The following is a 55,524-nucleotide window of genomic DNA, read 5'->3' on the forward strand; positions in this document are numbered from 1 at the left end:
CGCAGCTTGATGGTGCTTTTTTCCGACATGGAAAATTACCTGGTGGAAGATTTGCTCGTCGGCTATTTGTGGAAAATGCGCCGATCGCACTTGTTTTTGCTGCTCTCGCAAGCCGATCCGGTGCTGCACGAGTGGAGTCGCGTCCCGGTGGAAAACAGCCGATTGGCGTACGTCAAGGCAGTCGCACAGCGTTTTCAGCTCGACCGCAAAGCTTTTCAACAAAAAATGACCGGCGCGGGCATCCAGGTACTCGATGTTCCGGCCGATCAGTTGACGCTCGCGGTGATCAATGCTTATTTGGATATAAAAGCGCGCGAGGCATTGTGAGCCTGGCGTCTTCGCCCGAAAAAGTACCAGAGGGCGAGCAACAGCATGGTGGCAGCCGCGACGAGGTATTTGACCTCCAGGGACAGCGAGGAAGGTGTGATATAGCCTTCAATGATCCCCGCCACAAACAGCAGCGGCAAAGTGGCGAGCAACAGCTGGGCTGATTCCTTGGCTGCCTCCAAAAACTGATGTTTGCGGTCGTAGCGGCCTGGCACAAGCAGACGATAACCCATGTGCAAGCCTGCTCCTCCGGCGATGAAGATCGCAGTCAGCTCAATGACGCCGTGCGGCAAGATGTACGCCCAGAAAGCGTAGCTGCTGTCGGCTTGAAAATAGACGGCAGCCAATGCTCCGACCAACAGTCCGTTGAACAGCAGCAAATAGATCGGAACGAGTCCGAACGTAATCCCGCTCACAAAAGCGAGAATGGCGACTTTCATGTTATTGGTCATGATCATCGTAGAAATAACGGGACTGTTGATGGCGTCGTGCCCCTCGCCGAGCCTGGACGGATCGATCTGCTCGGCCATTCCCTGCGGCAGCACGTAGTACAGGTTGAGCGGATCAGCCAGCACCGCGACGAATCCCGATACGCCGCCGATCACAAAAAGCAGGGCGGCCATCCCGATGAAGCTGATCCGAGTGTGCATCAGCGCAATCAGATGGACGCCGAAAAAATGTCTGAGCTGCTGCCAGCTCCCGGACTGCTGCTTGTACGTCAAGTTGTGGGCGCGGGAGACGAGCTGATTGAGGTAAAGCGTGATTTCGTCTGCTGGATGATACGAGCGAACCAGCGCCAGATGAGCGGAAGCTTTTTTGTACAAATGGGTCAGACGATCTATGTCTGCGGCTGTGATGTGCCGTTGCTTGCGGGTGAATCGTTCGACCAGTTGTTCCAGTTCGGCCCAAGCTGCTTTATGCTTGTGCCAAAACGAGGTAATATCCATGGATATGGCCTCCTTATCTAGTAAAATGAGAGGGAGAAGCGAACCGGCATGAATGAAAATCCATCCATGAACCAGGCGAGCCGAGAAGCGTCTGTTGTCACACCTGAGCATGTCATGCTGCGATTCCAGACAGCGGGATTGGGCAGTCGTGCCGCCGCTCAGCTCATCGACACCGTCATTTTGTTCCTGGTTAATCTTACTGTATTTATTGTGATCGGTATAGTCATTTTTGGGAGAAAAGATAATTTTTTCCTGGATGCGGACAACTATGCATTCGCGATCGGGCTCTTCCTGATTTTTGTCCTCAACTTCGGCTATTTCTTGTTTCTGGAGGCGCTCTGGTCGGGACAAACCGTGGGGAAAAGATGGATGGGGATTCGCGTCATCCGCGACAACGGCCAGCCAGCGACGTTTTTGTCTTCGACGATTCGCAATCTGTTCCGCATCATTGACGGCCTCCCATCCGGCTATTTTCTCGGGGCACTGGTCTCGTTTTTTCATCCGCGAGACAAGCGCATCGGCGATCTGGTCGCAGGTACGATCGTCGTGGTAGAGGGTGGCGGACGCACTGGCCTTTTCCAAAAAAACAAGCGCAAAAAAGCGGAGAGCCTGGCGTCGTTCCAAGAGCCGCTACTTCTGACCGAAAGCCAAAAACAGTCGTTCACACGGGAGGACTGGGTGCTCCTTTCTACCTTTATGACGAGACAAGCGACGCTGTCAGAAGACAAGAAGCTGGAGCTGGGAAGACAGCTCGCAAGCATGCTGCAAAAGAAGCTGGACTACAAGGAAGAGCATGCCGTTTCCGGGGAGCCGCTCCTGTTTTTGCAGCAGCTGTACCGTACGCTGGAAAGAGAGTGGACTCTGGGAAAATAGCGATAACCAGGCGGGCCCACCCACTTTGATGAATACGTGGAGAGACTTGCAACCGAAAAGAGCAGATATCGTCGCAACGAATCGCGATGGTATCTGCTTTTTTTGACCAAAAATTCCACTTTTTTCGCAAACGGTTTGTCGAAAAATAATCTATGTTATAATAAAACCTCATTCTATGTCACAGAAAGGAGGAGGGGGCCGATGAACGACAAATACATGGGAACTTCATCGACTTCGTCAACTACGTTGCCACTCCCGGCGAACGGGAAGCAGGCGGGAAGACGCAAACGAGGCAGCCTGCTGCAGGCATTGTTTCCCTCCAGAACAGAAGGCAAGCGACCACTGCTGCCAATCGCACTCGCTGTACTGGTTTGGGTAGGACTTGCTTATGCAGGTTACGCCTTTGCTGCCCATACGCTGGACAAGCAGCAGCAATTTGTGAACCTGCGGATCAATCAGATACAAGAAGAGAACCAGAAGCAGATGCAAGCTTTGGGAGAGCAGCTGGTGACGGTGCAGGACGAGATGAAAGCGGTGCAGGCTGGTCTTGGCAATCTGGAGGAAGACCTGCAATTGACAGGCGAAACAATCGGCGGAACGAACAAAACAAAAGAAGCCTTGCAGGATCGGATTGACCAGCTGAACAAGCAACTGGTTGATTTGAAGGCGTCGCTGAAAAAACTGGAGGATGCCGCTCGTGCTTGGTAAAGTCAACCGCTTTTTCCTGTTCCTGCTGGCACCAGCTCTCGGCTTCCTCGTTGCCTTTTCCACGATCCAGCCTGCGGAAACGTTGCAGGCAGAAGGTTTGGCGCTCTCGGCACACGAATCGAAAAAGCTGGCGGATGACTTGGGGCAGCAATTGGATGACACGAAGACAAAGCTGCGCAACGTCGAGATTGTCGTGGAAGATATTCGCGATCGCGCCAAGGCGGAGCAAAAAGATTACGAAGAGCAAAACAAGCACATCAACAACTTGCTTGTGACGAGCAGATCGCAGACACAAAAGTCGGCGGATGTGCTGGACACGATTTTGTCGAACATGCTCGGCAATCCAATCGGGCAGTCTTTCGGGAAAAAGTCGACCGTCAAAGTATATTCGCTGCAAGAAGCGGGCTATCGCGGATATATGGCGAAAGTTCGCCTCCAGGACCCGAGCGCCTTGAAGATGGTCCTGGCGAACAACTCGGTCAAAAGCAAAGGCGAGACGACAAGCCATGCCGGCAAGCGCACGGGAGCTGTTCTGGCGATCAACGCCGGAGGCTTCATGAGCGACAGCAAAGGCTATCTCCAGCCGCTCGGCATTACCGTTGTTGACGGCAAGATTCGCACGTTTTCCAACAATTCGAATCTGAGCTTCGTCGGCTTCAACAACAAAGGCCACCTGGTGGGAGCGAACATCAAGACCCAGGCGCAAATTACCCAGCAGGGCATTTTGCAAGGGGCGAGCTTCTTGCCAAGGCTGCTCCAGGACGGGAAACGCTTGCCGATTCCGCGCGCCTGGGCGAACGCTCGCCAGCCGCGCACGCTCATCGGTCACTTCGATAACGGCGACTTGCTCGTCATCGTGATCGACGGCAGAAGAGAAGGCTGGAGCAATGGGGTTACGCTCGAAGAAGCACAGCGCAAATTGCAAGAATTTCACGTTGTCGATGCATACAATCTCGATGGCGGCGGTTCCAGCGCGTTTTATTACAACGGCAAACTGTTGAACAAGCCTTCTGGCGGGAAGGAACGGCCTGTTGTCAGCAATCTGGTGATCATGCCGTAAATCAAAAAACGATTGGAATGATGCACACTCTTCCGACGAGGCACAGCACTCGCGTTCGGGAGAGTGTTTTTTTCTTGGCAAGAGAGCGGACGGGTTGACCGGAAAAAATGCTGAAAATTATAATAATAGCAAAAGGAAGCAATAACCAGGGGGGATCGTATGAAAAAAAGGACAGTGCTAGCCCTCTCGTTCGTTGTCGTTTGTTCGCTTGCGCAGTTTGCCATTGCCAAAGTTCCCGGCGTTCCGGAAGGCGTAGATGGCGCCACAAAAGGAATCGTAGCGGTCTCCCACCCTGCGGCCGCACAGGTTGGCCGCGACATTTTGGCCAAGGGCGGAAATGCCATCGATGCCGCTGCCGGAATCCAGCTGGCGCTCAATGTGGCAGAGCCGTACATGTCAGGAATCGGCGGCGGTGGTTTTATGCTGATTTACTTGAAGGATCAGAATAAAATTACGATCATCGACAGCCGCGAAGTCGCTCCGGCCAAGGTGACCGCTGACATGTTTCTGCAAGCGGACGGAAAGCCGATCCCGTTTGAACAGCGGCACACTAGCGGCAAGGCAGTCGGTGTGCCCGGGACTTTGCTTGGCGTGGCAGAAGCGCTGGACGATTACGGTACGTGGGATTTGCCGCAAGTGCTTGCACCTGCCATCGAGCTGGCGGAAAAAGGCGTGCGCGTCAACTGGGTGACGGCAGACTACATCGCCAAGTCGCGCGACAAGCTCGAAAAGTATGCGACTGCGGCGAAGGTGTTCCTTCCACAAGGACAACCGCTTGCGGAAGGGCAAATTCTCGTGCAGCCCGATCTGGCAAAAACGTTGAAACTGATTCGCGACAAAGGACCGGACGCCCTGTACGCAGGGGAAATTGGGCAAGCGCTTGTCCAAGAAGTGCAGCGCACAGGCGGCACGATGACGATGGATGACCTCAAGGCTTACCAGGTCAAGGAACGGGAGCCGATCCGCGGCATGTTTCGCGGCTATGAGGTGATCTCCATGGCTCCGCCCAGCTCGGGTGGCTTGACCATGATCCAGATTTTGAAGCTGATGGAAGGGTACAACAACCAGCAGGACGGCTTCGGGTCCGTGACCTATTTGCATCATCTGATAGAAGCGAACCATCTCGCATACGCTGACCGGGCGGCGTACATGGCAGACGAGGATGTGTATCCCGTGCCCAAGCAGGGACTGCTCCACGACGATTACATAAAAGAACGGCGCAAGCTGATTGGAGAAGAAAAAGCCAATTCGCAAGTAACGGCTGGCGATCCGTGGCGGTTCGATCCTGGTCGCAAGCCTGAGGTTGCCTTCAAGCTGATCGACAATTCGCCAGTCAAGCAGACGACTCATTTTTCCGTTATGGACAAATGGGGCAATCTCGTCTCGTACACGACAACGATTGAGGACGTCTTTGGCAGCGGTGTGATGGTGCCAGGCTACGGCTTTATGCTCAACAATGAGCTGACCGACTTTGACGCGGTACCTGGAGGTGTCAATCAGGTGGAGCCTGGCAAGCGCCCGCGCTCCAGCATGACACCGACGATCGTGCTGAAAGACGGGAAGCCGTTCCTCGCTATCGGTTCGCCAGGCGGATCGACGATTATCGCTTCCGTGTCACAGACGATTCTGAATGTGATTGACCACGGCATGAGTATTGAGGAGGCAATCCGTGCGCCACGCCTTTTTTCCAGCGAATATCCGCATGTCTCCTGGGAAGCGGGGATTGACCAGGATGTCATTTTGCAGTTGATGGCAAAAGGTCATGTTTTCGCCGAGGAGCCGACGGATATCGGCAATGTGCAGGCGATCGTCTACGATTTTGAGACAGGCAAAATGTACGGGGGAGCGGACAATACGCGAGAAGGGACTGTGCTGGGCGTCGACGCCATCGCCTATACAGCCGCTGAACCGCCGGAAGTTTCGTATGAAGCGGGAGGGCCGTTTGCCATCTCGGTAAATGGGCAGACGTACCCTTTTTTGGCCGAGCAAAAGCTGGTCGCAAAAGGCATCGCGTATGTGCAAGCGGACAAATTGCTGCTCGGTTTGGGCGCGGGCTCAGAAGACTTCCGTTCAGACGCCCTCACCGTAAACGGCACGGAGTATCTCCCGGTCAAAAAAGTCGCGGAAAAGCTCGGATATGCCGTTAGCTGGGATGAGCGCGCGCGAGTGATCGCCTTGAACAAATAAATTCGCATGAGCGAAAGGTGGAAGCGACATTGAAAAAAGTATTGGTACTCGGGGGAACCCGCTTTTTTGGCAAGCGTCTTGTGCATCTGCTGATTGAATCGGGAGCAGATGTGACTGTGGCGACGAGAGGCTTGACCGAGGTAGACTTGCCGCCGCAGGTGAAGCGGCTTGTAGTTGACCGCGACGATAAAGCTTCGCTGGCAATCGCGGGGGAAGAGCAGTGGGATATCGTGTACGACAACATTTGTTATTCCTACCAAAATGCGCTGGACGCATGTGAAGTTTTTCGCGGCAAGGTCGGCAAATACGTGTTGACCTCTACCTTGTCCGTCTATGATTATGCGGAGCAGGCGCTGAAAGAGGAGGAGTTTGATCCGTATACGTATCCGCTGCGCCCGGGAACTCGCGAGGGCGTCAGCTATCAGGAAGGCAAGCGCCAGGCCGAAGCGGTATTTTTCCAGACGGATGCCTTTCCTGTTGTCGCCGTGCGTTTTCCGATCGTGCTTGCGGAAGAGGACTACACGCGCCGACTGCATTTTCACGTTGAACATGTCCACGAGGAACAGCCGATCGGGCTGGAAAATCCGCAAGCGACCATGTGCTTTATTCACGCTGGCGAAGCCGCGAGATTTTTGCAATGGGCGGGAACGGGCTCTGTGACAGGGCCAGTCAATGCCAACTCGCACGGCACGGTGACGTTGCAAGCTTTGCTCGACAACATTGCGCAAGCCGTGGGGAAACCGGCGCGCATTCAGCCAGAAACCGCTCCTTCCGACCAGTCGCCTTTTGGATTTCCCCATTCCTTTTTCATGGACAACAGCAAGGCAGCTGCCGCAGGATTTGCCTTTTTGACCCTCGAATCTTGGCTGCCAGCGCTTATTCAGACGATTGCAAAAGAAACAATGCATGCAAAAGCGTGACAATCCGTCCTTTTTTTTCGTCTAACTCCATGGTAAGGTAAAGCAGAACATATGTGTCTGTATGGAACCAGGAGGACAGGTCATGAACAAGAATCGCACCAATGGTCTTGCCATCGTCGCCGCATTATCCGTAGCGCTGCTCAGTGGATGTGAGGCACCATCGCTGGATGGATTGCTCTCGACAAACAATCCGTCCCAGCCAGCAGGGAATACAGCGACAACGGCAGATGGTACACAAACAAACACAGCGGAGCCAACCGCGGGAGATTCCTCTCGCAGCAAATGGGCATCACTGGCGGAGACAATCCAGGACGTCAATGGAGTCCCGACGGTTACGAACCCGACTGATCTCGCCGTTGTCGTAAACAAGAAGCGGGCCTTGCCTGCTGACTATATTCCACCTGATCTGGTGGAGCCGAACGTCCCGTTTCCTTTTGATGAAAAAGTGGAAAAACGCATGATGCGCCAAGAAGCCGCCCAGGCGCTGGAGGAACTGTTTGCAGCTGCCAAGCAGGATGGCATCGAGCTGTACGCGGTTTCCGGCTATCGTTCGTACAAGACGCAAAAATCGTTGTACGAGACGTATGTACAGACACAAGGAGCGGAGCACGCCGCGGCGTACAGCGCTGTGCCAGGAAAAAGCGAGCATCAGACAGGGCTTGCGATGGACGTCTCTGGCGCCGATGTGAAAACGAGGCTGGAGGAATCGTTTGGAGAAATGCCGGAAGGGAAATGGCTGGCCGAGCATTGTGGTGAGTACGGCTTCGTCATCCGCTATTTGAAAGGCAAGGAAGACACGACAGGATACGCCTATGAGCCATGGCATTTGCGCTATGTAGGAAAAGACATGGCGAAAGACATCATGGCAGCGGGCCTGACGCTGGAAGATTACTTGTCTGCAAAGGCAACGGCTCAAAAGTAACCACCTCCCTTTCAGCGAAAATGTCTCGCCGCTTTCACAGAAAAAAGCCGCTCTACAAGGAGCGGCTTTTCCTATTCCTGCATATGCTTGTGAGACAGCAGGTCGTTATTTCGGCAGTCGGATATCCGTCAGCGGCCAATAGACGGCCTCTGCACGACCTACTACGTGGTCGAGCTTGACGGGGCCGATGACGCGGCTGTCCATGCTGTTGTTGCGATTGTCTCCCATCACGAACACACTGCCTTCCGGGATCGTAATCGGAGCGAAGTCTTCCGTCAACACCACTCCGGCAGCTGATGCTTGCAGCTTGTTGTTGGTCAAATACTCTTCGCTGAGCGGTTGCCCGTTGATGTACACCTGATCGTTTTTGGCCTCGACGGTATCTCCGGCTACGGCAATGACACGTTTGATCCAGTTATCGCCGCTCGCATCCGGATGGATGATGACGATATCGCCTGGCTTAGGCTCCTTGAGATAATAGATCGCCTTGTTGACGATGACACGTTCACGGTCGTGCAGCGTGCTCTCCATCGAGCGTCCTTGAACGACGTAGGGAGCCATGACAAACACGTAGATGAAGGCAGTCAAACCACCAATCAAGGCAAACGATTTTAACCAGTCGAGCAATTCTGTTTTCCATTTCGCTGAGCTTTTGGCTTGTTCCATCGACTTGATCTCCTATGTACATGGTTTCTTGGCAACGGATTGCCGTGGACAAAAGGGCGTCCAGTAGACGAGACTGCTCCTTTATTATACATGCAATACGAATGGATACGAAATAAGATTCAAGGAAATAAATGCCTGCTTGCCAGGAGAAAAGTTGCTGTCACGATTTTGCCATCTTCGCCTATTGTCAGTTTTTCCTGTTTGAGGTAAGATGATGTTGCAGATAAGTTTTACAGTAAAAATATTAAATAGTAAACACTTTGTCTCGGCTCATACATATCTTTCGCGGAAAGAAATAATTTTGGAAGGTCTATTGATCTTCATGTACTTTGCCTATATAGTTTTATAGTAAAAGTACTTATATTATTTACTTTCTGAAAATAGGTGATGTTGTGAGCGACATGTCCCGCGCCAGTAAAATCGAGGAACTGGATCGAGCATTTGTCGAGATGGCCCGCTTCTTTATCAGCCATTGGCTGGAAGAGGAAGGGTTGATTAGTCCCAAGCAGTTTATCTTGCTACGCGTGCTTCATCAAAAAGGGCGAAGTACGGTTTCTGAACTGGCGACCATACTCAAGCAGTCCAACAGTGCAACCACGATTGCTCTCAATCGGCTGGTGAAAGTCGGTTACATCGATCGGGTTCGTGACGAGCTGGATCGAAGAGTCGTCTGGGTGACGCTGTCGCAAAAAGCGATTCCGATGCTGGAAGGACTTTTGTGCCAGAGAAGGGCACTGGTTGCGAAACTGCTAGAAAACCTGAGCGATGAAGAAGTCGAGCAATTCACGTACTTCTTGCGCAAAATGAAGCAATGCATGTAGCACTGTCAAGCGGGTAGCAGGTCAGGGGCATTTCGGGAGACAATGTGTGTACTAGGAGAATGGAGTGTACACATATGAGAAAAAGCAGCACACTGATGATGGGTACTTTGGTTTTGGGAGCAGCATTGTTTGCACAAGGAGCTTGTGCCGAGGAAGCTTCCGTGAATACAACAGAAGCTTCTACTACGACTGCGGCACCAGCAGCTGAAACAACAGCGGCACCAACTACGACAGCACCAGTGGTTAACCAGACGCAAGCAGGAGCACCTGTTCAAGGCGCATGGGTTAAGCTTCCAGGTGAAGACGAGTATGTTTTTGTGAGCGGAACATTCGTTCCTTCGGCAAACTCCGCATCCGGCTGGGTACTCATGCCGAACGAAGATCAATTTGTTGCGACAAACAATTACCAAATCGTGCAATCGCCTAACAGCGGCTGGGCTTTCATGCCAGTAGAAGACCAGTTCGTTACAAAAAACAGCTTCCAAGTCGTGCAAGCACCAAACTCCGGCTGGGCTGCGCTGCCGAATGAAGATCAATTCGTCATTCTCGGTGACAAAACACCAGTATTCTCTCCTTCAGCTGGCTGGGCTGCTGCTCCAAAAGAAGATGAGAGTGTTACAATCGGACGCAACGCAACACAAGATATCACAAACAGAACTGGCTGGAGCCCAATGGTTCCTGCATCTGACAGCGACAAGTAAATCACTCGATAAAAAGACGCTTCGCCTACTTGGGCAAGGCGTCTTTTCTCATCTTTTTCCCGCGATGGCTAAATCAGGCGGGGCTCGCGCACACTATACCGATGAAAAAAGCGGAAGGAGCAGATGAAAGATGAGAGAAGAACGCAAGCAAGCACCGAGCGGGCAAATCACGCAGGCAGGGAACATGGACGCAACGCTGTATCAGGTGGACGAAGAGGACGCAGAGGGATTGGCGACTACGCAAGAATTGCTGAGCGACATTTACAAAATGGGGACGATCGAGGACAGAGGCACAGCGCAATAATAAGGAAGAGTGATGACAGCAACAAGCCAGCATGCTCGGTAGACGAAGGCTGGCTTGTTGTTGTGTGTATTTGATAAAATAAATTTTATTGACTTGTCGAGATTTATCAGCAAAAATACAATTGGAATCAGAAAATTTAAAAAGGGTGTGTCACGCATGAGAGACTCTCGCTTGGAGCAATTGGCCTACAACTTGGTTAACTATTCCGTTCGTGTACAACCAGGAGAAAATGTCCTGATCAATGCCAAAGGAAAAACGCCTGAACTGGTAGCGGCCCTGGTTCGTGAGATTTACAAGGCAGGAGGCAGCCCGCACGTTCAGCTGATCGATCCGGCTGTCAGCCGTGAGATCGCCATGAATTGCAACGAAGAGCAATTAAAAGCAATGGCGGCACACGAAGTAGCTCTGATGGAAAAAATGCAAGGCTACATCGGCATCCGCGCAGCCGACAACATCAACGAAATGGCAGATGTGCCGGGCGACAAGCTGGGCATGTACTCCCGCCTGTACGAGCTGCCGGTGATGAACGTTCGCGTACCAAAGACAAAATGGGTCGTGCTTCGCTATCCGAACCCGTCTATGGCCCAATTGGCGAACATGTCTACGGCTGCATTTGAAGACTTTTACTTCCAGGTGTGCAATCTGGACTACGCAAAAATGGACAAGGCGATGGACAGCCTCGTTGACTTGATGAACCGGACAGATGAAGTTCGTCTGGTAGGACCGGAAACAGACCTGACTTTCTCCATCAAAGACATCCCTGCGGTCAAATGTGCAGGACTGCGCAACATTCCTGACGGCGAAGTGTATACGGCTCCGGTGAAAAACTCGGTGAACGGAACCATTACCCACAATGCGCCTACACCGTACCACGGCTTCACTTTTGAAAATGTTCGCCTGACCTTCCGGGATGGCAAAATCGTGGAAGCAACCGCAAACGACAGCCAAAGACTGAACGAAATTCTCGATACAGACGAAGGCGCTCGTTATATCGGCGAGTTTGCCATCGGGGTCAATCCTTTCATTCGCAATCCGATGAAAGACATCTTGTTTGACGAAAAAATCGACGGAAGCTTCCACTTCACGCCAGGGCAATGTTACGACGAGGCGTACAACGGAAACAAGTCTTCTGTACACTGGGACATGGTTTCCATCCAACGCCCGGAATGGGGCGGGGGAGAAATCTGGTTTGATGGCGTCCTGATCCGTAAAGATGGCCGATTCGTCATCCCGGAACTGGAGTGCCTCAATCCGGAGAACTTGAAGTAAGCCTGGACGCTATCTTTTACTTGTCATATTGGCGCAATCTCTCTTGCGCCAACTGCATGTCCATCTCAAGCTGGAAGAGCATGTGCAGATTGCTGGTAGGCATGATCGTGCGCCGGGCCGAATGATAGAGAGTAGGCTTTAGCGATTTGATAATCGTCATGATCTCCACCATGGGCGGGATGACTTGCTTGATTCGGAGCAGGCTCTGCAAGTAACGGAGAAACTTTTGGATGCTGGCAGCGTCATCCTGATTGGGCAAAGTCTCAATCAAGGTACAGAAGTCGCGAACAATCATTCGTTTTGTGTCCAGAGGCTCCACTATATTAGTACGATTCACGATGGCTCCACCTCTCGGGTATGGGTAACGTTTTTCTTTTCTATTCCTCGATTTGCCCATAAGTAAACATGAAAATAGGAAAAAAGTCTGTGGTTTTTGCCATAGACTTTTTTTCATAGTTATTTTTCACTTTCATAAACGACCTTTTCTTCCAGCGGTATTCTTACGCGCAACAGCAGCCAGGCGTTGAATATCGTGAAGACAATGGCTGTGGTCGCGGCAGAAAACGTCAGCGGCAGGGTGATCAGCTCAACTGCGACTACGAGGTAGTTCGTATGGCGCATGACACGGTAAGGGCCTCGCCGGATCGGCTGTTCACCCGGTATGACGAGGATTCGCGTGTTCCAGCGTTTGCCCAGACTGCGTATGCACCAGTAGCGCAGCAGCTGAGCGGCCAAGAACAAGCCGAAACTATACGCCCACCAAGCGGGAAGGACAGCGGTAGGATTCGTGGAGGCGACTTCGGCTATGAGACTTGCGAAAAACAGCACATGGAAAAGCACGATGTACTTGTAATGTCCGGCTCCGATCTCCACGCCGCCGATGGAGCGAACGTAGCGGGCGTTGCGCGCGGCGAGCAGCAGTTCGCCCATGCGTTGCAGACAGACAGCAGCGATCACCAACGAAAAGAACAGCATCTCATCTACCTCGCTTCCAACAGGAGCAGTTCGGAGCTGAACCCAGGCCCAAGCGCAGCTACCAAGCCGCGATCGCCACGGTTCCACGGCTGCTCCATGCTTTTTTCCAGAACAAACAGCACAGTCGGGGATGACATGTTGCCAAAATGGCTCAGCACCTCCTCGGAGTGGCGGGTTGCAGCAGCGTCGATGCCAAGGGAGGATTGATAGGCGTCGATCACTTTTGCACCGCCTGGGTGAAAAATAAAATGGCGCAAGTGCTCCACTGTCGTTTGATGCGGCGTCAGGAAACGGTCGACATTTTCGCGCATGTACGTCTGAATCAGCGTGGGAATGTCGCGGGAAAAGATCACCTTCAGCCCCGGCTCGGTCAGCTCCCAGCCCATGACGTCAAGGGTGTCCGGCCACGTTGTCGTGCGAGCGTCGCAAAACTGTATGCTCGGTGCAGAAGCGCCTTTTGAGACAGGGACGCTGTCGCCGCTAACCACGACAGCGGCTGCTCCATCACCGAACAGGCAAGTGGCAACGAGGTTGCTTTTGGACAAATCTTGCCGGATAAAGGTCAGCCCGCACAGCTCCACGCTGATGAGCAGCACTCTGCGCCGAGGATAGGCGCCTGTGTATTCGCAGGAACGGGACAAGCCCATCGCTCCTCCGGCACAGCCCAATCCCCACAGGGGAATCCTGGTAATGTCGGAGCGCAGCCCCAGGCTGTTGACCAAGCGCGAATCGATGCTGGGCGTAGAAATCCCTGTGCTCGATACGAATACGAGGCAATCGATATCGGTCGGTTCCAGCCCGGCTTTTTGCAAGCATTTTCGTGCTGCTTCAAGCGACAAAGCTTCTGCATGCTGGATGTACAGCTGATTTTTTTCCGCGAAAGGCCGATCGTCGGAAAACCAATCCATTGGCATGCAAAAATGCCGTTTCTGGATGTTGCTATGGGCAAATACGTGAAGCAGCCGATCGATATCAGGAAAAGCATCCTGGAAAAAATGCCGGGCCAGCTGCATGGAATCTTCCTGGGTAATCTCATGAGGGGGAACGGCTGTCGAAACCGCATCGATACGGGGCATACGCTTTTCTCACTCCCGTTTGTCAGTTTGTGGCAATACAAATAGGCTTCCCCTTCCAATTGATCCCAATTCATCGTTTTCGAAACGATGCAGCCGATAGCATTTGCCAGAAATGAAACGAGGAACGCTGGTTTGTTTTCGCAATCATAATTCACCTGAACACACAACTGGGCAAAGGAAAAAGCCAGCATGCTGACGAGTGACACCTCGCCTTTCGCATCTGGCTTTTTGCGTAATCAGATTCGATGTTATTGGGATAGCGACTGCCCGCTTTCCGCATGCTCGGCAAGCGTCGCTTTTTTGACAAAACGGTATTGAAAAAGTCCGCCGATGAACAGGAGCAGCCCGAGAATCGAGAACCAGAACGCACCGCCGATTCCTCTGAAAGCGACGGCTCCGACAGAAGGGCCGATCGTTCCGGTAATCCCCCAGTTTGCCCCGAAGATGGCGAAGTAACGGCCGCGGTACTCCTCGGGGGCCATCACGGAAATCGCTTTCTGAATTTGCGGCCCGTACAGCATCTCGCCGATGGTGAACAAAATTTCCGCGAGCACGAGGATGAGGAAGCCAGGTGCCCAGCCATAGCCAAACCCGACACAGGCCAAAAACAGGTAAGCCACGAGAATGACCCGATGCGCAGGGAAGCGCTCCGCGAACTTGGCAATCGCGATTTGGCAACAGACGACCAGCACGCCATTGATCGTCATCAGGGTGGCAAAGACATTGAGAAAGTCCGTGTACTGTGTCCGCAAATGCTGAGGCAAAATGATTTCTACCTGAGAGTACAGAAGCGAGACAGGGATGGCGGCAAGCGTCATCCAGAAGAGCGCCGGATGCTCGGAAAGCTTGAGGCGAGGGCCTTGAGCGGTTTTGGCGGACTGTTTCGCCTGCGCTCTGATGTGATCTGGCAGTGTCTCAGGAATCTTCAAGAAGATGAGCAGACTGTAGACGAACAGCGTACAGGAACAGAGGCCAAAGGCGATGGCCGGATTGATTTTGTAAATGGCGACGCCGATGAGCGGGCCAGCCGCAGCGCCGAGATTGAGGGCTGTGTGCAAAAGGGCGAAAACTTCGCTGCGCTTTTCCTCAGGGACGACATCCGTAATTTGCGCGCTGGCAGCAGGCCAAAACAGCGAAGCGCCGACTCCGTTCAGGACGGTCAGGGCGGCAAACGTAAAAATCGACTCGGCCCAGATGTATCCAGCCATCGAGATCGCTTCGATCAGCAAAGCGGCGATCATCAGCGGCTTTCGGCCGTAGCGGTCGGAGAGACTCCCGGCGAAATAACCGGAGACGATGCTCGTCAACGGCTGCAGACTGGTGACCATAGCAGCCACGAGCAGATTCCCGTCCATCTTGTCATACAGATAGAAGGCGAGGAATGGGCGAAGCATAAAGCCTGCAAAAGTCGTAAGAATGGTCCCGATGACACGAATCCAGATGGTGGTGTCGTAGCGGGCAAGAATGTGATGAAACCAGGCCATGCAATTCATTCCCCCTGATCGATCAAGTTTATTTTGTAAGTATAGCGTACCCGTTAAGCGAAAAAAAAGAGGGTTGAGATAAATAGGAAAATTCCGACAAAACAAGTATAATTCACTTAATTCAGATAGATGAACATGAGATTTAGCAGATTGGTTCTTGAACAGTGACATAAACATAGGTAAAATATTCCTAACAATAAGGACAAAGGACCCATTTCTGATTGTTTCGGTGGGTCTTATGTAACGTATTGCTACATTGGATGGACCGGAGGTGGAGTGTGCCTTGGACTCACGCTGGATTGGCATGGGTGTGTCCTGTCTGATTATCATGATTTGGCTCTTTGTATGTGGGTTGCCTACGGAACTGTCGACGGTGTCATTCGTCGCCTTGGCCGCTATGATCCAGATCGCAGCTGGGTACAGGTTGGGAACATACGTAAATCGTCTGCGCCAAATGGCCTATCACGACTCGCTTACAGGCGTGTTGGTCAATCGCAGGTTTTTGGACAAGTTGATCCGCGAGATCAAGCTGGCGAAAATCCAGCAATATCCCGTTACGCTCTTATTCATCGATTTGGATAACTTTAAAAAATTCAATGATTGCCATGGTCATATGGAAGGGGATCGGTTGCTCTGCCAGTTCGCTGCGATTTTGCAAGCGAGTGTCCGCAGCCAGGACACGGTCGGGCGCTGGGGCGGCGAAGAGTTTGTCGTATTGCTGAAGCATGCGGATACACAGCAAGCGCTGGCAATCGGCGAGCGGATTCAAAACCAGGTCAGACAATCGCTGTCCGGCGTAACGGCAAGCATCGGCGTCGCTTCCTACCCGCATCATGCTGCAACAGCTGAGGAGTTGACACACAAGGCAGACACGTTGATGTACGAGGCCAAAAAACAGAAAGATTGCATGATCGTGGCCACTCATTAAAGATAAAAAAACAATAGATGGCAAGACTAACACCTGTATCCTTTTTGGGGGGACAGGTGTTTTTATGAGCAATTGTAAAGGAGGTTTACAAAAACTTAATATTATTTTAAAGAAAAATCTACACACTTGCCCTTGAATTTAAATTTACGTCAACAATAACTTTCGATATAATCGTTTAGGTGTGATTTATCCAAAGGAGTGAAGAAGGACCGTATGTTGAAATCTAACAAGTATATCTTCTTTGATCTGTTTGAACAGCAGATTGCCACGGTGCACAAAGGGACTCATCTTTTTTATGAAATGATAGGCAACTATCAGGATGTAGAAGCCAAGGTTAAGGCAATCAAAGCTGTTGAAAAAGAAGGGGATGAAATCGTTCGCCGAATCATGAACGAGTTGAATTCTACCTTTATCACTCCACTTGAGCGGGAAGACATTCACCAGCTCGCTCATACAATGGACTCGATGATCGATTACATTGACGGGGTTGCCGATCGCATGTACCTCTATCAGGTTCGCCAGCCAGAGCCTCGCGTTTTGGCGCAAGCAAACATCTTGGTGAAATGCTCCGCGAAGCTGATCGAACTCATCCGCACCTTGCGCAAGCTCGATCATCAAGTCGTCTCGAAAATTGCTAGAGAAATCAAAGACCTGGAGCACGAATCCGACTCGAATTACCGCAAAATGGTGTCCGATCTGCTGAACTCGCCAGATGCGAATCCGATCGAAGCAATCAAGCTCAAGGAAATTTACGACAAGCTGGAAGACTGTGCCGATTTTGCCGAGGACGTTTCGAACCTGGTGGAAGGGATCGTGTTAAAGAATGCTTGATCTTTCGCCAGAGGTGATCATTCTCGTTCTTGTCGTCATCATGGCGCTTAGCTTTGACTTCATCAACGGTTTTCACGACACGGCCAACGCTATTGCAACCTCTGTATCGACCCGAGCTTTGAGCCCGCGTACAGCGATTGTGATCGCCTCGCTATTCAACCTGCTCGGCGCCTTGACGTATACGGGTGTAGCGAAGACGATCGGGGGAAAAATTACGGACCCGTTCAAGCTGGAAAATGGACTGGTTGTCGTTTTGGCCGCTTTGACAGCAGCGATCTTGTGGAATTTGATCACTTGGTGGTTCGGTATCCCAAGCTCGTCCTCGCATGCCATCATCGGTGGCGTTGCTGGTGCTGCGGTTGGCGCATCCGGCTTTGGCTCCATCAACATGGAAGGCTTCATTGAGATCGTCAAAGCATTGATCATTTCGCCAATCGTCGCTTTTGTTATCGGTTTTATTGTGATCAAAATCGTATCTGCTCTCGTGGCAAATACGGCCTATCATAAAACAAATCGCAGCTTCCGAATGCTGCAAGTCTTGTCCGCTTCCTGGCAGTCATTCAGCCACGGAGCCAACGATGCCCAGAAAACAATGGGTGTCATTACACTGGCATTGCTTTCTGGCGGCTTCCTCGTGCAGGAGCCGGGCGAGTTTACCATTCCGTTGTGGGTGAAGCTGTCTGCTGCGCTTGCCATGGCTTTGGGAACATCTTTTGGCGGCTGGCGGATCATCAAGACGATGGGTGGTAAGATTATGAAAATCAAGCCAATCAGTGGCTTTTCCGCCGACCTGTCTTCTGCCTTGATTATCACAATCTTTACTACTTTGAAACTGCCTGTCAGTACGACGCACGTAATCACTTCCTCCATTTTGGGGGTAGGGGCGTCACAAAAGCTGAACGCAGTGAAATGGGGCTTGGCTGGCCGAATCATCGTTACCTGGATCATTACGCTTCCGGTGACGGGTCTTCTCGCAGCTGCCTGTTACGTTGTCTTGGACGTTTTCCTGTAAAGGGAACGATACATGTCAAAAAAGACACCTTTCCTACGATGCCATTTCGTAGCGAGGTGTCTTTTTGCTTATCCAGCCCCGGTCAACCGCTCCCACAAGCTGGCTTTCGGCTTGATTTGCACGAGCCGCACAGCCGAAAAAGGGATGTAGTCGAGCGAGCCGTCCCGTTCCTCGATCAAGATGCCGTTCACGCTGTAATCGTACAGCTTTCCGTCCACATACGAGGCAAGCCCGGGTCCAACCTTGTCAGGTGAAAAATGGATGCGGACGGGCCGATCCAAATACTCTTCCAATAGATTGTCATCCATCTGAAAACCCCTCCTGTTCTCCTAGTTATTTCCTGCATTGCGACAATTCAGACGAGGGAGACGAAAAAAAACCACTCTGCCAGCGAGGCGAGAGTGGTTTTTGCAATTGGTTTGATTGCTATTCCATTGAATTTTGAGAAGGTCTGGACTGCTTGCTTTTGCGAGCGAAGACCAGCATCAGGATGGCGCCGAGAGCGATCAGGCTCAGACTGACCAGCTGGGCGACCCGGAGCGTGTCGGCAATCAGCAGGCTGTCTGTGCGCATTCCTTCAATGAAGAAGCGTCCGATTGAATAAAGGATCATGTAGCTGAACAGCACTTGACCATCGAATTTTTTCAAACGGTAGAGCAGCAGCATCAAAATGCCGAAGACGACAAGATTCCACAGCGATTCATACAAAAAGGTCGGGTGATAATACTGTCCGCCGATAAACATCTGATCGCGGATAAATGCCGGAAATTTCGCCATGAACTCAGCAGAGACCGTCTCTCCGTGTGCTTCCTGGTTGATGAAATTTCCCCAGCGGCCGATAGCTTGCCCCAGAATGACACTGGGCATGAAAATATCAGCCAGGCGAAGGAAGGGCAGATTGTGCTTGCGAATGTAGTACGTCCCCGCCAGAACTCCCCCGATCAGCCCGCCATGGATGGCGAGTCCGCCTTTCCAGACGGCGAAAATATCCATCAGGTTGTCTTTGTACTGCGCCCACTCAAATACAACATAATACAGACGGGCGCACACAATCGCTGCCGGGATGATCAGAACGACCATGTTCAGGACGTGGTCAGGATCGATGCCGGAACGTTTGGAATTGTGCCTCGCGAGGTATGTCCCGAGAAAGAAAGCCAATCCCATAATAATGCCATACCAGTGAATTTTAAGGGGTCCGAGCGATATTGCGATCGGATCAATCATGAAAATGCCTCCTTGCCTGAAAACGTCTGTGCACAGTATAGCACATCTGGGCGGCATGATTCCAACTAGAAGACTAGCGAGCGTGCAAAAAGTCAAGGATGGGATCGAGGGATGCTGGCTTGTCCGGTTGGGAGACGGCGGAAAAGAGATCCCCCAGCTCGCGTAGCCGCTCCGGGACGGTGTGCACGGTGTAAGCGGAGGGATGAGCCTGCGGCAGCTCTTCCCAGCGCAGCGGAGCAGAGACGGTCGCAAGTTTTTTTGCCCGTGTGGAATAAGGCGCAGGAAGTGTCTTGCCCCGCCAATGCTGGAGGTAGTCGATGTACAGCTTGGTGCCGCGGTTTTTGACCATGCGCTCGATAGTCAAAAAAGCGGGATGCTTGCTGACGAGATAGGAAGCGATAAAGTGCCCGACCTGTCTCGTTTGTTCAAACGCATAGCGGCGTTCAATCGGAACGTACACTTGCAGGCCGCTTGCACCGGACGTCTTGACGTAAGCGGGCAGCTTCAGCTCATCGAGCAGTTCTTTTAATAGAAGAGCTGACTCAATCACCACCGAGAAGTCGTCTGTGGATGGATCGAGATCAAACACCAGCTCTGTCGGTGTTTCGTCGGCAGCCAGGTGAAAGGAAACATGCCACTCCAAAGCGGCCTGATTCGCCATCCAGAGCAGCGTGGCTTCATCGTTGCACAACACATAGCGAACGTTTTCCCACGTATGAGTCTTGATCCAGTCAGGCGCATAGTCCGGGATGTTTTTTTGATAAAAATGCTTGGCGTGAATCCCGTGCGGGTAGCGGATCACGGTGAGCAGCCGATCATGGGCGTAGCGGAGCATGTAGGGAGCAACGGTCAGCAAGTAACGCAAGTAATCGAGCTTGGTCACGTTTGCTTCCGGCCAGAGCGGTTTTTCAGGGTTGCTGATGCTGATTGTACGTTCGGCGATGGTCAGCTCGTATTCTTTGGTTGCATAAGCCACGGCGGCACCTTCCTTTGGACGGCAGATGTGCTCCTACTTTCTCCTGATGGTCGATCGGCTATGCAAGCAGCAGGCGCACTGCATATCTTTCCAGCAAATCACCCATAATACGGTTAGCTTTCCAGTGGCTGGTGATGAGATGGAGTTCAAGAAAAAGAGCAAGACAAAAGAATTGTTGGAGACGATTGACACTTGCAGCTTGCTTGAGCTGGAAGGCATTCCGCTTTTTCCAAGCCTTGACGACAACATCGAAGTGCTGGAAAAGCTTTTTTCCGACTGCTCGGACTTTGTCATACGGGAGTTCCGGCAAAGGAACAGCGAGCGCGCGGCAGCGATCTTTGTTGACGGACTGATTGACACCAAAGAAGTGAACCAGGCGCTGCAATCTCTGATGGTGCTCGAAGACGGGGATGAGGATATTCGCGTTATCGAGGAACGGCTACTGCCTGTTTCACAAATTGACAGGGTCAGCGACTACAAAGAGCTTTTGCAGGCGGTACTGTCTGGAGATACAGGAATTTTGGTCGATGGAAATGTGGAAGCGCTCACGCTCGGCATCCGCGGGGCAGAAAAGCGATCGGTCAACGAGCCGGAGGGGGAAGCGGTCGTCCGTGGACCTCGCGAGGGCTTTATTGAAAACATCCGCACAAATACGTCGATGCTTCGCCGCAAGTTGCGCACGCCCAGATTGAAAATGAAATCGTTGGTAGTGGGCCGCGAGACAAACACGAACATCGTGGTGGCTTTTTTGGAAGGAATCGCAGACCCGCAAGTCGTGGATGAAGTTTCCCGGCGAATCAGCAATATCGACATAGATGCGGTTTTGGAGAGTGGCTATATCGAGGAGCTGATCCAGGACAACGTGTACTCGCCTTTTCCGCAGCTGATGTACTCGGAGCGGCCGGATACGGTAGCGGCTTCGCTGCTGGAGGGACGGGTCGCGATTTTTGTGGACGGCACGCCGATGGTCTTGCTCGCCCCGGCTACGTTCTGGATGATGCTGCAAGCGAGCGAGGATTACTTCGAGCGCTTCCAGATGACGACGCTGCTTCGCTGGCTGCGCTATTTGTTTATGGTGATTGCGCTCGTGACTCCTGCCTTGTACGTGGCGATTACGACCTACCACCAGCAAATGCTGCCGACCACGCTCTTGCTTAGCGTAGCCGCTGCGCGCGAAGCGATTCCTTTTCCGGCGATTGTCGAGGCGCTCATCATGGAGATCGCTTTCGAAGCATTGCGCGAAGCGGGGATTCGCCTCCCGAAAACGGTCGGGCAGGCCGTGAGTATTTTGGGCGCGCTGGTAGTTGGGCAAGCTGCCGTACAGGCGGGGATTGTTTCGGCGCCGATGGTGATTGTCGTTTCGCTTACGGGGATCGCGTCTTTTACGATTCCGCATTTCAATGTAGCGATTTCGCTGCGCATGCTTCGGTTTCCGCTGATGATCGCAGCCTCGATTCTCGGCATCTACGGGATTTTGGTGGGTGTCTTGCTGATTTTGGGTCATATGGCCAACCTGCGTTCGTTTGGAGTGCCTTATTTGTCTCCGCTTGCGCCTATGTCGATTGGAGACATGAAAGACGTCCTGGTACGAGTGCCCTGGTCATTCATGGAAAAACGCCCCAGCTTTCTAGGAATCCAAAATGCGCGAAAGATGAACGCGGGTTTTTCCAATAAAGTCCAGCAAAGAGGAGGGCAGGCAGGGACTACGAGCGGCGGGAAATCTGACGGGGAGGGAAAAGCGTGAGACGTCTTACTCCGATAGTCGTGTTGCTTTTATGCCTCTTGCCTGTGGCAGGCTGCTGGGATCGGCGTGAAGTCAACGACATGGCACTCGTGATTGCGATGGCTATGGACAAGGAGCCAAACGGGCAATACCGCTTGTCCGTCCAGGTGCCGCTTGTCAGCAGTCTCGGCTCGACGTCGGGGGGAGGCGGCGGGACGAGCGGTGACAAGTCTTACTATGTTGATTCCGCTGTGGGCAAGACGATCCGGGAAGCGAACAATATTATTCAGTCGCGGATGTCGCGTCAACTGTACTACTCCCACCATCGCATGATTGTCATCGGAGAACAGCTCGCCAAGGAGGGAATGAGCGACGTATTGGATATCGTAGCGCGATTTCCCGAGAATCGTTTAACGGCCTATTTGGTCATGACCAAAGGAAAAGGGATTGAGCTGTTGAACGCCCAGCCGCAGTTTGAGCGCTTTTCGGGAGAGGCGATGCGTGAACTGGTCAAGATGGAGGCGATTGCCGTATCGCTCAAGGATGTAGCCCAGATGCTGACGACACCGGGGGTCGATGCCTTTCTGCCCATCATTGATGCTGTTGATTCTCATCCGAAGGGCAAGTCAAAAGAAGTGGAGTTTATGGGGATTGGCTTGTTTCGCGGGGACAAGCTTGTTTATATGGCAAAATCTCAGGCGATCAAAGGTCTTCGCTGGTTCCAGCGAACGTTCACCCCTTTTTCGGTGGTCGTTTCCCTGAATGACAAAGAGCGGCTGACGGTCTACTTTTCCAAAGGGAAAGCGGACTTGAAGCCTGTCATTAAAAAAGGGCGCATTCATTACGATATTACGGTTTTTGCGACGAGTGTCGTGGTTGAAAACATGACGAGTCTTGATCTGGATCAGAAAAAAAATATTGCCTTAATCGAGAACAAGCTCAAAAAAGAAGTCGAGGTCAGCGTCAAGGACACGCTGAATTTGATGCAAAAGTATCGGACGGACACGATCGGACTCGGGATCATTTTAGCCAGACAGTTCCCGAAAGAATGGCGGGATACGTATCGAAAAAACTGGAATGATCACCTGCCGGACATAACGTTCCAAATTCACAGCAAAGTCGTCGTGCAAGACGTTGGGCAAACGACCAAAAACATAACGAAGGAAGAAGGCGGACGTGAATAGACTATTCCTGCTTTTGTTTGGGCTGATGCTAGTTTTTTCCTTTTGGGATTTTATACTGAAGCGCAAGCATATGGAGAGAAAACAGCAAATCGTCATCTACTCCATCTACGCGCTTTCCGTCATCGGGATATACGCTGTGCAATATCAGCACGACAAAATGCTCTCGACCGGATTTTTTCTGAACATCTTCACGCCTCAGGTGAAAACATGGATCGAACATATGTTGTAGAGGAGGGAGAGTATGATACATAAGCAAGTCGTCAATCACCGGCAAATTGCCTGGTTGGTCGGCAGTTTGTTGATGACAGGGATGATGATCAGCTTTTTGCGGACAGTCGTGCAGGTCGCCAAAATGGATGCATGGTTCTCGCAAATTCTCCCAGCCTGCTACGCTTTGTTGGTAGCGTATGTCTTGTCGGAGCTGGTGCGCGCCTACCCCGGCAAAAATTTGTTTGAGATAGTGTTCATCATCTGCGGCAAATGGATCGGTGGTTTCATCAATCTGTTGATCCTCTTTTACATTTGGATCATTCTCGCTCTCGATATAAAAGGCGCCGCGGACTTTTTGCACGTCTCCCTGCTGCCGCAGACGCCTTTGGAAATCATTCTGCTCGTGTTCGTTTTGCTGTTGATGTATTACGGCAAGACGAGTCTGGAGGTGGCAGCGCGGGTAAACGAGATTTACTTTCCCGCCTACTTTATCATGTGCCTGATGCTGTACTTTCTTTTAATGAACGAGTACAGCATCGAGCGGCTGGAACCGATCCTCAGTACGACTTTCGAACGGATTGCAGTGAGCAATCTGCTCCCGCTCGGCGTCTATGGGGATATATTGCTATTCGGGGCGTTCTTGCACGCCAGCAGCGAGCCAAGGCTTCTGTTTGCGGCGATGAAGCACGGGATCATGATTGTGTGCTTCACGACGACGATCATGATCTTGATTTTGCTTGGAGTGATGGGATACGTCATCGCGAGCAGGCTTAATTTTCCGATCTATATTCTCGTCCAGCAAATTCATCTGACCGATTTTCTTGACCGGGTGGAAATGATTTTGTTCAGCCTGTGGTTCCCGGCGTTCAGCATTAAAGTAATCGTCGCGTATTTGGCTTTTCTCGTAGGGGTTGGATCGTTTGGCGGACAGCTGCATTACAATACGTACAATGCGCCGTGCGGCTGTTTTCTGGTTGTGTCAACCTTGCTTGCTTTTCCGAAGGTCGCTGATATCGACCAGTTTATCAGCTACAGCTTTCCTTTTATCGTCATCTTGTTTCAGGTGCCGCTGCTTCTGTTTTTGTTTATCGTCGCCCGCAGGAAAAAGCGGGAGGAAGGCCAGACCTTGATCCCCAGAGGAACGAAGCTGCATCGGTTTTACCGCATGATGGTGTGGGGAGGAGCGATCAGCTTCGCAGGCTGTATTTTGACGATCTTGCTTGGAGACATGCTCAGCGACAAATCTCCCGCAGCCGGAATTGCCACCGCGATCGCCTACATTATTTTCATGGTCATTGCGCTCCTTGCCAGTTACGGAGAAATGCAGGCCCTTAATCACGGGAAACAAAGGCTGGGCCGTCCCAAACAACAAGGAAACTTTCGGCAGTAGCAGGCGGGGAGTCGGCGATCAATTGATTTGCTTCCACGTACAGTCAGCCAAACTGCCATCGACAAACGCCTGAATACTCGGCTGGCGCATCGTCAATCCGGAGGTCCATTCCATGAACTGGACTTTGGCGATCAGCTCCGGTTTCAGCCAGAGAGTGTCTTTTTTTCGTTCCGGTTGATTGGCAAAAGGCATGCTGTCTAGGCGCAGCGGTTTGATTCGTTCGGTCAGGTCGCGCCAATCGCGCTGGGTCAGCTTCCCGGTGCCTGCATGACCGATGTACACAAGTCTTCCGGCGTCGTCAAACAAGCCAAGCAGGACGGCATTCACGACGCCATCGCGCAGCGTGACACCGCCGATTGCGGCATACAGATCGTGAAAAATCTTGAGTTTTTGCCAACGCGCATCTTTTCCGCTCGGGAGGTAGGTGCTCGTCAAGTCTTTGCAGACGATTCCTTCCATGTGATGCTGCTTCATCACATCGTACAAGCTGTGCGGGTCACTGACATTTTGTACGATCTGCACATTTGGCTCGGGAAGCATGATCTGCGCTAGAATCTCTTGTCTCTCGCCGAGCGGTTTGTCGGTTACCCAGTTGCCATTCCAATACAGGACGTCAAACACCATGTAGGTGACGGGAGTTTGCTCGATGGCGAGCTGGATGCTCAGTTCCTTGCGCAGGCTGTCTCTTTTCATGATTTCGTGGAAAGACGGTTTTTGGCTGTCAAAAGCGATCATCTCTCCGTCGAGAATGACAGATGAGGCGGAACAGTAGCGTTCGAGCCGGGCAAATTCGGGGTATTGCCTCGTGCGATCATTCTTTTTGCGATTGATGAGCTGTGTCTTGTTGCCGTCGTGATAGGTGAGCATTCTGACCCCGTCCCACTTCACCTGGGCAATCCAGTTGCTTCCGGCTGGTATCGTTTCGGTTTGGATCGGTTCAAAAGGGGTGATCGGTTCAAGTGGCATAGGGCCTCCGTAATTGCTTTGCTTGAAGTTCCGCTGGAGCGGTCGCTCGTATTCGTACAGTCCCACGATTGTTTGCGGTCTATGCAAAGAGTCTTGAACAGCAGTTGTGATCGAATTTTACGAAACTTCTTAGTTGATTAAGTATTGAATATAAGGTATACTAGAGAAAATTTCATATGAATCGACATTCATATGAAGAGAGCATGAACAAGTATGGATGGGCTATATCCGCCGGATGGCTTGAAACCTCCTAATCATGGTACGTCCACCACAGTGCGTAAGGGGAGAGTCGTTCTTTGGATATAGCCCTTTTTTTCATTGATCTAGAAATAGACTGTAGTTTATAATTACTATGGTAATGATTTTGAGGAACAGCCTGGACTTGCTTGCTGGAAGCTGGCGAGCCGCATGTTTACGGAAAGAAGGAATTGACTTGCCATTTCTTCGGTTTAAAGGTTTTGAAAAAGCAAAGCTGCAATCGGTTGCGCCCCTTATTATAGAAGAGTTTGCCCGCATCGCTGAAGTGAGCGAGGAAAAAGTCAAGCTGGAGCTTCTGCTGGTCGAGCAGTTGACGAACAGCCCGTTGTCTCTGGAAATCATGATGTTCCCGCGAGAGCAGAACAAGCACGATGAGATTGCCAGCACGATGAATCGCATCTTGCAGAAGCAAGGCTTCGAGAACGTCCATCTCTTTTTTATCCTGCTGTCGCCTGAGCTGTACTATAAGGAAGGGTTGCCGCTACAGGTCAAGGCTTCCCGCTGAATCCGGCAGGCAAAAAAGGTCGAAATCCCATGACGAGGGATTCCGACCTTTTTTATGTCATACGCGCTCTAATAATAGAGGCTTTCTGTTTGCAAGCATTTGGAGCAGGTGCGCGCCAGCGATGTTTCGACGAACTCGTGCGCGCATTCTTTTTGCAAATGGAACAGTTGGCGTCTCAGACTTTCCAAATCCACCTCCAGGCGAGCGATTTCAGCGCGCAAACGCAAGGCTTCATTCAATGGCTTGCCACCTCCAGGCGTTTATTGGTACAACTGGCTTCCTTGCTCGCGGAACTCGCGGGCTTTTTCCTGCATGCCTGCCGCGATGGCCGCAGGCTCGTTTTGTTCCTGCTCCTGCGCTTGCTGACGGATGTCGTGCGAGATTTTCATGCTGCAAAATTTCGGGCCGCACATCGAGCAAAAGTGCGCAGACTTGGCTGCTTCCGCAGGCAGTGTCTCATCGTGATATTCGCGGGCGCGCTCAGGATCGAGAGACAGGTTGAATTGATCGTTCCAGCGAAATTCGAAGCGGGCTTTGGACAGCGCGTCGTCACGCTGTTTGGCTCGCGGATGTCCTTTGGCTAGGTCGGCTGCATGAGCGGCGATTTTGTAGGCGATCAGGCCGTTGCGCACATCTTCCTTGTTCGGCAGTCCCAGGTGCTCTTTGGGCGTCACGTAGCAGAGCATTGCTGTCCCGAACCAGCCGATCATCGCTGCGCCAATCGCAGAGGTGATGTGGTCGTAACCGGGAGCGATATCAGTGGTCAATGGCCCGAGCGTGTAAAAAGGAGCTTCGTGGCACATCTCCAGTTGTTTGTCCATGTTCTCGCGAATCAGGTGCATCGGAACGTGACCAGGCCCTTCAATCATCACCTGCACGTCGTGCTTCCAGGCGATTTTCGTCAGCTCCCCGAGTGTTTCCAGCTCGGCAAACTGCGCTTCGTCATTGGCATCCGCAATCGAGCCGGGGCGCAGACCGTCTCCAAGCGAGACGCTGATGTCGTACGCTTTGAGAATGTGGCAAATTTCTTCAAAGTGGGTGTACAAAAAGTTTTCTTCATGGTGGGCGAGACACCAAGCCGCCAAAATGGAGCCGCCACGCGAGACGATCCCGGTAACGCGTTTTGCCGTCAAAGGAATGTAGCGCAGCAGAACGCCAGCGTGGATGGTGAAGTAATCGACTCCTTGTTCCGCCTGTTCGATCAATGTATCCCGATACACTTCCCAAGTCAGGTCTTCCGCTTTGCCATTGACTTTTTCCAGCGCCTGGTAAATCGGCACGGTACCGATTGGCACGGGGCTGTTGCGGATGATCCATTCACGGGTCGTATGAATGTGCTTTCCGGTCGACAAATCCATGATCGTATCGGCGCCCCAGCGCACGGACCAAATCATTTTCTCCACTTCCTCTTCCATCGAGGAGCTTACGGCCGACGTGCCGATATTGGCGTTGACTTTGACGTGAAAATTCCGCCCGATAATCATCGGCTCCGCTTCCGGATGATTGATGTTGGCCGGAATAATCGCGCGCCCGGCAGCTACTTCGGCTCTGACAAATTCGGGGGTCACTCCTTCGCGAATCGCGATGTATTCCATCTCTGGCGTAATGATCTGCTGGCGGGCGTAGTGAAGCTGGGTGACATTTTTTCCTGGCAAAGCGCGTTTGGGCCGATAGCCTTCGCGCGGAAAAGCTGGCATCGTCACCGCTTTTTCGCTGCTTCTGATTCCGTCGTCAACAAGTTGTGGCTCCCGGCCGACATAGCTTTCCGTATCGCCGCGTTCCTCGATCCACGCTTTGCGCACTAGCGGCAAGCCTTTTTCGATGTCCGCGACATATCCGTCAGCGGTGTATTCGCCGCTCGTGTCGTAGACGCGCAAAGGCGGATTGGGGGTAGAGCCGAACAACCCTTCGCTTGCTTGAAGGGTGATTTCGCGCATCGGCACGCGGATGTCAGGGCGACTGCCGACCTCGTATACTTTGCGGCTACCGGGAAAAGATGAAATGGATGACATGAAAAAACCTCCTTGGCGTGGTTGCACGAAGCGCGAACCTTGTAGGGAGGCGAAAGAGGCCCGTCGCGAAAAAACGCCGCATGGGAGCATGCGACGCCAGACGCGAGAGTAGAGAAGCAACGGGTATTTTGCAAAAAGATACACGTCACTTGTCGTGTCATATGGACATTCCTCCGCTGGCATTACCCAGTTCAGGTTCAACGGTCGATGGCACAGTACCATCCTCTCAGCCTGGTGATTTCCAAGCTCCCGTGCTTGTTTGTGGTTGTGATTGCAAGATTAGGATACCGGAGAACGCCCATCGTTGGCAAGAAAAAGTTTCCAACAAAAATTGCCACAGGGCAACACATTTTCCCCCCCTCTATACTCATGAATCGGACTAAAACTGTTTCTGTAGACCCACACGAATCGCGTCTGTTACGATGTAATTCGATCAAAAAGAAACTGCTTTATGACGCTTCGTTCTTGTCTTTTGAGCGAACGGAGTGATTGAGATTTTTGAGGTGATGGAGTGTGGATGTATATTCGGATCTGAAGCAAGGGGAACGGGGCGCGTGGGTCAGTATTATTGCCTATATCTTTTGCTCGGCGTTAAAAATAGGAGTTGCTGTGCTGACGGGATCGGAAGCGTTGATGGCAGATGGCTTGAACAACTCGACAGACGTGGTGGCATCGATTGCGGTCCTGATCGGCCTGCGCATTGCCCGCAAGCCGCCTGACCACGATCACCCGTACGGCCATTTTCGCGCGGAGACGATTTCGGCCTTGGTCGCGTCATTCATCATGCTGTTTGTCGGCTTGCAAGTCGTGACGGAAGCGGTTCCTTCGCTGTTTGATCAAAAAACGACGGCACCGGATTTGCTCGCAGGCTGGACGGCATTGGCGACAGCGGCGATCATGCTGGGCGTGTACCGCTACAACCGTCAGCTCGCTTTGCGAACAAACAGCCAGGCGTTGCTGGCTGCGGCCGCTGACAATCGCTCGGACGCCTTCGTCAGCATCGGGACGTTTGTGGGCGTTGCGGGGGCGCAGTTCCAGCTTTACTGGCTTGACCCGCTGGCTGCGTTGGTAGTCGGAGTCATCATCCTGAAAACAGCGTGGGATATTTTCCGGGAAGCGACCCATCGCTTGACTGACGGCTTTGACGTAGAAGAGTTGGGGGAACTGAAAGAGACGATCTCGTCCATCGCCGGAGTAAAAGATATTAGCGATATTAAAGCGCGTTACCACGGCAGCAGCGTGCTGGTTGACGTCGTGATCCATGTGGAGCCGCACCTTAATGTGGTAGAAAGCCACACCATCACCGAACACATCGAAGAACGCATGAGACGTGTGCACAAAATCAATACCGTTCATATTCATATCGAGCCAGAGCAGCAACTGGTCGAAAAATAAGCAAAAAACCTGTCCGTATCGGGCAGGTTTTTTTGCATGGCGTTACACGGGAGTCGCTTTTTTGCGACGCAGCTTTTTGGTTGTGGTCATCGCCTCGCTTTGCGCTGGCATTTGCTTGGGAGCTGCTGCGGTCGGCTCTGCGGGAGTTGCGCGCTTGCGGCTAGGCTTCGGTTTCGCCGCTGCTGGCGTAGGCTCAGGCTCGATTTTTACCGGATTAGGCGAAGTGCCTGCGGTAGAAGCGAGACTTTCCTTCAACGCTTGCATCAGGTCGATGACATTCGTCCGGGCGACGGTCGGTGCCGTGGCAATCTCCTGGCCTTCCAGCTTTTTCTCGATCATTTTTTGCAGCTCGCTGCGGTATTCGTCCGTATATTTGGCTGGATCGAAAGGAACGGTCATATTGCCGATCAGCTCGGTTGCCATTTTCAGCTCGTTTTCCGCCAAGGGGATGGTCGCCTCTGGCAAGGCAGGCACTTGATTGACAGGCCGCACTTCGTCGGGATAAAAAATCGTTTCCAGCATCATGCAATGCTCATACAGCCGAATGACGGCGAGACTTTGCCGATTGCGCATCGTCACCTGGGCAATCGCGATTTTTCCGGTTTGGCCCATCGCGGCGCGAAGCAGGGCGTACGCTTTTTCCCCTGTGTCCTGAGGAGACAGAAAGTAGCTTTTGTCAAAGTAAACCGGATCGATCTCCGACAAGTCCACAAAATCGAGAATCTCAATAGCTCGGCGGGTTTCGGGGGTGATCGCCTCCAGGTCCTCGTCGTTGATCATGACGAAGTGGCCTTTTTCATACTCGTAGCCGCGAACGATCTCGCTGGCGTCCACTTCCCGCTGACAATGCGGGCACATTTTCGTGTATTTGATGGGGGTGTTGCATTCCTTGTGCAGCTGGCGGAAGCGAATATCCCGTTCTTCTGTCGCCGTAAACATGCGAACCGGGATGTTGACCAGGCCGAAGCTGATTGATCCTTTCCAGACGGTGTGCATACGATTCCTCCCGATTCGGTAGTGGCATAAGGCTGGGGCTGGATGCTGCTACGAGGTAAGTGATGAGATGGGTGCGGCCGTTTTGCTTATTGTTTGTAGGCAGCCAGACGAAGCCGCGAGGGAAATGCAGGCGGGAAACATTGACACAGACGAGCTTGCTTTCCATTCCATGAAAAAACCAGCCGATCGCATGGGACGGCTGGTTGCGTTCTTTTTGCCCGATTTTACTGCCCGTGTTTGACGATGTCGGACTGGTCCGCCCGCGATTGCATTTCGCGTGCCGCTTCGCTGCCAATGCCTGTACGATCCGCGATGGACTGGGCTTTGGCTGCTTTCAGCTTTTGCTCGGACGGTTGTTTTGCTGCCATGTCAATTCCCCCTTTTGGAACATGTGCAAGTAGTATGCGCATGCCGGGAACAAAAAAATACCCCCTCGTCAAATGACGATGGGGCAGCTGTTCAACTCCTCCCGCGAAGGGAGCGATGGCACGGAATGCTCCTATCAGACACGCCGCGCGCCTAAGTGAACTGCCTTTCAATTATGGGAGAGGAGAAACCGGAGGAAGAGCTTATGGGGAAACGTAAGTCTTCTCCGCGGTTGTCAGCGACACCGTTGCGTCGCTATCCATCATGTTTTCCAAACTTTGCGTCTCGTATACCTGAAGCCGGCATAAATTTTCCAGTTGCCAATTTTACGGGGGTAGGCAGTTGTGATAGTATGATATCAGCCTGAAGGCAGAACGGCCTTGGTACAGGCGGCATTTATCTTCTACAAACTTCTTTGAACAGGTGAACAATTATGCGCGTCATCGCAGGAGAACACAGAGGTAGAAAACTTGCGGCCGTCCCTGGAAGCGGAACGCGTCCGACGACCGACAAAGTGAAAGAATCGATTTTCAACATGATCGGCCCGTACTTTGATGGGGGCTGGGCATTGGATTTGTATGCCGGCACAGGCAGCTTGGGCATTGAGGCGTTAAGCAGGGGAGCGGACAAAGCTGTCTTCGTCGAGCGCGATGCCAAAGCGTTTTCTGTCGTCAAGCAAAATGTCAGCGCCTGCCGCCTTGATGCATACGCAGAAATGTACCGCATGGATGCGGATCGAGCCATCCGGCAATTGGCAAAGCGGGAGCAGCCGTTTGATCTCGTTTTTTTGGACCCGCCGTATGCGAAGCAAAACATCGTGGAAGAAATCACTCAGCTACAACAGCTTGGTCTGCTCGCAGCAGGTGCCTGGATCGTCGCCGAACACGACAGCAAGGACTCGTTTCCCGCTGCCATCGGCGATTGCGTCAAAGATCGCGAGGCTACGTACGGCGAGACAGCGGTCACTTTGTACTATTACGAGCCGCAGCAAGAAGCGTAGGAACGCCTCGCTTTTTGCGGTCGCATTCCATTTCATGAAAAACGTCGAGACGTTTTTCACAGAAAAAAGGGGGAGGCAACATGGCGATTGCCGTTTGCTCGGGAAGCTTTGATCCGGTTACATATGGACACCTCGACATTATCAGTCGGGGGGCAAAAGTGTTTGACAAAGTCATCGTGGCAGTTCTGATCAACTCCAAAAAAAATTCCCTGTTCAGCGTAGAGGAGCGCGTCGAGATGCTTCGTCAGGCGACAGCGGACATGAGCAATGTGGAGATCGACTCTTTTGACGGCTTGCTGATCGATTACATGAACAAGCGCGGAGCCAAAGTGATCATTCGCGGTCTTCGCGCTGTGTCCGACTTCGAGTACGAAATGCAGGTTGCTTCCATCAACAAAAAGCTCGACGATCAGATCGAGACCTTTTTCATGATGACCAACAATCAGTATTCGTATCTCAGCTCCAGCATCGTAAAAGAAGTGGCAAGGTACAAGGCGAGTGTCGCCGATCTGGTGCCGCCAGCGATTGAAGAAGCGCTCAAGCGCAAATTGGCCAGCGAGTAACCGAGTTTACCTCGGCTTGCTGCTGCGAAAGTAACGGGTGAGCAAGCTGATGCCGAAAAGCAGAACAGCCACCCCTGCCGCGAGCGTGCCAGAAAAAGCGATCGTCTCCCACCAGCTTGTGACGGGGATTCCGGAAGTGGTCGGCACGAAGACGGGAACGCTTTTTTCCAAAAACCAGTTGCTCGCTTTGACCAGCGGCTGCCAGAAAACAAAGGTCAAAATGGCCGCCAATAAAGCGTGGAGAGCACGCGCAATCAAATAAGGCGCTACCCGGATGTCTGTTTCGCTTAGAATGCTGGCGACTTGCGCATGGACGCTCAGTCCGCCCCAGGACAGTATGGCGCTGGCGATCGCAGCTTTCCAGACCATGGACACGGCATCGGGAACGACACTGGCTGCCTGCGCGCCCAACGTGACTTCGAACAGCCCGGCGACGATGGCTTTGGAAAAGGCGGGAGGAAAGCCAAAGGGACCGAGGAAAATAGCGAGAAACGTACTGATCAATTGGGTCAGGTGAATCGCTTGAAACAACTGAATCAACACAGAGAACACGATGATAAAGCCACCGATCATGAGCAAGGTGTTGAGCGCTGACTGCACGGCATCCCCCATGAGTTTGCCAAACGGCCGACCGTCGCGGATTCGCGCCCGGTGCATGGCTTGCAGCGCGCGGAGCGGGAGGGGCAAATTCGTTTTTTCCAAAGGCTTGGTTATGGCAGCAAACGGCGCGTGGAAACGGTAAATCAGCCCCATGATGACTGCCGACAAATAGTGGGTCAAGGCGAGGACGACTCCCATTTGCTCGCTGTGGAAAAAGCCGATTGCCACTGCGCCCATGACAAACAGCGGATCTCCCGTCGTCGTAAAAGATACGAGCCGTTCCCCTTCCGCTTTGGAGATATTGCCCTGCTGGCGCAAGCGGGTAGTCAGCTTGGCTGCCACCGGATATCCCGATGAAAAGCCCATGGCGAGCACAAATCCGCCTGTTCCCGGAACATTGAACAAAGGGCGCATCATCGGTTCCAACAGCACGCCAACAAAGTGAACGACTCCGAGTCCCATCAATATTTCCGAGAGGACGATAAACGGGAGCGTGGACGGGAATACGACCTCCCACCAGATTTTGAGTCCACGGACGGCGGCTTCAAAAGAAATTTGCGAGTAAATGACAAGGGTCAAGACGAGCCCGACTGTCGAGAGGGCAAGCAACAAGGTGAAAAACGGTGAGTGGCGTGACATGGAATCCTCCTGTGTCGACGAAAAGATCATAGTACATGTCTACGTGACAGGCTGATGATCTATGCGTGAGGCTTGTATCTTTCAAGTGTGAAAGGAACAGGGAATGGTCACATAGGCTGTTTACAGGGGGTGTTTGCATGACGGCGAAGCGAAAGCCAACCGTGGGGGTAGCGCTAGGCTCAGGCGGGGCCCGCGGTTTTGCGCATATTGGTGTCTTGAAAGCATTGGAGGCGCAAGGAATCGAGATCGACATGCTTGCGGGCAGCAGTATGGGGAGTTTGATTGCGGCGGTGTATGCAAACGGAATCGAGCCGCACATGATGGCGAAGCTCGCGCTCAATCTGAAGCGCAAGCACTGGCTTGATCTGACCGTACCGAGCATGGGGTTTGTCGCGGGAGAGAAAATCAAGCAGTTGATCAAGCTGCTCACTCACGGGAAGCGGATGGAAGAACTGGGCAAGCCTTTGGCGATTGTGGCGACTGACATCGAATCCGGCGAACGGGTTGTATTCCGCGATGGGCCGATTGATCAGGCAGTCAGGGCGAGCATTTCCATTCCAGGCATATTTGTCCCGGAAAAGGTTGGCGGGCGTCTGCTGGTCGATGGCGGTGTCATTGACCGCGTGCCTGTGACGGTGCTGAAAGACATGGGAGCGGATATCGTCATTGCAGTCGATGTGGCCCAGGTCGATACGCCAATGAAGGTGAACAGCATCTTCGACGTCATTGCCCAGACGATTGATGTGATGGAACGGGAAATTCTCCGCCACAGGATCATTGCTGCGGATATCGTAATCCGCCCGGATGTTGGACATTATAGCAGTATTGCCTACTCTGGCGTGGAGGAAATCATCGAACTCGGGGAACGCGAGGGTGCAGCACAAGCAGAGCGCATCCAGCAACTGATTGCGAACTGGGAGGAAAACGGATGAACGAGGACCAACTTTATAGACAAACGCGCAGATCGCGAGGAGCCAGAGGCTTTAGCTGGGTTTTGGCCTTGATTGTGATTGTGGCTGGACTGTCTTTTTTTATCCCGACCAATTACTATGTGACAAGGCCAGGCTCGGCTATCGCGCTAGGCCCGATGATCGACGTAGAAGGCGGCAAAAAGGACGAAACAGGCGCGTTCATGCTTACGACTGTGCGCATGGGTGAGGCGAATCTCGCTTGGTACGTCTACGCGAACATGTCGCCTGATGCCGAGCTGATGCCGAAAGAGCTGGTGGTCAGCAAAGGGGAGGACAACGAAGACTTCGTCCGCCGCGAGCAAGCCGTGATGGACAATTCGCAAAAGATCGCCGAAGCGGTCGCTTTTCGCCTGGCTGGCTACGATGTCAAGATCGAAAAAGAAGGCGTCTGGGTCATGGGCACAATCGAAGGACTTCCCGCCAAAAAAGTGCTGAAAATCGGCGACGTCATCACCGCCGTCGATGGAGTGCGCACCGCCGAAGCCAAAGATTTGCTGCAAGCTCTCGCCAGCAAAAAGGCAGGCGATCAGGTCGAGATTACATATACAAGAGATGGACAAGAAGGGAAAACGATGGTAACCTTGGAACCACTGCCAGAGTCGAAGTCCGTCGGCATCGGGGTGCGTCCGGACAACAAGCAAGAGATCGTGATTCCGAAAAAAGTAACGATCGCGTCGCAAGGGATCGGTGGACCATCTGCCGGGCTGATGATGACGCTGGAGATTTTGGATCAGCTCGATGTGGCGAAAGATTTGACAAAAGGCTATAAAATCGCCGGTACAGGCACGATTTCACTGGATGGGACAGTCGGCCGGATCGGCGGGATCAACCACAAGGTCATCGCGGCTGACAAAGCAGGGGCGGAAATTTTCTTTGCACCCGAGGATACGCTTGATGCAACCTCCAATTATCAGGAAGCGCTGGCTACCGCAAAACGGATTGGAACTTCCATGCAGATCGTTCCCATCAAGACAGTAAAGGATGCGATTGCGTATCTGGATGGACAAAAACCGAAATCTTCCTGAGCAAACAAGCTGTCAAGGAAAAATGGTTGACAAAGCTTTTTGCACGGGCTATAATCATCCTTGTTGTGCATGAGGTGAAGTGCTATGAACATTAAGTTAGCAGAGTTGGAACACCGAAAAGGAGAGGCACTGCCGTTTCAGTTGACGCTCGATGCAGCAGAACTGAAAGGTCGCCATAACGAGATTCGCGGGATCACTCCTGTGAATGCCGAGGGCGAAGCTGTACAGCTCGGTAACCTCTACTATGTAAAAGGCAGCATGAAGGCCGATGTCGATTTCGTCTGCGCCCGATGCTTGAATCCTTTTACCCATCACGCGGCAATAGACTTCTCCGAGACCTTTGCTTTGGCAGATGATCCTATCATAAGCGAGGACGAAGACAGCGACATCCTTCCACTGGAAGGAGACGAGATCGAGCTTACTGCGCTGTTGCAAGAGGACTTTTTGCTCGCGATGCCAACCTTCCCGCTGTGCGAGGAAGATTGCAAAGGATTGTGCCCGAGTTGTGGCGTAAACCGCAACGAAGTGGCATGCAGCTGCAAGAATGAGCGGATTGACCCGCGCTTGGCCGGGTTGGCTGACTTTTTCAAGGACAGCAAGTAGTATTCTCTTGTTTTCAAGGTGAGGCGCCGATCTTCGGATGCAGCGTCTCATTTTTGAAGGACGGCATAAGCTTTTGGCCTATACTGTCCACCCAATAGAGCATCTTAGCATTTGTCAGTTGAAGGAGGTGTAAGGAAGATGGCAGTACCTCAACGGAGAACTTCCAAAACCCGTAAAAGAATGCGTCGTACGCACTTCAAATTAGAGATTCCAGGCATGATCAAATGCGATAATTGCAGCGAATACAAGCTTGCGCATCGTGTTTGCCCAAGCTGCGGTCACTACAAAGGTGTGAAAGTAGCAAAGTAAGCTTTGCTGCGTAAAAAGTGAGGTGAGCAATCACCTTGCTTTTTTTGTGCCTTCATTTTACTTATTAATGCTTATGAATACTTAAATGATATTGCTTAAAATGCGTAAATGACTTACAATGAGGAAGAAAGGCAAGGATGGAGTGAAACCGTGATGTACCAGGAAGAGCGATTGACCGCGATCCTGCAATATTTGCAGCAGCACCACCGAATCAGTGTACAGGAAGTCGTGGAGCAATTCGGCGTCTCCCGTGATACGGCCCGGCGAGATATCGTCAAGCTGGAGGAGCAGGGAGAAATCTTGCGGACTCGCGGTGGAGCGATTTTGCCTAGCTTGAGCAAAAAAAGCTTTTCTCATCAGGAGCGCATGCAGCTCGATTTGACAGGGAAGCGTCGGATTGCGCAGGCTGCCGCGCGTTTGATCAAACACGGCGACTATTTGCTGCTTGACGCATCCACGACGGTTCAACTGACGGTAGAATCGTTGCAGACAAAAGACCATGTCATCATTACAAACTCCTTGGCTACAGCAGCCAGTGTTTCGCGCAAGGAAGGCGTGCTTGTGAAAATGCTCGGCGGAGATGTGAACCCGCAAGATCAGTGTGTGCACGGCACCCGAACCGTAGAAAATCTGGCGAATTACCACGTCGACAAGTTGCTGGTCGGAGCTTGCGGGCTGACGACGGGCGGGCTTGTTTCCCCGGATGAAGATCACGGCTATGTGATCAGGGAGATGATGAAGCGGGCGGATCAGGTGATTATTCTTGCTGACCACTCCAAATTCGGAAAAAGCATGTTGTACCGGGTAGCCAGTCTGGATCAGATCGACTTGATCGTGACGGACCGCGCACCAGGGCGGGAAATGGCCGAAGCCCTCGACAAGAGCGAGGTAGACGTATTGGTAGCCGCTGAAAACGGCAAAGACGCATGAAATAGCGGGTAGATTTCATCTGGCTGGCGTGAAGGGAGACCCCGCGTGACAGCAGATGGATTTATCAGAGAAGGTTCTTCTTTTTGAAGAGCCTTCTCTTTTTTTGCTTGCAATCATATAGGAGCCCTGCTATCCTGTTATTCCTGACTTTTCCACGAGGAGGTTCTTATGGTTTACTGGCGGATTATCCGCAAAAGCTATCGACGCAATCTTCAGTATCGTCTCTCTCATCTGATCAACAATGTGGCGAGCTCGATTTTTGGGCTTGTTTTTATTGCCATTTGGATGGGAGTCCTGCGAGGCAAAGCCGTTCACGGCCCGTACGACGCGGAAACGATGGCCTGCTACATCGCGATTTGCCAAAGCGTGCTTTGGGTGACGACGTTCATGTCACCGGGGCTGAATGTGCAGGTCGGGGTGCGCAGCGGAGCGGTCAGCCTCGACATGATCAAGCCTGTCCATTACTTGTGGTACACCTTGAGCCAGGAGTTTGGCCGCCTGCTCTACAACGCCTGTTACCGCAGTCTGCCGATCGGCCTTTTGCTTGGGCTTGCGGTAGGCTTTTCTTTCCCCTCCGATCCGCTTGCGTACCTCTTGTTTTTGCTCTCGCTTCTGCTGGCTGCCTACGTAGGCATGCTCCTTTTTTATTTGGTCGGCATTTCTTCTTTCTGGACGACCGAGGTGCGCTGGCTGCACCTCATTTTGCTCTCGCTTGTTTTCGGCTTTGGCGGGCAGATGATCCCTGTCGATCTGATGCCGGGGGTACTCGGGCAGCTGGCTCCGTTTTTGCCTTTTGCCGCCATGATTTACTATCCGGTCATGAACTGGCTGGAGCTTGCTCCGGCCTACAGCATCGGGGTTCAGCTGCTGTGGGCTGTCATTTTGACAGCAGTCGCTCTCGCTGTGACGAAGCAAGCAAGAAGAAAGCTGGAAATACAAGGGGGGTAGCGACGTGCTCATGCTTTATCGAAAGCTGATCGCAGCCAGTCTCCGCTCGCAAATGCAGTACAAAATGAATTTCATTACGAGCGCGGCTACGACCGGCATGATTATGGTTCTCGATTTTGTGATTCTTTCCGCCATTTTGCACCGCTTCAACGATGTGGCTGGCTGGAATATTTACGAGGTCGGCATGCTTTACGGCATTTCTTCGGCATCTGTCTCCTTGTATCGGCTGTTTGCTCCGGAAGTGAACGATTTTGAGAAGTATGTCGTGCACGGAGAATTTGACCAGATGCTGATTCGCCCGGTATCGCCGCTCTTGCTTTTGCTTACGCGCAATCTCGACCTTTCGCGGATTGGCGGCATCGTGCAAGGCGTGGCAGTGCTGGTGCTCTCGCTTGCGGGACTTGCCCGGGAAGGGGCAGATTTGCTCTGGTTGATCGTCTTTTCCCCGATCGCGATTCTTTCGGGCGGGGTCATTTATTTTTCCATGGCGTTGTCTTCGGCGGCTCTCTCTTTTTGGACGCATCAAATGAGAGACATCCTGACTTTTACGATCTACGCGCCGGCGAATGCCTCCAACTATCCGATTTCGCTCTATCCAGGCTGGCTGAAATGGCTGTTTTTTACCGCCTTGCCGATCGCGTACATGAATTACTTGCCGATGCTGGCCTTGCTCGGAAAAGGGGGAGGCTGGTACTACCCGCTGCTGGCGCCTGTTGCGGCGGCGACCGCATTGTTTTTGGCACTCACCTTTTGGAAGATAGGCATACGACATTATCACTCTACGGGAAGCTGAGGAGGTTTTCATCATGATAGAAGCTGTACATATCGGCAAGTCGTTCTATTTGTCTCCGGAGAAAAAAGGCCGCTTCGCCTCGGTGCGCACCTTGTTTTCCCGGGAGCAGCGTGAGGTCAAGGCTGTAGACGACATCTCCTTTTCCGTCGGGGAAGGGGAGTTCGTCGGCTACATCGGCCCGAACGGAGCGGGGAAATCGACCACGATCAAGATGCTGTCCGGCATTTTGCACCCCAGTCGGGGAGAAATCCGCATTGGCGGCTACAGTCCGCAAAAAGACCGGATACAGGTCGCTTCGCGCATCGGCGTCGTCTTCGGGCAGCGAACGCAGTTGTGGTGGGACTTGCCCGTCAAAGACTCATTCGAGATTTTGCAGGCGATGTACAAAATCGATTCGCGCACGTATCGGCGCTCGATGGAGCTTTACCAGGAGCTTCTGGATATGCGCGAATTTCTGGATACACCTGTGCGCAAACTGTCGCTCGGACAGCGGATGAGAGCGGATTTGGCGGCAGCGCTTTTGCACGATCCTCCTGTGCTGTTTTTGGATGAGCCGACAATCGGGCTGGATGTGGTCGCCAAGACGAGCATCCGCGCCTTTTTAAAAGAAGTGAACGAGACGCAGAAAAAGACGATCTTGCTGACGACGCATGACATGGACGATATCGAGCAATTGTGCAAGCGGATTATCGTCATCAATCACGGCAAAAAGATGATGGACACGACATTGGATGACATGCGCCGCCAAATCGGTTTGCCCAGTCTGATTCAGGTTGAATATCGCCAGCCGCCAAGCCTGGGTGCCGAGTTGGCAGGGATTGAACGGCTGGAGTTGTCCGGCAATGTTTTGTCCGTTCATTTTGACAAAGGAAAAATTTCTTCGCCGCGCATCTTGGCAGAAGTGGCTGGCTGGGGGGAGCCTTTGGACATCCAGATGAAGGAACCCGGGATTGAGGAGATCATTCGGCTAATGTACCGCTAGGGAGAGCTACCCATTTTCAAGAACTTTACTTGTAATTGCCAACGTTCTCCCTTATACTGTTTTGGTACCTGGTATTAAAAACAGCTCGCAATCATACATATCCGAAACAAGAATCTTGCTAGGGGGTGTTTCGCATCGCCCGCTTGCCAAAAAAAGACCGCCAGACCCGCTTGGTGCAGTCGCTGGCGGATAATCCATTTGCGACGGACGAAGATCTGGCTGAGTTATTTCATGTCAGCATTCAAACAATACGACTAGATCGATTGGAGCTTGGGATTCCGGAGCTTCGGGAGCGGATCAAATCGGTTGCGGAGAAAAGCCTCGATCCCGTGAAGTCGTTGGGGATTGAGGAAGTAATCGGGGAGATCATCGACTTGCAGCTCGATTCCCAAGCTATTTCCGTATTGGAAATAAAAGAAGAGCACGTTTTTTCCAAAACACAAATTGCCCGGGGCCATTATATTTTTGCCCAGGCTAACTCTTTGGCAGTAGCAGTCATTAATGCCGATGTGGCGCTGACAGCTACAGCCCGGATTCGCTTTGTGCGCCCCGTGCGCATTGGCGAAAAGCTGGTCGCGAAGGCAGTAGTACGCAGCCGAGACGGCGACGAGTGCAAAGTGCGCGTGGAGACGAAAGTTCAAGGTGAATTGGTCTTTACAGCGACATTCCGGGTTGTGGAAATGACTGTCGCACAAAATCGGCATGAATGAGAGGTAAGGAGGAGACACGGTTGCGAATTGCAGTTGATGCGATGGGCGGCGACAACGCACCACAAAGTACAGTATTAGGAGCACTTGCTGCCATCAAGGAAAACCCGGCCATTACGGTTGTACTGGTGGGAGATGAACAAGCCATTCGGAACCACTTGCCGCAAGACGCGCCGGCAAACATCGAGATTGTTCCTACGACAGAAGTGATTTTGCCAGATGATGAGCCGGTTCGAGCTGTACGTCGCAAGAAAAATTCCTCGCTGGTTGTTGCAGTTGAGATGGCACGTGAAAAGATCGTGGATGCAGCGATTTCGGCGGGAAACACGGGTGCGCTCATGACGGCAGGTTTGCTGTACACGGGCCGCATGGAAGGCATCGAGCGCCCGGCGCTTGCCGCTTATATCCCGAATAAAAAAGGCCGCGTAACACTCACACTTGATGTGGGGGCCAACATGGATGCGAAGCCGCATCACCTGCTGCAATACGCGGTGATGGGCAGCCTGTACGCAGAAAAAGTGCTTGGATTCGAAAATCCAAAAGTAGGACTGCTCAACGTAGGGACAGAAGAAGGCAAAGGGAATGAGCTGACCAAAGCGGTGTTCCCGCTGCTGTCCCAGGCAGACCTGAATTTCGTCGGCAATGTGGAAGCGCGCGACGTCATGGAAGGGGCATGTGACGTGCTAGTTTGTGACGGCTTCGTCGGCAACGTGCTGCTGAAAGCGGTAGAGGGCGCTGCTTCCACAATCTTTTCGCAGTTGAAGCAGGAGTTTACTTCGAGTCTGATTAATAAAGTAGGAGCGGCCATCTTAAAGCCGGGACTCATGCGCTTCAAGAAGAAAATGGACTACGCGGAATACGGGGGAGCGCCGTTATTGGGCTTGAAAAGCCCTGTGATCAAGGCTCATGGCTCCTCTGACGAGAGAGCGATGAAAAACGCGATTGCCAGCGCAGCTCGCTTTGTGCGGCAAGATGTCAATGAAGTCATTGCGCAGGCACTACAGAAAAATATAACGGGAGAAAGCGAGTGAGGCAGATGGATAAAAAGCGTTCAGTAGGCATTTTGGCTACAGGTTCTTACACCCCTGACAGGGTGCTTAGCAACTTCGATCTGGAAAAAATGGTGGAAACATCTGATGAGTGGATTGTTTCCCGTACTGGAATCCGGGAACGCCGGATCTGCTCGACTGAGCAAGCATCTTCTGATCTCGCTTACGAAGCTGCGAAAAAAGCGTTGGCAAAAGCCAACATCAGCGCAGAGCAACTGGACATGATTATCGTCGCTACGGTGACGCCGGACACGATGTTCCCATCCACTGCCTGCATTTTGCAGGAAAAGCTGGGAGCAAAGCGTGCGGCTGCGGTAGATTTGTCTGCTGCCTGCACCGGCTTTTTGTACGGCATTACGACAGCGACCCAGTTCATCGCCAATGGGTTTTACAAGCACATTTTGGTAGTAGGGGTTGAAACGCTGTCCAAAATTACGAACTATAAAGACCGCAATACTTGCGTGCTGTTTGGCGACGGCGCGGGTGCTGCTGTCATCGGCGAAGTGAAAGAAGGCTTCGGCTTCCAGTCGTTTGAATTGGGTGCAGACGGATCGGGCGGACCTTTGCTGTGTCTGCCAGCGGGCGGCTCGCGCATCCCTGCTTCCAGCGAATCGGTGGAAAACGATCTGCACTATTTGGCCATGGCGGGCGGAGAGGTGTTCAAATTCGCTGTGCGCGTGATGAACTCTGCCACAGAAGCGGTTCTTGCCAAAGCGGGCGTAGACCGCGAAAATATCGATCTGCTCGTGCCGCACCAGGCGAACAAGCGAATTATCGATTCGGCTGTGCAACGCTTCGGCTTGTCCGAAGAAAAGGTGGCGATCAACCTCGACCGTTACGGCAACATGTCTTCTGCATCGATTCCGGTTGCACTCGATGAAGCGGTTGAAGCTGGACGCATCAAAGAAGGCGACAATGTGATTCTCGTAGGCTTTGGCGGCGGATTGACTTGGGGAGCGACACTCTTGAAATGGTCGACCACGCCAGCAGAAGGGAGCGGACAGTAGTGGGGAAAGTAGCATTTGTTTTTCCGGGGCAGGGCTCGCAATTCGTAGGAATGGGCCAAGCGCTCAGTGAACAGTCGGAGGCAGCCCGCCACATTTTTCAGCAGGCAGATGAAGCGCTCGGCTTTTCGCTGTCCGGCTTGTGCTTCAACGGCCCGGAAGAAGAACTGAAGCTGACGGCTAACACGCAGCCGGCGATTTTGACGGCGAGCGTCGCGGTATTGGCAGCTTTGAAAGAAAAACTTCCCGAATACACGCCTGCTTTCGTGGCTGGACACAGTCTGGGCGAATATTCGGCACTGGTTGCAGCAGGAGCGCTGTCTTTTGCTGACGCGGTAAAAACGGTCCGTGCACGCGGTCAATTCATGGAAGAAGCGGTTCCGGCAGGGCAGGGCGCGATGGCAGCTGTCCTGAACATGGAGCGCTCCGCTTTGCAAGCGATTTGCGAAGACGTGACTGCTTCCGGACACCCGGTACAACCGGCGAACATGAACTGTCCGGGCCAAATTGTCATCTCCGGTTCCGCCGAAGGTGTCAAACTGGCTGGCGAGCAGGCGAAGGCAGCGGGGGCGAAGCGTGTTCTGCCGCTGAACGTAAGCGGACCGTTCCACTCCAGCCTCATGCAGCCTGCTGCGGATAAATTGCAGGCCGTGCTTGCAGGCGTATCTGTCCGGGAAGCAACCGTTCCGGTCGTGGCAAACGTAACGGCGCGACCTGTTACCGAAGCGGCGGCGATTGTGGAACAACTGGTTTCGCAAGTATCGGCTCCAGTTCTGTGGGAGGATTCCGTACAGTGGATGGTGGAAGCGGGCGTGACCACTTTTGTGGAGATCGGGCCAGGAAAAGTGCTTGCTGGACTGATCAAAAAAATCGCTCCGGCAGACACGACGATTATTTCTGTACAGGATATGGAGTCCTTGACTGAGCTTTTGAACGGAGGGGTATTATGCTAACAGGAAAAACAGCACTCGTCACAGGCGCTTCCCGCGGAATCGGCCGCGCGATCGCACTTAAGCTGGCCGCAGCAGGAGCGAATGTGGTCGTTAACTACGCAGGAAGCGAAGCGGCAGCCAGTGAAACAGTCGCGATGATCAAGGAGCTCGGCCGCGACGCCATCATGGTTCGCGCCAATGTGTCCTCGACAGAAGAAGTGGGCGACATGTTCAAAGCGGCGCTCGACCACTTCGGGACCATCGACATTCTCGTCAACAACGCAGGGATTACCCGCGACAACTTGTTGATGCGCATGAAAGAAGAAGAGTGGGATGACGTCATCGCCACGAATCTCAAAGGCGTGTTCAACTGCCTGAAAGCAGCTACTCGTCCGATGATGAAGCAGCGTTCGGGAAAAATCATCAACATCACGTCCGTTGTAGGTGTACTCGGCAATGCGGGACAAGCAAACTACGTAGCGGCTAAAGCAGGCGTCATCGGTCTGACCAAGACTGCTGCACGCGAGCTGGCGAGCCGTGGCATCACCGTGAACGCGGTAGCGCCAGGTTTCATCGCTACAGAAATGACAGACGTCCTGCCGGAAGACATCAAAGCGGGCCTGATCAGCCAGATTCCACTCGCCCGTCTCGGTCAAACCGAAGACATCGCGTCTGTTGTTTTGTTCCTTGCTTCTGATGCAGCCAACTACATGACAGGCCAAACCTTGCATGTAGACGGCGGCATGTATATGTAAACTGGTTTTTTGAAAGCTCATCCACTATAATACGGGAGAGGGGGTGAAGCAAGATGGCAGATACATTGGAACGCGTGAAGAAAATCATCGTCGATCGTCTGGGTGTAGATGAGTCCAAGATTACTTTGGAAGCTTCTTTCAAAGAAGACCTGGGCGCTGACTCCCTGGATGTAGTGGAACTCGTAATGGAACTCGAAGACGAGTTTGATTTAGAGATTTCTGACGAAGATGCTGAAAAGATCACTTCTGTTGGTGAGGTTGTTAAATACATAGAATCTCACAAGTAGATCCATCAGTTGGAAGTCCCGTACCATACGGGACTTCTCCTTCAATTGCAGAGAATACATACGGGGAAGCTATGTTGGGCATGAAGTGTAAGTAACAGGCTGACTGCTGACTTTCATATAGAGGTGATCGCAATGAAACGAAGAGTGGTGATTACGGGCGTCGGTGTTATTTCTCCGGTGGGAAATGACGCGCAGACCTTCTGGAACAGTTTGCTGGAAGGAAAATCAGGCATTGACCGCCTGACTGCTTTTGACGCTACTGATTATCCGACACAGATTGCGGGAGAAGTAAAAGACTTCAATCCCGAGCTGTATATGGACAAAAAAGAAATACGACGTACAGACCGATTCGTTCAGTTTGGATTGGCTGCTGCCAAAATGGCGGTAGAGGATGCGAAACTGGAAATCACGCCAGAAAATGCGGAACGAGTGGGTGTATACATCGGGTCCGGTATTGGCGGGCTGTCTACATGGGAAGAGCAGCATTCCGTGCTGTTGGAAAAAGGACCGCGCCGCGTGAGTCCGTTCTTTATTCCGATGCTGATTGCGAACATGGCGTCTGGAGCAGTATCGATCCAATACGGTGCAAAAGGGCCAACATCCAGTGCGATTACCGCATGTGCAACGGGGACGAACGCAATCGGCGACGCTCTGCGTTTGATCCAGTTTGATCATGCCGATGTGATGATCGCAGGTGGAGCGGAAGCGACCGTTCGCCCGATGGCGTTTGCCGGCTTTTGTTCCGCCAAAGCGATGTCCACGCGCAACGACGAGCCGCAAAAAGCATCCCGTCCTTTTGACAAGGATCGCGATGGTTTTGTCATGGGAGAAGGGGCAGGCGTCCTGATTCTGGAAGAACTCGAGCATGCGAAAAAGCGCGGCGCGAACATCATCGCCGAAGTGATCGGCTATGGCATGAGTGCTGACGCCCATCACATCACTTCTCCATCTCCAGGGGGAGAAGGGGCTGCGCGCTGCATGAAAAACGCCCTGCGTGACGCGGGAATCGACCCGACAGAAGTAGGCTATATCAACGCACACGGAACTTCCACTGACCAAGGGGATATCGCAGAAACGCAGGCGATCAAAGACGTCTTTGGCGAACACGCTTACAAGCTGGCTGTCAGCTCCACCAAGTCGATGACAGGCCATTTGCTCGGCGCCACAGGCGGTATTGAAGCGATCGCGACTGCTTTCGCTCTGCGCGATCAGGTGCTTCCTCCTACCATCAACCTGGAAAATCCTGATCCGGAATGTGATCTCGACTATGTTCCTAACCATGCGCGCAAGGCGACCGTCCATGTGGCTGTGTCCAATACATTTGGATTCGGCGGTCATAATGCTACGGTGATCCTGAAGCGATACGAAGCATAAATGAGCCCTACTGAGAGAAAAAGTAGGCAGTCTCCTGGAATGGTGGTGAGGGTGATGAATTTTGCGCAGCTGCAAGAGAAGATCGGCTTTCGCTTTCATGATGAAAGCGTTCTGCGGCAGGCATTCACCCATTCTTCCTACGTGAACGAGCAACGCGGCAAACGGATATCAGACAATGAACGGCTGGAATTTTTGGGAGATGCGGTGCTCGAATTGACGGTTTCCCAGTTTTTGTACAAAACTTTTCCCAAGATGAGCGAGGGAGAGATGACAAAACTGCGGGCAGCGATTGTCTGTGAGCCTTCTCTGGTTAAATTTGCTGAGCTACTGAATTTTGGCGATCTCGTTTTGCTGGGAAAAGGGGAAGAGCTGACGGGCGGCCGTCAGCGACCTGCCTTGCTAGCGGACGTATTTGAAGCTTTTGTTGGCGCCCTCTATTTGGATCAGGGCCTGGATGCCGTGTTTTCTTTTATGGAAAAATACGTTTATCCGAGAATCGACAAGGGAGAGTTTGCCCAGGTTACAGACTTCAAGAGCCAGTTGCAGGAATTTGTTCAACAGGACAATCTGGGAGACATCCAGTATCGCATTGTAGAAGAAAAAGGACCAGCTCACAATCGAGAGTTCGTATCTGAGGTGCTTTTGAACAATCGTTCGCTTGGCATCGGCTCGGGCCGCTCCAAAAAGGAAGCGGAACAGCAGGCCGCCGCGCGGGCATTGGTAAAGCTGGGGGATAAATAAAAGCTCGGAAAAGGGAGCTGCATCATCTGCGAAAGGCAGGTGGTGTAGCTTTCTTTGTTCCGACTTGGAAAAGCTGGGAAAATACTGCGTGATGACGGCTTTCTATGATACACTTAACGGGGAAAGACCCAAGAAACCTCGCAGTGGAGTAGCTCCTGTCTCATGCAGGGGCTCTTTTCGGGTACCCATCCAATCTGGGCCGCGTGTTTTGCCGGACTCGGCAAATAACAGCAGGTGGCGAGCAAACAGGGTGGGGTTTGGTAAGGAGGATCGTACGTATGTATTTGAAACGTCTGGAGCTGGCAGGATTCAAATCTTTTGCCGACAGGACGGAATTGGAGTTCGTACCGGGAGTGACAGCAGTAGTCGGCCCGAACGGAAGCGGCAAAAGCAACGTTTCCGACTCGATTCGCTGGGTGCTCGGGGAACAAAGCGCCAAATCGCTGCGCGGGGCGAAGATGGAAGATATCATTTTCGCGGGCAGCGACAAGCGCAAGCCAGTGAATTTTGCTGAAGTGACATTAACCTTGGATAATACCGATCGCTCGCTTGATGTGGAATATTCGGAGGTTTCCGTTACGCGCAGAGTGTACCGCTCTGGCGACAGTGAGTATTACATAAACAACCGATCGTGCCGCTTGAAAGATATTATGGAGCTGTTTATGGATACGGGTCTGGGAAAAGAAGCGTATTCCATTATCGGTCAGGGAAAAATCGAAGAAATCCTCAGTACCAAATCGGAAGATCGCCGGGGAATTTTTGAAGAGGCAGCGGGAATCGTCAAGTACAAGACCCGCAAGCGAGAGGCCGAGAAGAAGCTGGACGACACGGAGCAAAACCTGATTCGCATCCACGATATCGTCAGCGAGATCACGGAGCAGATTGGACCGTTGCAGGAGCAGGCCGAGACGGCGAAAACCTACAAGGAGCTGCACCGCAAGCTGGTCGAGCATGAAGTGGCTCTGTACGTGCAACAAATCGAGGCGGCCCATACGAAGTGGGAGGCTGCATCGCAGCGTGTGCAGGAACTGCGCGAGCAACTGATTACGCAGACGACGGAAGCGAGCAAGCACGAAGCGGATTTGGAGCAAGCCCGCTTTTCTGTCACGCAAATCGACCAGTCGATTGAGGAGTTGCAGCAAGTTCTTTTGACCGTGAGCGAGGAAACCGAAAAAGTAGAAGGCCAGCGCGAAGTATTGCGCGAGCGGATGCGCAACTTGAGTGCCAATCGCCAGCAGACGATGGAGCAAATGCACAAGCTGACGGAAAAGCAGCATGCGCTCGAAGCAGAGCTTGCGGAAGAAAAGCAGCGCGTGCAGGAAGCGGAGCAGCGCATGACAGAGGCCCATGCCGCTTTGCAGGAAGCCGAAGGCCAGTTTTTCGCCATGGTGCAATCGTTGACGGATGACGTGGAGCGCTTGAAAGGCGACTATTTTGAAAAGCTCAACGAAATGGCGAACCTGCGCAACGAAATTCGTCACCAGCAGCAATTGGTGCAAACTTCTCAGGCGCGTGTCGACCGTCAGCTGTCTGGAAAAGAGCAGCTCGATCTCGAAGAAGTGCAGCGTCAGGTCAAAATCGCCGAACTGCAAGAGCGGTTGGCCAAAATCGAGCAAACGATACAAGATACGGTGGCGAGGTACAAGCAATTGCTGGACGGTCTGCGCGACGGACAAGCCCGGATGGAGCAGGTTCGCCGGGAGCTTCGCCAGTCCGAACAGCGCAGGGAAGCGGCCAAGTCGCGACTCGATCTGATCAAGGAAATGCAGTCCGAATTTGCCGGATTCCAGCAAGGGGTAAAAGAAATTCTCAAAGCCCGTGAGCGAGGCTTCAAAGGAATCCACGGTGCGGTAGCCGAGCTGGTCGTCGTGCCGCAGCAATACGAGACAGCCATTGAAGTTGCGCTCGGCGGGGCATTGCAAAATGTCGTCGTGGACGACGAGGCAGCCGGGCGCGCAGCGATTGCTTATTTGAAGCAGCACAATGCAGGCCGCGCTACCTTTTTGCCGCTGGATGTCATTCGGCCGCGCACCTTGCAGGCACAAGACAAGCAGCAGCTGGCAAAAGAAGGCGGCGTTGTCGGGATCGCCAGCGAGCTTGTTTCGTTTGAGGAAACGTACCGCCCGATTTTGGAGAGCATGCTCGGCAATGTCATCATTACGGAAAAATTGGAGCAGGCCAACCGTGTCGCGCGTACACTCGGCTATCGGTATCGCGTCGTTACGCTCGAAGGGGATATTGTCAACGCAGGCGGTTCGATGACAGGGGGAGCGCTGAAGAAAAACAGCACCAACCTTCTCGGCCGCAATCGGCAGGCAGATGAGCTGGAAGCGCAGATGCGTGAAATCGAAGAGGCAATTTCTGGACATACTACGCTAATGGAGCAACTGACCAGTGAGCTTGGCCGTATGGAAGAAGAGCAAGAAACGCTTCGCTCGGAAGGGGAAGCCTTGCGGTTGAAGGAGCAGGAAGTCAAGGGCCTGTTGCAGCAGGCGGAAGCAGAAGGGCGTTCGCTGGGCGAGCGGGCCAAGCTGGTTGAGCAGGACATCGCCGCTTACCAGCGGGAAAGAGAAGAAGCTTCCGAGAAGCAGGAACAATTGCAAGCCTCCCTCGTTGTGCTGGAACAAGAGGAACAGCAGCTGAATGCGCTGATTGCCGAGGCGGAAGCCAAGCGTCAGGAGCAGCTGGAATCAAAAGAAGAGATGAATCAGAAAATTACCAGCCTCAAAGTATTGAACGCCCAGGTGAAGCAGGAGCATCAATCCCGACTGGAGCAAACGGAGCGCTTGTTGGAACAAAAAAGCTTGCTTCAGCGCGAGTGGGAGGAGCAAAATGCGAATCTGGCTGCTCTCGACGAGCTGGAACAGACGAATGAATCGTCAGGACTGGAACTGGACCAGCGCATCGCGGAGTTGCGCCAGGACAAAGAGCGGGTAGCCGGGCTGATTTCCGAGCGGCGCAACGAGCGGGCGACCCTTTTCCACAAACAAGAGCAGGTTGAAGTACATGTAAAAGAAATTCGCAGAGAAGTCAAAAGTCTGGAAGAGAAGCTTCACCAGGAAGAAGTGAAAGTCAACCGGGGTGAGGTGGAACTCGACCATCTGTTGAATAAACTCTCCGAAGAATACGAAATGAGCTACGATCTGGCGAAGCAGAAATACCCGCCACGCGGAGACTTGCAAGAGGAAACGCAAATCGTCGCCAAAATCAAAAAGCAAATCGCTGCGCTCGGCACCGTAAACCTCGGAGCCATCGAGGAGTACGAGCGTCTCTCGGAGCGCCAGCAGTTTTTGAGCGCCCAGGAAGCCGATTTGAATGAAGCAAAAGATATGCTCTACCAGGTGATTCAGGAGATGGACGCGGAGATGTCGCGCCGCTTCAAGGAGACGTTTGAAGCGATTTCCGAGCAGTTCCGCGATGTGTTCGTGCAATTGTTCGGCGGAGGTCGCGCCGACTTGCTTCTGTCCAACCCGGACAACCTGCTCGAAACGGGGATCGACATCGTAGCGCAGCCGCCGGGCAAAAAGCTGCAAAATCTGGCTCTGCTCTCCGGGGGCGAGCGCGCGCTGACGGCGATGGCTCTGTTGTTTGCCATCCTGCGTGTCAAACCTGTGCCATTTTGCGTACTGGACGAGGTGGAAGCCGCGCTGGATGAAGCCAATGTCAACCGATTTGCCGAGTACATGCAGCATTTCAGCCGCCAGACGCAGTTTATTTGCGTGACACACCGCAAAGGCACGATGGAGAGCGCTGACGTCCTGTACGGAATCACGATGCAGGAAGGCGGCGTGTCCAAGCTGGTTTCCGTCAAGCTGGAGGACAGCGACAAATTCGTGGAGTCGGCCTCGTAACGGGGCGTGACATTTCTTGCGCCCAAGCGCAATATGGATGAGAAAACAATAGCCGCAAAGGAAGATGATCATGAGTTTTTTCAAGCGCCTTCGTGACGCGATCGTGCAAAAATCCGAAGAGGTAACGCAAAAGTTTACCGACGGATTGGCGAAAACGAGAGATTTGCTGGTGGAAAAAGTGGAGGACCTCGTCCGCCGCTACAAAAAAATCGACGACGACTTCTTTGATGAACTGGAAGAAATCTTGATCACGTCCGATGTCGGGGTCAACACCGTAATGGAGCTGATCGACGATTTGCGGTCGGAAGTGCGTAAACAAAAAATCGAAAACGCCCTGGACCTGCAACCGATCCTTTCCGAGAAGCTCGTCAACTTGTTGAAAAACGACGAAGCAGCAGACAGCTCTCTCAACATCGAGGACGGACGTCTGAACGTTGTGCTGTTTGTCGGCGTTAACGGCGTGGGCAAAACCACGACCATCGGAAAAATGGCGCACATGTTCAAGCAGCAAGGGAAAAACGTGCTGCTCGCAGCAGGCGATACGTTCCGGGCGGCAGCGATCGAGCAACTGGAAGTATGGGGAGAGCGCGTCGGTGTCGACGTCATCAAGCAACAGCAAGGCTCCGATCCGGCTGCCGTCATCTACGATGCGATCCAGGCTGCCAAATCGCGCAAAGTCGATGTGCTTTTGTGCGATACGGCTGGACGTCTGCAAAACAAAGTCAATCTTATGGAAGAACTGGCGAAGGTGCACCGCGTTTTGCAGCGCGAACTGCCAGGCGCTCCGCACGAAGTCTTGCTCGTCCTCGACGCGACGACAGGCCAAAACGCGCTGTCCCAGGCGAAAACATTCGGGCAGTCTGCCGGAGTGACCGGACTCGTTCTGACCAAGCTTGACGGAACGGCGAAGGGCGGTATCGTCATCGCGATCCGCAACGAGCTGAACATCCCGGTCAAATACGTCGGTCTGGGCGAGAAGATGGATGACTTGCAAGCATTCGATCCGGAACAGTTTGTACACGCCTTGTTTGCCGGATTGATTCAAAAAGATGAAGCCGAAGAGCAAGAAAACGCGTAATATCATAATGTCTGGAACGTCAAAAAAAGATGTCAACAAAAATGCTTGACACTAGGTGTGGAATTAGGTACTATAATCTACGTGCTGTAAAGAAAAAGCCTTTACAGTTTCGAAACGAGTACCTCACAGCAAAGGATTGGTTTCATGTTAGAAAAGACCAATCAAGTCAATCTCTTGTTTGACTTTTATGCACCGTTACTCAAAGGCAAGCAGCGAGAATATCTGGAGCTGTATTATCTGGATGACTTGTCGCTCGGAGAAATCGCGGAAATGCACGAGGTCAGTCGACAAGCTGTTTACGACCACATCAAGCGGGCGGAAAAGCAGTTGTTCGAATACGACCAGAAGCTTAATCTGGCACATCGCCACGAGAAGCGGATGGAAGTGCTGGCACGAATGAATGAGCTTGTAAATGGGCTTGCAGAGAGCGAGACAAGAGACGAGCTGAATACTTTGCTCCACCAACTGTCAGAGATGGATTAGGAGGGCTCGCATGGCGTTTGAAAGCTTGGCCAATCGGCTGCAAAACGCATTTGACAAACTGCGCGGCAGAGGAAAAATTGACGAAACAGTCGTCAACGAAGCAATGCGGGAAGTTCGCCTTGCCCTGCTGGAAGCAGATGTTAACTTCAAAGTAGTAAAAGACTTCGTCGCTCGCGTCAAAGAGCGCGCAGTCGGCCAGGAAGTCATGAAAAGCCTGACACCAGGTCAAATGGTTATCAAAATCGTGAATGAAGAGCTGGTCGCCCTGATGGGTGGCAATGTCGCTCAATTGACGATGGCGCACCGCCCGCCGACTGTCATCATGATGGCAGGTTTGCAAGGGGCAGGGAAAACGACCACAACTGGTAAGCTGGCCAAGTATTTGCAAAAGCAAAACAAGAAGCCGCTTCTGGTGGCAGCGGACATTTACCGTCCGGCTGCGATCAAGCAGCTGCAAGTTTTGGGGGAGCAGTTGAATGTTCCCGTCTTCTCTCTCGGAGATCAAGTCAGTCCTGTTGATATCGCCCGGCAAGCGATCGAACATGCGAAAACAAACCATCTGGATGTCGTGATTCTCGATACGGCAGGTCGCCTGCACATCGATGAAGCGCTGATGGATGAGTTGAAGCAAATTCGCGAAGTTGCCAAGCCCGATGAGATTTTGCTCGTCGTGGACTCGATGACAGGTCAAGATGCCGTCAATGTAGCGGAGAGCTTCAACAGCCAGCTCGAACTGACTGGCGTGGTTCTCACCAAGCTCGACGGTGATACCCGAGGCGGTGCGGCACTGTCCGTCAAAGCTGTCACTGGAAAGCCGATCAAGTTTGCGGCGATGGGTGAAAAGCTGGATGCGCTCGAACCGTTCCATCCGGATCGCATGGCTTCCCGCATTTTGGGAATGGGCGATGTGCTCAGCCTGATCGAAAAGGCGCAAGCATCTGTGGATGAAGAGAAAGCGCGCGACATGGAGCGCCAGATGCGTCAAGGGGAATTTACCTTCGACATGTTCTTGGATTCCATGCAGCAGTTACGCAACTTGGGGCCTTTCGAAGACATTCTCGGCATGTTGCCAGGAATGAACAAGATGAAAGGCAAAATGAACGTGGACGAGAAGCAGATTGCCCGCGTGGAAGCAATCGCCAAATCCATGACCAAAGCGGAGCGCGCCAATCCTGATCTGTTGAACGCCAACCGCCGCAAGCGCATTGCAAACGGCAGCGGCACAAGCATTCAGGAAGTGAATCGGTTCATCAAACAATTCGAGGAAATGAAGAAGATGATGAAGCAATTCTCTGGTGCCGCAGACAAAATGGTCAAGAAGTCGAAGAAAAAAGGCGGCTTCGGACTACCGTTCATGGGCAAGGGCGGAGGAAACAACCAAGGCGGCATGAACTTCCCCTTCAATTTCAAACCACCGTTCAAGTAAGCATTGCATGATCTCTTCGCGCCGCTGACTTGTCAGACAGCGCGATGGTTCAGATATAGTAGCACCAACGCAGATGTTCATCTTGCGTTGATCCATACAGGAGGTGACACAACATGGCAGTTAAAATTCGTCTGAAACGCATGGGTTCCAAGAAAGCTCCTTTCTACCGTGTAGTAGTAGCTGACTCCCGTTCCCCTCGCGATGGCCGTTTCATTGAAGAAATCGGTTACTACAACCCGGTTGCTCAACCGGCAGTGGTGAAAATTGATACCGAAAAAGCGGTACAATGGATCCTGAATGGTGCAGCTCCAACTGATACCGTTCGTAACCTTCTCTCCAAAGAAGGCGTGCTCGCAAAAGTACACGAAACCAAATACGGCAAATAAGTCGGTCATCTGGAGGTCTGATGATGAAAGCGCTGGTCGAAACGATCGCTAAAGCTCTCGTCGATCATCCGAATGAGGTTCGTGTGAATGCAGTGGACAAAGAGCGCACTCTCGTCTTTGAATTGTCGGTGCACCCGGATGATATGGGGAAGATTATCGGCAAGCAAGGACGGATCGCTAAAGCCCTGCGCACTGTCGTGATGGCGGCATCCGTGGAAACGGACAAGCGTGTCACGGTTGAGATTGTCTGAGAAAAAGGCTGGGAGCTTTCCCAGTCTTTTTTGGTTGAATAAGAATAGCGAGATGTTTGAATCGAGATGGTGGACTGATACGTCGAAAGGAGTGGCAGGGCATGCTCACGATTTTTCGGTCGGTACAAGTCAAACTCATTATGACAGAAGCTTCCCGTGCTGTGTTGATCGACAAGTACAGCAGACAACTGCGCAAGCAGCGAGACGAATGGGAGCAATGGCAATTTCAATCGAAAAAAATATTGGCCGAGGCGAAGAAAAAGTCTGCGGATACATATGCGCTCGCGCAACAAAAGATCGCCCAGGAAGAGCGGCGACGCAAGGAAAAAATCGCCCAAATCTCTTTTTCCCTGCAACAGGCCGAGAGCCTTCCCGAGGGAAGCGAGATGGACTATCAGACCGTGGAAAGTCCTGTTACCATTCAGGAAGGCGATATTTGGGATGAAATCATGGCAGGAACGGAAATCATGATAAAAGACGGACGTGTGCATGAAATTCGGCGGACGCCAGGCCATCGGGCTGAAGAATAGAAGGAGTGGATACGGTGAGCAACCAAAAGTTTTATACGGTGGGCAAGCTGGTCAATACGCACGGGCTCAAGGGAGAAGTACGTGTCACCTC

61 protein-coding genes and 1 riboswitch (2 of these 62 only partly in view) are annotated in these 55,524 nt (G+C 52.5%); of the genes, 46 read left to right on the plus strand and 15 right to left on the minus strand.

Annotation, left to right across the window (positions count from 1 at the left end; all coding sequences use genetic code 11):
• Positions 1 to 327: the 3' portion of a DUF58 domain-containing protein gene (locus EDM60_RS17520; RefSeq protein ID WP_122965124.1), read on the plus strand. The gene continues 1,044 nt to the left of window position 1, outside the view; the window shows 327 of its 1,371 coding nt (coding positions 1,045-1,371); its start codon lies beyond the left edge, outside the window; the stop codon is at positions 325 to 327.
• Here EDM60_RS17520 and EDM60_RS17525 read toward each other — a convergent pair.
• Positions 294 to 1,274 (minus strand): stage II sporulation protein M, encoded by a 981-nt coding sequence (locus EDM60_RS17525; protein WP_122965125.1) that lies wholly within the window; start codon positions 1,272 to 1,274, stop codon positions 294 to 296. The genes EDM60_RS17520 and EDM60_RS17525 overlap by 34 nt on opposite strands.
• Positions 1,275 to 1,322: 48 nt before the next feature.
• Here EDM60_RS17525 and EDM60_RS17530 point away from each other — a divergent pair, with 48 nt between their 5' ends.
• The 6 genes from EDM60_RS17530 to EDM60_RS17555 all read left to right on the plus strand — a co-directional run bounded on the left by EDM60_RS17530 (position 1,323) and on the right by EDM60_RS17555 (position 7,944).
• Complete coding sequence (locus tag EDM60_RS17530) at positions 1,323 to 2,147, plus strand: RDD family protein (protein WP_122965126.1); 825 nt, start codon at positions 1,323 to 1,325, stop codon at positions 2,145 to 2,147.
• A gap of 201 nt (positions 2,148 to 2,348) precedes the next feature.
• Positions 2,349 to 2,855 (plus strand): coiled-coil domain-containing protein, encoded by a 507-nt coding sequence (locus EDM60_RS17535; protein WP_122965127.1) that lies wholly within the window; start codon positions 2,349 to 2,351, stop codon positions 2,853 to 2,855.
• On the plus strand, positions 2,845 to 3,915 hold the full coding sequence (locus tag EDM60_RS17540; RefSeq protein ID WP_122965128.1) for a phosphodiester glycosidase family protein: 1,071 nt from the start codon (positions 2,845 to 2,847) through the stop codon (positions 3,913 to 3,915). Before EDM60_RS17535 ends, EDM60_RS17540 begins: the two co-directional genes overlap by 11 nt.
• Before the next feature lie 159 nt (positions 3,916 to 4,074).
• Entirely contained in the window at positions 4,075 to 6,102 is a 2,028-nt protein-coding gene (ggt, locus tag EDM60_RS17545; RefSeq protein WP_122965129.1) for a gamma-glutamyltransferase, read from the plus strand.
• Between the two features lie 29 nt (positions 6,103 to 6,131).
• Positions 6,132 to 7,022: an NAD-dependent epimerase/dehydratase family protein gene (locus tag EDM60_RS17550; protein ID WP_122965130.1), complete on the plus strand. Its 891-nt coding sequence runs from the start codon at positions 6,132 to 6,134 to the stop codon at positions 7,020 to 7,022.
• 82 nt (positions 7,023 to 7,104) lie between these two features.
• Complete coding sequence (locus EDM60_RS17555) at positions 7,105 to 7,944, plus strand: M15 family metallopeptidase (protein ID WP_122965131.1); 840 nt, start codon at positions 7,105 to 7,107, stop codon at positions 7,942 to 7,944.
• A gap of 105 nt (positions 7,945 to 8,049) precedes the next feature.
• Here EDM60_RS17555 and lepB read toward each other — a convergent pair whose 3' ends face one another.
• Positions 8,050 to 8,610: a signal peptidase I gene (lepB, locus tag EDM60_RS17560; RefSeq protein WP_122965132.1), complete on the minus strand. Its 561-nt coding sequence runs from the start codon at positions 8,608 to 8,610 to the stop codon at positions 8,050 to 8,052.
• A gap of 392 nt (positions 8,611 to 9,002) precedes the next feature.
• On the opposite strand from lepB, the gene EDM60_RS17565 reads away from it, so the two are divergent.
• The 4 genes from EDM60_RS17565 (at position 9,003) to EDM60_RS17575 (ending at position 11,705) form a co-directional block, all read left to right on the plus strand.
• Positions 9,003 to 9,431 carry a MarR family winged helix-turn-helix transcriptional regulator gene (locus EDM60_RS17565; RefSeq protein ID WP_122965133.1) on the plus strand — a complete coding sequence of 143 codons (429 nt, stop codon included), beginning with the start codon at positions 9,003 to 9,005 and terminating at the stop codon, positions 9,429 to 9,431.
• Positions 9,432 to 9,505: 74 nt separating this feature from the next.
• Complete coding sequence (locus EDM60_RS17570; protein WP_122965134.1) at positions 9,506 to 10,132, plus strand: hypothetical protein; 627 nt, start codon at positions 9,506 to 9,508, stop codon at positions 10,130 to 10,132.
• A gap of 130 nt (positions 10,133 to 10,262) precedes the next feature.
• On the plus strand, positions 10,263 to 10,436 hold the full coding sequence (locus tag EDM60_RS28720) for a hypothetical protein (RefSeq protein WP_167470326.1): 174 nt from the start codon (positions 10,263 to 10,265) through the stop codon (positions 10,434 to 10,436).
• A gap of 156 nt (positions 10,437 to 10,592) precedes the next feature.
• Positions 10,593 to 11,705, plus strand: coding sequence for an aminopeptidase (locus tag EDM60_RS17575; RefSeq protein WP_063229818.1), 1,113 nt, complete (start codon positions 10,593 to 10,595; stop codon positions 11,703 to 11,705).
• A 16-nt stretch (positions 11,706 to 11,721) separates the two neighbouring features.
• On the opposite strand, the gene EDM60_RS17580 is transcribed toward EDM60_RS17575, so the two are convergent.
• The 4 genes from EDM60_RS17580 to EDM60_RS17595 form a co-directional block, all read right to left on the minus strand.
• Entirely contained in the window at positions 11,722 to 12,042 is a 321-nt protein-coding gene (locus EDM60_RS17580) for a hypothetical protein (protein WP_122965135.1), read from the minus strand.
• 119 nt (positions 12,043 to 12,161) lie between these two features.
• Positions 12,162 to 12,680 (minus strand): isoprenylcysteine carboxyl methyltransferase family protein, encoded by a 519-nt coding sequence (locus EDM60_RS17585; protein WP_122965136.1) that lies wholly within the window; start codon positions 12,678 to 12,680, stop codon positions 12,162 to 12,164.
• 5 nt (positions 12,681 to 12,685) lie between these two features.
• Entirely contained in the window at positions 12,686 to 13,756 is a 1,071-nt protein-coding gene (locus EDM60_RS17590) for a type III polyketide synthase (protein ID WP_122965137.1), read from the minus strand.
• A 248-nt stretch (positions 13,757 to 14,004) separates the two neighbouring features.
• A complete protein-coding gene (locus EDM60_RS17595; protein WP_122965138.1) occupies positions 14,005 to 15,240 on the minus strand; it encodes an MDR family MFS transporter in 1,236 nt (411 codons plus the stop codon).
• A gap of 283 nt (positions 15,241 to 15,523) precedes the next feature.
• Here EDM60_RS17595 and EDM60_RS17600 point away from each other — a divergent pair, with 283 nt between their 5' ends.
• From EDM60_RS17600 to EDM60_RS17610, 3 genes are all read left to right on the plus strand, one after another.
• Positions 15,524 to 16,168, plus strand: coding sequence for a GGDEF domain-containing protein (locus tag EDM60_RS17600; RefSeq protein WP_122965139.1), 645 nt, complete (start codon positions 15,524 to 15,526; stop codon positions 16,166 to 16,168).
• A gap of 213 nt (positions 16,169 to 16,381) precedes the next feature.
• Positions 16,382 to 16,999, plus strand: coding sequence for a DUF47 domain-containing protein (locus tag EDM60_RS17605; RefSeq protein WP_005836349.1), 618 nt, complete (start codon positions 16,382 to 16,384; stop codon positions 16,997 to 16,999).
• On the plus strand, positions 16,992 to 18,011 hold the full coding sequence (locus tag EDM60_RS17610; RefSeq protein ID WP_122965140.1) for an inorganic phosphate transporter: 1,020 nt from the start codon (positions 16,992 to 16,994) through the stop codon (positions 18,009 to 18,011). The genes EDM60_RS17605 and EDM60_RS17610 overlap by 8 nt, the downstream gene beginning before the upstream one ends.
• A gap of 68 nt (positions 18,012 to 18,079) precedes the next feature.
• On the opposite strand, the gene EDM60_RS17615 is transcribed toward EDM60_RS17610, so the two are convergent.
• The 3 genes from EDM60_RS17615 to ligD all read right to left on the minus strand — a co-directional run bounded on the left by EDM60_RS17615 (position 18,080) and on the right by ligD (position 20,211).
• Positions 18,080 to 18,319 carry a hypothetical protein gene (locus tag EDM60_RS17615; protein ID WP_122965141.1) on the minus strand — a complete coding sequence of 80 codons (240 nt, stop codon included), beginning with the start codon at positions 18,317 to 18,319 and terminating at the stop codon, positions 18,080 to 18,082.
• A gap of 118 nt (positions 18,320 to 18,437) precedes the next feature.
• Positions 18,438 to 19,235 (minus strand): prolipoprotein diacylglyceryl transferase, encoded by a 798-nt coding sequence (lgt, locus tag EDM60_RS17620; RefSeq protein ID WP_122965142.1) that lies wholly within the window; start codon positions 19,233 to 19,235, stop codon positions 18,438 to 18,440.
• A gap of 73 nt (positions 19,236 to 19,308) precedes the next feature.
• On the minus strand, positions 19,309 to 20,211 hold the full coding sequence (gene ligD, locus EDM60_RS17625) for a non-homologous end-joining DNA ligase (protein ID WP_122965143.1): 903 nt from the start codon (positions 20,209 to 20,211) through the stop codon (positions 19,309 to 19,311).
• A gap of 139 nt (positions 20,212 to 20,350) precedes the next feature.
• Between ligD and EDM60_RS17630 the strand changes: the two genes are divergently transcribed.
• The 4 genes from EDM60_RS17630 to EDM60_RS17645 are packed head-to-tail and all read left to right on the plus strand — an operon-like array spanning position 20,351 to position 24,718.
• On the plus strand, positions 20,351 to 21,955 hold the full coding sequence (locus tag EDM60_RS17630) for a spore germination protein (protein WP_122965144.1): 1,605 nt from the start codon (positions 20,351 to 20,353) through the stop codon (positions 21,953 to 21,955).
• Positions 21,952 to 23,118, plus strand: a complete 1,167-nt coding sequence (locus EDM60_RS17635) for a Ger(x)C family spore germination protein (protein WP_122965145.1) — start codon at positions 21,952 to 21,954, stop codon at positions 23,116 to 23,118. The genes EDM60_RS17630 and EDM60_RS17635 overlap by 4 nt, the downstream gene beginning before the upstream one ends.
• Entirely contained in the window at positions 23,111 to 23,347 is a 237-nt protein-coding gene (locus EDM60_RS17640; RefSeq protein ID WP_122965146.1) for a hypothetical protein, read from the plus strand. The genes EDM60_RS17635 and EDM60_RS17640 overlap by 8 nt, the downstream gene beginning before the upstream one ends.
• A 12-nt stretch (positions 23,348 to 23,359) precedes the next feature.
• The gene (locus EDM60_RS17645; RefSeq protein ID WP_122965147.1) at positions 23,360 to 24,718 is read left to right on the plus strand and encodes a GerAB/ArcD/ProY family transporter; all 1,359 of its coding nucleotides are present in this window, start codon (positions 23,360 to 23,362) and stop codon (positions 24,716 to 24,718) included.
• An 18-nt stretch (positions 24,719 to 24,736) separates the two neighbouring features.
• On the opposite strand, the gene EDM60_RS17650 is transcribed toward EDM60_RS17645, so the two are convergent.
• Positions 24,737 to 25,684 (minus strand): ATP-dependent DNA ligase, encoded by a 948-nt coding sequence (locus EDM60_RS17650; protein WP_122965148.1) that lies wholly within the window; start codon positions 25,682 to 25,684, stop codon positions 24,737 to 24,739.
• A gap of 433 nt (positions 25,685 to 26,117) precedes the next feature.
• Between EDM60_RS17650 and EDM60_RS17655 the strand changes: the two genes are divergently transcribed.
• Positions 26,118 to 26,447, plus strand: a complete 330-nt coding sequence (locus EDM60_RS17655; protein WP_122965149.1) for a DUF1904 family protein — start codon at positions 26,118 to 26,120, stop codon at positions 26,445 to 26,447.
• Positions 26,448 to 26,515: 68 nt separating this feature from the next.
• On the opposite strand, the gene EDM60_RS28725 is transcribed toward EDM60_RS17655, so the two are convergent.
• Entirely contained in the window at positions 26,516 to 26,686 is a 171-nt protein-coding gene (locus tag EDM60_RS28725; RefSeq protein ID WP_167470327.1) for a hypothetical protein, read from the minus strand.
• Between the two features lie 21 nt (positions 26,687 to 26,707).
• On the minus strand, positions 26,708 to 28,459 hold the full coding sequence (gene thiC / locus EDM60_RS17660; protein WP_122965150.1) for a phosphomethylpyrimidine synthase ThiC: 1,752 nt from the start codon (positions 28,457 to 28,459) through the stop codon (positions 26,708 to 26,710).
• A gap of 151 nt (positions 28,460 to 28,610) precedes the next feature.
• A riboswitch (TPP riboswitch) is annotated at positions 28,611 to 28,722 on the minus strand.
• Between the two features lie 250 nt (positions 28,723 to 28,972).
• Between thiC and EDM60_RS17665 the strand changes: the two genes are divergently transcribed.
• Positions 28,973 to 29,854: a cation diffusion facilitator family transporter gene (locus EDM60_RS17665; RefSeq protein WP_122965151.1), complete on the plus strand. Its 882-nt coding sequence runs from the start codon at positions 28,973 to 28,975 to the stop codon at positions 29,852 to 29,854.
• A gap of 42 nt (positions 29,855 to 29,896) precedes the next feature.
• Here EDM60_RS17665 and ku read toward each other — a convergent pair whose 3' ends face one another.
• Together ku and EDM60_RS28730 are read right to left on the minus strand one after the other, a co-directional pair.
• Complete coding sequence (gene ku, locus EDM60_RS17670) at positions 29,897 to 30,850, minus strand: non-homologous end joining protein Ku (protein WP_122965152.1); 954 nt, start codon at positions 30,848 to 30,850, stop codon at positions 29,897 to 29,899.
• Positions 30,851 to 31,074: 224 nt separating this feature from the next.
• Positions 31,075 to 31,218 carry a hypothetical protein gene (locus tag EDM60_RS28730; protein ID WP_167470328.1) on the minus strand — a complete coding sequence of 48 codons (144 nt, stop codon included), beginning with the start codon at positions 31,216 to 31,218 and terminating at the stop codon, positions 31,075 to 31,077.
• Positions 31,219 to 31,649: 431 nt separating this feature from the next.
• Here EDM60_RS28730 and rsmD point away from each other — a divergent pair, with 431 nt between their 5' ends.
• Entirely contained in the window at positions 31,650 to 32,216 is a 567-nt protein-coding gene (rsmD, locus tag EDM60_RS17680; protein WP_122965154.1) for a 16S rRNA (guanine(966)-N(2))-methyltransferase RsmD, read from the plus strand.
• Positions 32,217 to 32,296: 80 nt separating this feature from the next.
• The gene (coaD, locus tag EDM60_RS17685; protein ID WP_063227686.1) at positions 32,297 to 32,779 is read left to right on the plus strand and encodes a pantetheine-phosphate adenylyltransferase; all 483 of its coding nucleotides are present in this window, start codon (positions 32,297 to 32,299) and stop codon (positions 32,777 to 32,779) included.
• Positions 32,780 to 32,785: 6 nt separating this feature from the next.
• Here coaD and ylbJ read toward each other — a convergent pair whose 3' ends face one another.
• Positions 32,786 to 34,018: a sporulation integral membrane protein YlbJ gene (ylbJ, locus tag EDM60_RS17690; protein ID WP_122965155.1), complete on the minus strand. Its 1,233-nt coding sequence runs from the start codon at positions 34,016 to 34,018 to the stop codon at positions 32,786 to 32,788.
• Between the two features lie 137 nt (positions 34,019 to 34,155).
• On the opposite strand from ylbJ, the gene EDM60_RS17695 reads away from it, so the two are divergent.
• From EDM60_RS17695 to rimM, 24 genes are all read left to right on the plus strand, one after another.
• Entirely contained in the window at positions 34,156 to 34,950 is a 795-nt protein-coding gene (locus tag EDM60_RS17695; protein WP_122965156.1) for a patatin-like phospholipase family protein, read from the plus strand.
• Positions 34,947 to 36,014 (plus strand): SepM family pheromone-processing serine protease, encoded by a 1,068-nt coding sequence (locus EDM60_RS17700; RefSeq protein ID WP_122965157.1) that lies wholly within the window; start codon positions 34,947 to 34,949, stop codon positions 36,012 to 36,014. The genes EDM60_RS17695 and EDM60_RS17700 overlap by 4 nt, the downstream gene beginning before the upstream one ends.
• A gap of 84 nt (positions 36,015 to 36,098) precedes the next feature.
• Positions 36,099 to 36,617, plus strand: coding sequence for a YceD family protein (locus EDM60_RS17705; RefSeq protein ID WP_063227682.1), 519 nt, complete (start codon positions 36,099 to 36,101; stop codon positions 36,615 to 36,617).
• 138 nt (positions 36,618 to 36,755) lie between these two features.
• On the plus strand, positions 36,756 to 36,926 hold the full coding sequence (gene rpmF, locus EDM60_RS17710; RefSeq protein WP_005834357.1) for a 50S ribosomal protein L32: 171 nt from the start codon (positions 36,756 to 36,758) through the stop codon (positions 36,924 to 36,926).
• A 153-nt stretch (positions 36,927 to 37,079) separates the two neighbouring features.
• On the plus strand, positions 37,080 to 37,856 hold the full coding sequence (locus tag EDM60_RS17715; RefSeq protein WP_122965158.1) for a DeoR/GlpR family DNA-binding transcription regulator: 777 nt from the start codon (positions 37,080 to 37,082) through the stop codon (positions 37,854 to 37,856).
• A 168-nt stretch (positions 37,857 to 38,024) separates the two neighbouring features.
• The gene (locus EDM60_RS17720; RefSeq protein WP_122965159.1) at positions 38,025 to 38,804 is read left to right on the plus strand and encodes an ABC transporter permease; all 780 of its coding nucleotides are present in this window, start codon (positions 38,025 to 38,027) and stop codon (positions 38,802 to 38,804) included.
• Positions 38,805 to 38,814: 10 nt separating this feature from the next.
• Positions 38,815 to 39,597 (plus strand): ABC transporter permease, encoded by a 783-nt coding sequence (locus EDM60_RS17725; RefSeq protein WP_233454055.1) that lies wholly within the window; start codon positions 38,815 to 38,817, stop codon positions 39,595 to 39,597.
• Between the two features lie 13 nt (positions 39,598 to 39,610).
• A complete protein-coding gene (locus EDM60_RS17730; protein WP_122965161.1) occupies positions 39,611 to 40,579 on the plus strand; it encodes an ABC transporter ATP-binding protein in 969 nt (322 codons plus the stop codon).
• Between the two features lie 125 nt (positions 40,580 to 40,704).
• On the plus strand, positions 40,705 to 41,289 hold the full coding sequence (fapR, locus tag EDM60_RS17735) for a transcription factor FapR (protein ID WP_122965162.1): 585 nt from the start codon (positions 40,705 to 40,707) through the stop codon (positions 41,287 to 41,289).
• A 20-nt stretch (positions 41,290 to 41,309) separates the two neighbouring features.
• Positions 41,310 to 42,317, plus strand: a complete 1,008-nt coding sequence (plsX, locus tag EDM60_RS17740) for a phosphate acyltransferase PlsX (protein WP_122965163.1) — start codon at positions 41,310 to 41,312, stop codon at positions 42,315 to 42,317.
• A gap of 5 nt (positions 42,318 to 42,322) precedes the next feature.
• Positions 42,323 to 43,342, plus strand: coding sequence for a beta-ketoacyl-ACP synthase III (locus EDM60_RS17745; protein ID WP_122965479.1), 1,020 nt, complete (start codon positions 42,323 to 42,325; stop codon positions 43,340 to 43,342).
• Positions 43,342 to 44,292, plus strand: a complete 951-nt coding sequence (gene fabD / locus EDM60_RS17750) for an ACP S-malonyltransferase (protein WP_122965164.1) — start codon at positions 43,342 to 43,344, stop codon at positions 44,290 to 44,292. The genes EDM60_RS17745 and fabD overlap by 1 nt, the downstream gene beginning before the upstream one ends.
• Positions 44,286 to 45,026 carry a 3-oxoacyl-[acyl-carrier-protein] reductase gene (gene fabG / locus EDM60_RS17755; RefSeq protein WP_122965165.1) on the plus strand — a complete coding sequence of 247 codons (741 nt, stop codon included), beginning with the start codon at positions 44,286 to 44,288 and terminating at the stop codon, positions 45,024 to 45,026. Before fabD ends, fabG begins: the two co-directional genes overlap by 7 nt.
• 53 nt (positions 45,027 to 45,079) lie before the next feature.
• Positions 45,080 to 45,313, plus strand: a complete 234-nt coding sequence (gene acpP / locus EDM60_RS17760) for an acyl carrier protein (RefSeq protein ID WP_005834336.1) — start codon at positions 45,080 to 45,082, stop codon at positions 45,311 to 45,313.
• 132 nt (positions 45,314 to 45,445) lie between these two features.
• A complete protein-coding gene (gene fabF, locus EDM60_RS17765) occupies positions 45,446 to 46,687 on the plus strand; it encodes a beta-ketoacyl-ACP synthase II (protein WP_063227674.1) in 1,242 nt (413 codons plus the stop codon).
• Positions 46,688 to 46,741: 54 nt separating this feature from the next.
• The gene (gene rnc / locus EDM60_RS17770) at positions 46,742 to 47,428 is read left to right on the plus strand and encodes a ribonuclease III (RefSeq protein ID WP_269747568.1); all 687 of its coding nucleotides are present in this window, start codon (positions 46,742 to 46,744) and stop codon (positions 47,426 to 47,428) included.
• A 278-nt stretch (positions 47,429 to 47,706) separates the two neighbouring features.
• On the plus strand, positions 47,707 to 51,279 hold the full coding sequence (gene smc, locus EDM60_RS17775) for a chromosome segregation protein SMC (protein WP_122965166.1): 3,573 nt from the start codon (positions 47,707 to 47,709) through the stop codon (positions 51,277 to 51,279).
• Positions 51,280 to 51,349: 70 nt separating this feature from the next.
• Complete coding sequence (ftsY, locus tag EDM60_RS17780; RefSeq protein ID WP_122965167.1) at positions 51,350 to 52,357, plus strand: signal recognition particle-docking protein FtsY; 1,008 nt, start codon at positions 51,350 to 51,352, stop codon at positions 52,355 to 52,357.
• A 144-nt stretch (positions 52,358 to 52,501) separates the two neighbouring features.
• On the plus strand, positions 52,502 to 52,840 hold the full coding sequence (locus EDM60_RS17785) for a putative DNA-binding protein (RefSeq protein ID WP_063227670.1): 339 nt from the start codon (positions 52,502 to 52,504) through the stop codon (positions 52,838 to 52,840).
• Positions 52,841 to 52,850: 10 nt separating this feature from the next.
• Positions 52,851 to 54,266, plus strand: coding sequence for a signal recognition particle protein (ffh, locus tag EDM60_RS17790; protein WP_063227669.1), 1,416 nt, complete (start codon positions 52,851 to 52,853; stop codon positions 54,264 to 54,266).
• A gap of 113 nt (positions 54,267 to 54,379) precedes the next feature.
• A complete protein-coding gene (gene rpsP, locus EDM60_RS17795) occupies positions 54,380 to 54,652 on the plus strand; it encodes a 30S ribosomal protein S16 (protein ID WP_005834322.1) in 273 nt (90 codons plus the stop codon).
• Between the two features lie 23 nt (positions 54,653 to 54,675).
• A complete protein-coding gene (locus tag EDM60_RS17800; protein ID WP_005834320.1) occupies positions 54,676 to 54,903 on the plus strand; it encodes a KH domain-containing protein in 228 nt (75 codons plus the stop codon).
• 101 nt (positions 54,904 to 55,004) lie between these two features.
• Positions 55,005 to 55,433: a YlqD family protein gene (locus tag EDM60_RS17805; RefSeq protein WP_063227668.1), complete on the plus strand. Its 429-nt coding sequence runs from the start codon at positions 55,005 to 55,007 to the stop codon at positions 55,431 to 55,433.
• 14 nt (positions 55,434 to 55,447) lie between these two features.
• On the plus strand, positions 55,448 to 55,524 hold the 5' end (the start) of the coding sequence (rimM, locus tag EDM60_RS17810) for a ribosome maturation factor RimM (RefSeq protein ID WP_063227667.1). The gene runs 442 nt beyond the window's last position; 77 of the gene's 519 nt are visible here — the first part of the coding sequence; it begins with the start codon at positions 55,448 to 55,450; its stop codon lies beyond the right edge, outside the window.

This window comes from Brevibacillus parabrevis (assembly GCF_003710905.1).
GTDB classification, from domain to species: Bacteria; Bacillota; Bacilli; order Brevibacillales; family Brevibacillaceae; genus Brevibacillus; species Brevibacillus parabrevis.

What these genes read in the sequence shown, in the direction of transcription:
- EDM60_RS17525 (WP_122965125.1), bottom strand. Translation starts at nt 1,274, where the DNA reads ATGGATATTACCTCGTTTTGGCACAAGCATAAAGCAGCTTGGGCCGAA.
- EDM60_RS17530 (WP_122965126.1), top strand. Translation starts at nt 1,323, where the DNA reads ATGAATGAAAATCCATCCATGAACCAGGCGAGCCGAGAAGCGTCTGTT.
- EDM60_RS17535 (WP_122965127.1), top strand. Translation starts at nt 2,349, where the DNA reads ATGAACGACAAATACATGGGAACTTCATCGACTTCGTCAACTACGTTG.
- ggt (WP_122965129.1), top strand. Translation starts at nt 4,075, where the DNA reads ATGAAAAAAAGGACAGTGCTAGCCCTCTCGTTCGTTGTCGTTTGTTCG.
- EDM60_RS17555 (WP_122965131.1), top strand. Translation starts at nt 7,105, where the DNA reads ATGAACAAGAATCGCACCAATGGTCTTGCCATCGTCGCCGCATTATCC.
- lepB (WP_122965132.1), bottom strand. Translation starts at nt 8,610, where the DNA reads ATGGAACAAGCCAAAAGCTCAGCGAAATGGAAAACAGAATTGCTCGAC.
- EDM60_RS17570 (WP_122965134.1), top strand. Translation starts at nt 9,506, where the DNA reads ATGAGAAAAAGCAGCACACTGATGATGGGTACTTTGGTTTTGGGAGCA.
- EDM60_RS28720 (WP_167470326.1), top strand. Translation starts at nt 10,263, where the DNA reads ATGAGAGAAGAACGCAAGCAAGCACCGAGCGGGCAAATCACGCAGGCA.
- EDM60_RS17575 (WP_063229818.1), top strand. Translation starts at nt 10,593, where the DNA reads ATGAGAGACTCTCGCTTGGAGCAATTGGCCTACAACTTGGTTAACTAT.
- EDM60_RS17585 (WP_122965136.1), bottom strand. Translation starts at nt 12,680, where the DNA reads ATGCTGTTCTTTTCGTTGGTGATCGCTGCTGTCTGTCTGCAACGCATG.
- EDM60_RS17590 (WP_122965137.1), bottom strand. Translation starts at nt 13,756, where the DNA reads ATGCCCCGTATCGATGCGGTTTCGACAGCCGTTCCCCCTCATGAGATT.
- EDM60_RS17595 (WP_122965138.1), bottom strand. Translation starts at nt 15,240, where the DNA reads ATGGCCTGGTTTCATCACATTCTTGCCCGCTACGACACCACCATCTGG.
- EDM60_RS17605 (WP_005836349.1), top strand. Translation starts at nt 16,382, where the DNA reads ATGTTGAAATCTAACAAGTATATCTTCTTTGATCTGTTTGAACAGCAG.
- EDM60_RS17610 (WP_122965140.1), top strand. Translation starts at nt 16,992, where the DNA reads ATGCTTGATCTTTCGCCAGAGGTGATCATTCTCGTTCTTGTCGTCATC.
- EDM60_RS17615 (WP_122965141.1), bottom strand. Translation starts at nt 18,319, where the DNA reads ATGGATGACAATCTATTGGAAGAGTATTTGGATCGGCCCGTCCGCATC.
- lgt (WP_122965142.1), bottom strand. Translation starts at nt 19,235, where the DNA reads ATGATTGATCCGATCGCAATATCGCTCGGACCCCTTAAAATTCACTGG.
- EDM60_RS17630 (WP_122965144.1), top strand. Translation starts at nt 20,351, where the DNA reads ATGGAGTTCAAGAAAAAGAGCAAGACAAAAGAATTGTTGGAGACGATT.
- EDM60_RS17645 (WP_122965147.1), top strand. Translation starts at nt 23,360, where the DNA reads ATGATACATAAGCAAGTCGTCAATCACCGGCAAATTGCCTGGTTGGTC.
- EDM60_RS17650 (WP_122965148.1), bottom strand. Translation starts at nt 25,684, where the DNA reads ATGCCACTTGAACCGATCACCCCTTTTGAACCGATCCAAACCGAAACG.
- thiC (WP_122965150.1), bottom strand. Translation starts at nt 28,459, where the DNA reads ATGTCATCCATTTCATCTTTTCCCGGTAGCCGCAAAGTATACGAGGTC.
- ku (WP_122965152.1), bottom strand. Translation starts at nt 30,850, where the DNA reads ATGCACACCGTCTGGAAAGGATCAATCAGCTTCGGCCTGGTCAACATC.
- EDM60_RS28730 (WP_167470328.1), bottom strand. Translation starts at nt 31,218, where the DNA reads ATGGCAGCAAAACAACCGTCCGAGCAAAAGCTGAAAGCAGCCAAAGCC.
- rsmD (WP_122965154.1), top strand. Translation starts at nt 31,650, where the DNA reads ATGCGCGTCATCGCAGGAGAACACAGAGGTAGAAAACTTGCGGCCGTC.
- coaD (WP_063227686.1), top strand. Translation starts at nt 32,297, where the DNA reads ATGGCGATTGCCGTTTGCTCGGGAAGCTTTGATCCGGTTACATATGGA.
- ylbJ (WP_122965155.1), bottom strand. Translation starts at nt 34,018, where the DNA reads ATGTCACGCCACTCACCGTTTTTCACCTTGTTGCTTGCCCTCTCGACA.
- EDM60_RS17695 (WP_122965156.1), top strand. Translation starts at nt 34,156, where the DNA reads ATGACGGCGAAGCGAAAGCCAACCGTGGGGGTAGCGCTAGGCTCAGGC.
- EDM60_RS17700 (WP_122965157.1), top strand. Translation starts at nt 34,947, where the DNA reads ATGAACGAGGACCAACTTTATAGACAAACGCGCAGATCGCGAGGAGCC.
- EDM60_RS17705 (WP_063227682.1), top strand. Translation starts at nt 36,099, where the DNA reads ATGAACATTAAGTTAGCAGAGTTGGAACACCGAAAAGGAGAGGCACTG.
- rpmF (WP_005834357.1), top strand. Translation starts at nt 36,756, where the DNA reads ATGGCAGTACCTCAACGGAGAACTTCCAAAACCCGTAAAAGAATGCGT.
- EDM60_RS17715 (WP_122965158.1), top strand. Translation starts at nt 37,080, where the DNA reads ATGTACCAGGAAGAGCGATTGACCGCGATCCTGCAATATTTGCAGCAG.
- EDM60_RS17720 (WP_122965159.1), top strand. Translation starts at nt 38,025, where the DNA reads ATGGTTTACTGGCGGATTATCCGCAAAAGCTATCGACGCAATCTTCAG.
- EDM60_RS17725 (WP_233454055.1), top strand. Translation starts at nt 38,815, where the DNA reads ATGCTTTATCGAAAGCTGATCGCAGCCAGTCTCCGCTCGCAAATGCAG.
- EDM60_RS17730 (WP_122965161.1), top strand. Translation starts at nt 39,611, where the DNA reads ATGATAGAAGCTGTACATATCGGCAAGTCGTTCTATTTGTCTCCGGAG.
- EDM60_RS17745 (WP_122965479.1), top strand. Translation starts at nt 42,323, where the DNA reads ATGGATAAAAAGCGTTCAGTAGGCATTTTGGCTACAGGTTCTTACACC.
- fabG (WP_122965165.1), top strand. Translation starts at nt 44,286, where the DNA reads ATGCTAACAGGAAAAACAGCACTCGTCACAGGCGCTTCCCGCGGAATC.
- acpP (WP_005834336.1), top strand. Translation starts at nt 45,080, where the DNA reads ATGGCAGATACATTGGAACGCGTGAAGAAAATCATCGTCGATCGTCTG.
- fabF (WP_063227674.1), top strand. Translation starts at nt 45,446, where the DNA reads ATGAAACGAAGAGTGGTGATTACGGGCGTCGGTGTTATTTCTCCGGTG.
- rnc (WP_269747568.1), top strand. Translation starts at nt 46,742, where the DNA reads ATGAATTTTGCGCAGCTGCAAGAGAAGATCGGCTTTCGCTTTCATGAT.
- smc (WP_122965166.1), top strand. Translation starts at nt 47,707, where the DNA reads ATGTATTTGAAACGTCTGGAGCTGGCAGGATTCAAATCTTTTGCCGAC.
- ftsY (WP_122965167.1), top strand. Translation starts at nt 51,350, where the DNA reads ATGAGTTTTTTCAAGCGCCTTCGTGACGCGATCGTGCAAAAATCCGAA.
- EDM60_RS17785 (WP_063227670.1), top strand. Translation starts at nt 52,502, where the DNA reads ATGTTAGAAAAGACCAATCAAGTCAATCTCTTGTTTGACTTTTATGCA.
- ffh (WP_063227669.1), top strand. Translation starts at nt 52,851, where the DNA reads ATGGCGTTTGAAAGCTTGGCCAATCGGCTGCAAAACGCATTTGACAAA.
- rpsP (WP_005834322.1), top strand. Translation starts at nt 54,380, where the DNA reads ATGGCAGTTAAAATTCGTCTGAAACGCATGGGTTCCAAGAAAGCTCCT.
- EDM60_RS17800 (WP_005834320.1), top strand. Translation starts at nt 54,676, where the DNA reads ATGAAAGCGCTGGTCGAAACGATCGCTAAAGCTCTCGTCGATCATCCG.
- EDM60_RS17805 (WP_063227668.1), top strand. Translation starts at nt 55,005, where the DNA reads ATGCTCACGATTTTTCGGTCGGTACAAGTCAAACTCATTATGACAGAA.